At 68.2% G+C, this 55,717-nt stretch carries 56 protein-coding genes and 2 tRNA genes (2 of these 58 running past the window's edge); 30 read left to right on the forward strand and 28 right to left on the reverse strand.

Annotated features, from left to right (window positions below):
* From AC5W7N_RS24210 to AC5W7N_RS24220, 3 genes are all read left to right on the forward strand, one after another.
* Nucleotides 1-428, forward strand: the 3' portion of a protein-coding gene (locus tag AC5W7N_RS24210; protein ID WP_014349919.1) for a peroxiredoxin. Its footprint begins 37 nt before the window's first position; 428 of the gene's 465 nt are visible here — the last part of the coding sequence; its start codon lies beyond the left edge, outside the window; its stop codon occupies nt 426-428.
* A 33-nt stretch (nt 429-461) separates the two neighbouring features.
* Nucleotides 462-533 (forward strand) — tRNA-Val (locus AC5W7N_RS24215).
* Between the two features lie 215 nt (nt 534-748).
* Nucleotides 749-1,189 carry an Rv1443c family protein gene (locus tag AC5W7N_RS24220; protein WP_163814149.1) on the forward strand — a complete coding sequence of 147 codons (441 nt, stop codon included), beginning with the start codon at nt 749-751 and terminating at the stop codon, nt 1,187-1,189.
* A gap of 61 nt (nt 1,190-1,250) precedes the next feature.
* On the opposite strand, the gene AC5W7N_RS24225 is transcribed toward AC5W7N_RS24220, so the two are convergent.
* The 6 genes from AC5W7N_RS24225 to AC5W7N_RS24250 form a co-directional block, all read right to left on the reverse strand.
* Entirely contained in the window at nt 1,251-2,291 is a 1,041-nt protein-coding gene (locus tag AC5W7N_RS24225; protein WP_495922239.1) for a hypothetical protein, read from the reverse strand.
* 91 nt (nt 2,292-2,382) lie between these two features.
* Nucleotides 2,383-3,594, reverse strand: a complete 1,212-nt coding sequence (locus AC5W7N_RS24230) for a glycosyltransferase family 87 protein (protein WP_280213467.1) — start codon at nt 3,592-3,594, stop codon at nt 2,383-2,385.
* A 211-nt stretch (nt 3,595-3,805) separates the two neighbouring features.
* On the reverse strand, nt 3,806-5,431 hold the full coding sequence (locus AC5W7N_RS24235; RefSeq protein ID WP_163814147.1) for a LuxR family transcriptional regulator: 1,626 nt from the start codon (nt 5,429-5,431) through the stop codon (nt 3,806-3,808).
* Nucleotides 5,432-5,586: 155 nt separating this feature from the next.
* On the reverse strand, nt 5,587-6,696 hold the full coding sequence (locus AC5W7N_RS24240) for a flavin-containing monooxygenase (RefSeq protein ID WP_495922242.1): 1,110 nt from the start codon (nt 6,694-6,696) through the stop codon (nt 5,587-5,589).
* Nucleotides 6,697-6,922: 226 nt separating this feature from the next.
* Nucleotides 6,923-7,456, reverse strand: a complete 534-nt coding sequence (locus AC5W7N_RS24245) for a DUF3145 domain-containing protein (protein WP_036534963.1) — start codon at nt 7,454-7,456, stop codon at nt 6,923-6,925.
* Nucleotides 7,457-7,551: 95 nt separating this feature from the next.
* On the reverse strand, nt 7,552-8,385 hold the full coding sequence (locus tag AC5W7N_RS24250) for a serine hydrolase domain-containing protein (protein ID WP_195021155.1): 834 nt from the start codon (nt 8,383-8,385) through the stop codon (nt 7,552-7,554).
* A 43-nt stretch (nt 8,386-8,428) separates the two neighbouring features.
* Here AC5W7N_RS24250 and AC5W7N_RS24255 point away from each other — a divergent pair, with 43 nt between their 5' ends.
* On the forward strand, nt 8,429-9,622 hold the full coding sequence (locus AC5W7N_RS24255; RefSeq protein WP_194990632.1) for a serine hydrolase domain-containing protein: 1,194 nt from the start codon (nt 8,429-8,431) through the stop codon (nt 9,620-9,622).
* 82 nt (nt 9,623-9,704) lie between these two features.
* On the opposite strand, the gene AC5W7N_RS24260 is transcribed toward AC5W7N_RS24255, so the two are convergent.
* Nucleotides 9,705-10,835, reverse strand: coding sequence for an NDMA-dependent alcohol dehydrogenase (locus AC5W7N_RS24260; RefSeq protein WP_130915644.1), 1,131 nt, complete (start codon nt 10,833-10,835; stop codon nt 9,705-9,707).
* 203 nt (nt 10,836-11,038) lie between these two features.
* Nucleotides 11,039-12,103 carry a phosphotransferase family protein gene (locus AC5W7N_RS24265; protein ID WP_163814143.1) on the reverse strand — a complete coding sequence of 355 codons (1,065 nt, stop codon included), beginning with the start codon at nt 12,101-12,103 and terminating at the stop codon, nt 11,039-11,041.
* Nucleotides 12,104-12,183: 80 nt separating this feature from the next.
* On the opposite strand from AC5W7N_RS24265, the gene pabB reads away from it, so the two are divergent.
* On the forward strand, nt 12,184-14,427 hold the full coding sequence (gene pabB / locus AC5W7N_RS24270; RefSeq protein ID WP_495922244.1) for an aminodeoxychorismate synthase component I: 2,244 nt from the start codon (nt 12,184-12,186) through the stop codon (nt 14,425-14,427).
* A gap of 59 nt (nt 14,428-14,486) precedes the next feature.
* Here the strand turns inward: pabB and AC5W7N_RS24275 are convergent, their stop codons facing one another.
* Nucleotides 14,487-14,984, reverse strand: a complete 498-nt coding sequence (locus AC5W7N_RS24275; protein WP_163814141.1) for a hypothetical protein — start codon at nt 14,982-14,984, stop codon at nt 14,487-14,489.
* A gap of 156 nt (nt 14,985-15,140) precedes the next feature.
* Between AC5W7N_RS24275 and AC5W7N_RS24280 the strand changes: the two genes are divergently transcribed.
* Nucleotides 15,141-16,871, forward strand: a complete 1,731-nt coding sequence (locus AC5W7N_RS24280) for a TerD family protein (protein WP_495922246.1) — start codon at nt 15,141-15,143, stop codon at nt 16,869-16,871.
* A gap of 4 nt (nt 16,872-16,875) precedes the next feature.
* Here the strand turns inward: AC5W7N_RS24280 and AC5W7N_RS24285 are convergent, their stop codons facing one another.
* From AC5W7N_RS24285 to AC5W7N_RS24295, 3 genes are all read right to left on the reverse strand, one after another.
* Nucleotides 16,876-17,607: a TetR/AcrR family transcriptional regulator gene (locus AC5W7N_RS24285; RefSeq protein WP_280498739.1), complete on the reverse strand. Its 732-nt coding sequence runs from the start codon at nt 17,605-17,607 to the stop codon at nt 16,876-16,878.
* A 200-nt stretch (nt 17,608-17,807) separates the two neighbouring features.
* The gene (locus AC5W7N_RS24290; RefSeq protein ID WP_495922249.1) at nt 17,808-19,268 is read right to left on the reverse strand and encodes a DUF1254 domain-containing protein; all 1,461 of its coding nucleotides are present in this window, start codon (nt 19,266-19,268) and stop codon (nt 17,808-17,810) included.
* Nucleotides 19,269-19,370: 102 nt separating this feature from the next.
* On the reverse strand, nt 19,371-19,613 hold the full coding sequence (locus AC5W7N_RS24295) for a hypothetical protein (RefSeq protein WP_174343912.1): 243 nt from the start codon (nt 19,611-19,613) through the stop codon (nt 19,371-19,373).
* Nucleotides 19,614-19,935: 322 nt separating this feature from the next.
* Between AC5W7N_RS24295 and AC5W7N_RS24300 the strand changes: the two genes are divergently transcribed.
* The 3 genes from AC5W7N_RS24300 (at nt 19,936) to AC5W7N_RS24310 (ending at nt 21,842) form a co-directional block, all read left to right on the forward strand.
* Nucleotides 19,936-20,211: a hypothetical protein gene (locus tag AC5W7N_RS24300; protein ID WP_138446920.1), complete on the forward strand. Its 276-nt coding sequence runs from the start codon at nt 19,936-19,938 to the stop codon at nt 20,209-20,211.
* A 144-nt stretch (nt 20,212-20,355) separates the two neighbouring features.
* Nucleotides 20,356-21,342, forward strand: a complete 987-nt coding sequence (locus AC5W7N_RS24305) for a DNA polymerase III subunit beta family protein (protein ID WP_495922251.1) — start codon at nt 20,356-20,358, stop codon at nt 21,340-21,342.
* Nucleotides 21,339-21,842: a hypothetical protein gene (locus AC5W7N_RS24310; protein ID WP_495922252.1), complete on the forward strand. Its 504-nt coding sequence runs from the start codon at nt 21,339-21,341 to the stop codon at nt 21,840-21,842. The genes AC5W7N_RS24305 and AC5W7N_RS24310 overlap by 4 nt, the downstream gene beginning before the upstream one ends.
* Nucleotides 21,843-21,918: 76 nt before the next feature.
* Here AC5W7N_RS24310 and AC5W7N_RS24315 read toward each other — a convergent pair whose 3' ends face one another.
* The 3 genes from AC5W7N_RS24315 to AC5W7N_RS24325 are packed head-to-tail and all read right to left on the reverse strand — an operon-like array spanning nt 21,919 to nt 23,968.
* Entirely contained in the window at nt 21,919-22,338 is a 420-nt protein-coding gene (locus tag AC5W7N_RS24315) for a hypothetical protein (RefSeq protein ID WP_163817752.1), read from the reverse strand.
* The gene (locus tag AC5W7N_RS24320; protein WP_490725044.1) at nt 22,335-23,660 is read right to left on the reverse strand and encodes an RNA polymerase sigma factor; all 1,326 of its coding nucleotides are present in this window, start codon (nt 23,658-23,660) and stop codon (nt 22,335-22,337) included. The genes AC5W7N_RS24315 and AC5W7N_RS24320 overlap by 4 nt, the downstream gene beginning before the upstream one ends.
* Nucleotides 23,624-23,968 (reverse strand): YciI family protein, encoded by a 345-nt coding sequence (locus tag AC5W7N_RS24325; RefSeq protein WP_163817754.1) that lies wholly within the window; start codon nt 23,966-23,968, stop codon nt 23,624-23,626. The genes AC5W7N_RS24320 and AC5W7N_RS24325 overlap by 37 nt, the downstream gene beginning before the upstream one ends.
* A 365-nt stretch (nt 23,969-24,333) precedes the next feature.
* Between AC5W7N_RS24325 and AC5W7N_RS24330 the strand changes: the two genes are divergently transcribed.
* On the forward strand, nt 24,334-25,287 hold the full coding sequence (locus tag AC5W7N_RS24330) for an acyl-ACP desaturase (RefSeq protein ID WP_163817756.1): 954 nt from the start codon (nt 24,334-24,336) through the stop codon (nt 25,285-25,287).
* A 12-nt stretch (nt 25,288-25,299) separates the two neighbouring features.
* Here the strand turns inward: AC5W7N_RS24330 and AC5W7N_RS24335 are convergent, their stop codons facing one another.
* Nucleotides 25,300-26,880: a sensor histidine kinase gene (locus AC5W7N_RS24335; protein WP_495922257.1), complete on the reverse strand. Its 1,581-nt coding sequence runs from the start codon at nt 26,878-26,880 to the stop codon at nt 25,300-25,302.
* 4 nt (nt 26,881-26,884) lie between these two features.
* Nucleotides 26,885-27,562, reverse strand: a complete 678-nt coding sequence (locus tag AC5W7N_RS24340; RefSeq protein WP_163817760.1) for a response regulator — start codon at nt 27,560-27,562, stop codon at nt 26,885-26,887.
* Between the two features lie 120 nt (nt 27,563-27,682).
* On the opposite strand from AC5W7N_RS24340, the gene AC5W7N_RS24345 reads away from it, so the two are divergent.
* Nucleotides 27,683-28,048 carry a PepSY domain-containing protein gene (locus AC5W7N_RS24345; protein ID WP_490725047.1) on the forward strand — a complete coding sequence of 122 codons (366 nt, stop codon included), beginning with the start codon at nt 27,683-27,685 and terminating at the stop codon, nt 28,046-28,048.
* Nucleotides 28,049-28,114: 66 nt separating this feature from the next.
* On the opposite strand, the gene AC5W7N_RS24350 is transcribed toward AC5W7N_RS24345, so the two are convergent.
* Nucleotides 28,115-29,152: a beta-ketoacyl-ACP synthase III gene (locus AC5W7N_RS24350; RefSeq protein ID WP_490725048.1), complete on the reverse strand. Its 1,038-nt coding sequence runs from the start codon at nt 29,150-29,152 to the stop codon at nt 28,115-28,117.
* Between the two features lie 88 nt (nt 29,153-29,240).
* Here AC5W7N_RS24350 and AC5W7N_RS24355 point away from each other — a divergent pair, with 88 nt between their 5' ends.
* The 5 genes from AC5W7N_RS24355 to AC5W7N_RS24375 all read left to right on the forward strand — a co-directional run bounded on the left by AC5W7N_RS24355 (nt 29,241) and on the right by AC5W7N_RS24375 (nt 31,459).
* A complete protein-coding gene (locus AC5W7N_RS24355; protein ID WP_490725049.1) occupies nt 29,241-29,822 on the forward strand; it encodes a TetR/AcrR family transcriptional regulator in 582 nt (193 codons plus the stop codon).
* Nucleotides 29,823-29,973: 151 nt separating this feature from the next.
* Nucleotides 29,974-30,399, forward strand: a complete 426-nt coding sequence (locus AC5W7N_RS24360; RefSeq protein ID WP_163817781.1) for a DUF4383 domain-containing protein — start codon at nt 29,974-29,976, stop codon at nt 30,397-30,399.
* A 33-nt stretch (nt 30,400-30,432) separates the two neighbouring features.
* Entirely contained in the window at nt 30,433-30,843 is a 411-nt protein-coding gene (locus tag AC5W7N_RS24365; protein WP_163817769.1) for a phage holin family protein, read from the forward strand.
* Nucleotides 30,840-31,202, forward strand: a complete 363-nt coding sequence (locus AC5W7N_RS24370) for a DUF3618 domain-containing protein (RefSeq protein ID WP_228806750.1) — start codon at nt 30,840-30,842, stop codon at nt 31,200-31,202. The genes AC5W7N_RS24365 and AC5W7N_RS24370 overlap by 4 nt, the downstream gene beginning before the upstream one ends.
* Complete coding sequence (locus AC5W7N_RS24375; protein WP_490725050.1) at nt 31,199-31,459, forward strand: DUF4235 domain-containing protein; 261 nt, start codon at nt 31,199-31,201, stop codon at nt 31,457-31,459. The genes AC5W7N_RS24370 and AC5W7N_RS24375 overlap by 4 nt, the downstream gene beginning before the upstream one ends.
* Nucleotides 31,460-31,828: 369 nt before the next feature.
* Here AC5W7N_RS24375 and AC5W7N_RS24380 read toward each other — a convergent pair whose 3' ends face one another.
* Nucleotides 31,829-32,005, reverse strand: coding sequence for a hypothetical protein (locus AC5W7N_RS24380; protein ID WP_490725051.1), 177 nt, complete (start codon nt 32,003-32,005; stop codon nt 31,829-31,831).
* Between AC5W7N_RS24380 and AC5W7N_RS24385 the strand changes: the two genes are divergently transcribed.
* The gene (locus AC5W7N_RS24385) at nt 31,995-32,279 is read left to right on the forward strand and encodes a DUF4383 domain-containing protein (RefSeq protein ID WP_490725052.1); all 285 of its coding nucleotides are present in this window, start codon (nt 31,995-31,997) and stop codon (nt 32,277-32,279) included. The two genes, AC5W7N_RS24380 and AC5W7N_RS24385, sit on opposite strands and share 11 nt — an antisense overlap.
* Before the next feature lie 275 nt (nt 32,280-32,554).
* On the opposite strand, the gene AC5W7N_RS24390 is transcribed toward AC5W7N_RS24385, so the two are convergent.
* A tRNA-Ile gene (locus tag AC5W7N_RS24390) sits at nt 32,555-32,628 on the reverse strand.
* Between the two features lie 114 nt (nt 32,629-32,742).
* On the opposite strand from AC5W7N_RS24390, the gene AC5W7N_RS24395 reads away from it, so the two are divergent.
* Nucleotides 32,743-33,174: a nitroreductase family deazaflavin-dependent oxidoreductase gene (locus tag AC5W7N_RS24395; RefSeq protein WP_195021165.1), complete on the forward strand. Its 432-nt coding sequence runs from the start codon at nt 32,743-32,745 to the stop codon at nt 33,172-33,174.
* A 226-nt stretch (nt 33,175-33,400) separates the two neighbouring features.
* Here the strand turns inward: AC5W7N_RS24395 and AC5W7N_RS24400 are convergent, their stop codons facing one another.
* Nucleotides 33,401-34,411, reverse strand: coding sequence for a zinc-binding dehydrogenase (locus AC5W7N_RS24400; protein ID WP_495922259.1), 1,011 nt, complete (start codon nt 34,409-34,411; stop codon nt 33,401-33,403).
* Between the two features lie 808 nt (nt 34,412-35,219).
* On the opposite strand from AC5W7N_RS24400, the gene AC5W7N_RS24405 reads away from it, so the two are divergent.
* A complete protein-coding gene (locus tag AC5W7N_RS24405) occupies nt 35,220-35,729 on the forward strand; it encodes a UCP032817 domain-containing protein (RefSeq protein ID WP_163814733.1) in 510 nt (169 codons plus the stop codon).
* On the opposite strand, the gene AC5W7N_RS24410 is transcribed toward AC5W7N_RS24405, so the two are convergent.
* From AC5W7N_RS24410 to AC5W7N_RS24420, 3 genes are read right to left on the reverse strand one after another with little or no spacing between them, the layout of a single operon-like run.
* On the reverse strand, nt 35,722-37,494 hold the full coding sequence (locus AC5W7N_RS24410; protein WP_490725053.1) for an SDR family oxidoreductase: 1,773 nt from the start codon (nt 37,492-37,494) through the stop codon (nt 35,722-35,724). The genes AC5W7N_RS24405 and AC5W7N_RS24410 overlap by 8 nt on opposite strands.
* 12 nt (nt 37,495-37,506) lie before the next feature.
* Complete coding sequence (locus AC5W7N_RS24415) at nt 37,507-38,544, reverse strand: PDR/VanB family oxidoreductase (RefSeq protein ID WP_495924196.1); 1,038 nt, start codon at nt 38,542-38,544, stop codon at nt 37,507-37,509.
* A 50-nt stretch (nt 38,545-38,594) separates the two neighbouring features.
* On the reverse strand, nt 38,595-39,497 hold the full coding sequence (locus AC5W7N_RS24420; protein WP_495922260.1) for a metal-dependent hydrolase: 903 nt from the start codon (nt 39,495-39,497) through the stop codon (nt 38,595-38,597).
* Nucleotides 39,498-39,713: 216 nt separating this feature from the next.
* On the opposite strand from AC5W7N_RS24420, the gene AC5W7N_RS24425 reads away from it, so the two are divergent.
* Nucleotides 39,714-41,102 (forward strand): WS/DGAT/MGAT family O-acyltransferase, encoded by a 1,389-nt coding sequence (locus tag AC5W7N_RS24425; RefSeq protein ID WP_194989838.1) that lies wholly within the window; start codon nt 39,714-39,716, stop codon nt 41,100-41,102.
* Nucleotides 41,103-41,155: 53 nt separating this feature from the next.
* On the opposite strand, the gene AC5W7N_RS24430 is transcribed toward AC5W7N_RS24425, so the two are convergent.
* Nucleotides 41,156-42,040 carry an alpha/beta fold hydrolase gene (locus AC5W7N_RS24430; RefSeq protein ID WP_490725054.1) on the reverse strand — a complete coding sequence of 295 codons (885 nt, stop codon included), beginning with the start codon at nt 42,038-42,040 and terminating at the stop codon, nt 41,156-41,158.
* Between the two features lie 214 nt (nt 42,041-42,254).
* Between AC5W7N_RS24430 and AC5W7N_RS24435 the strand changes: the two genes are divergently transcribed.
* On the forward strand, nt 42,255-42,995 hold the full coding sequence (locus tag AC5W7N_RS24435) for a glucose 1-dehydrogenase (protein ID WP_163814738.1): 741 nt from the start codon (nt 42,255-42,257) through the stop codon (nt 42,993-42,995).
* Between the two features lie 12 nt (nt 42,996-43,007).
* Here AC5W7N_RS24435 and AC5W7N_RS24440 read toward each other — a convergent pair whose 3' ends face one another.
* The gene (locus AC5W7N_RS24440) at nt 43,008-44,546 is read right to left on the reverse strand and encodes an aldehyde dehydrogenase family protein (RefSeq protein WP_495922263.1); all 1,539 of its coding nucleotides are present in this window, start codon (nt 44,544-44,546) and stop codon (nt 43,008-43,010) included.
* Between the two features lie 208 nt (nt 44,547-44,754).
* On the opposite strand from AC5W7N_RS24440, the gene AC5W7N_RS24445 reads away from it, so the two are divergent.
* Genes AC5W7N_RS24445 through AC5W7N_RS24470 form a run of 6 tightly spaced genes read left to right on the forward strand, consistent with a single transcriptional unit; the run spans nt 44,755 to nt 49,839 of the window.
* Nucleotides 44,755-45,210, forward strand: a complete 456-nt coding sequence (locus AC5W7N_RS24445; RefSeq protein WP_195021170.1) for a Zn-ribbon domain-containing OB-fold protein — start codon at nt 44,755-44,757, stop codon at nt 45,208-45,210.
* Nucleotides 45,207-45,707 (forward strand): Zn-ribbon domain-containing OB-fold protein, encoded by a 501-nt coding sequence (locus AC5W7N_RS24450; RefSeq protein WP_490725055.1) that lies wholly within the window; start codon nt 45,207-45,209, stop codon nt 45,705-45,707. The genes AC5W7N_RS24445 and AC5W7N_RS24450 overlap by 4 nt, the downstream gene beginning before the upstream one ends.
* Nucleotides 45,700-46,770 (forward strand): thiolase family protein, encoded by a 1,071-nt coding sequence (locus AC5W7N_RS24455; RefSeq protein WP_163814742.1) that lies wholly within the window; start codon nt 45,700-45,702, stop codon nt 46,768-46,770. Before AC5W7N_RS24450 ends, AC5W7N_RS24455 begins: the two co-directional genes overlap by 8 nt.
* A complete protein-coding gene (locus AC5W7N_RS24460; RefSeq protein ID WP_163814743.1) occupies nt 46,767-47,921 on the forward strand; it encodes a thiolase family protein in 1,155 nt (384 codons plus the stop codon). The genes AC5W7N_RS24455 and AC5W7N_RS24460 overlap by 4 nt, the downstream gene beginning before the upstream one ends.
* Nucleotides 47,922-47,967: 46 nt before the next feature.
* Nucleotides 47,968-49,167, forward strand: a complete 1,200-nt coding sequence (locus AC5W7N_RS24465) for a thiolase C-terminal domain-containing protein (protein WP_495922266.1) — start codon at nt 47,968-47,970, stop codon at nt 49,165-49,167.
* A 9-nt stretch (nt 49,168-49,176) separates the two neighbouring features.
* Entirely contained in the window at nt 49,177-49,839 is a 663-nt protein-coding gene (locus AC5W7N_RS24470; RefSeq protein WP_163814745.1) for a TetR/AcrR family transcriptional regulator, read from the forward strand.
* A 209-nt stretch (nt 49,840-50,048) separates the two neighbouring features.
* On the opposite strand, the gene AC5W7N_RS24475 is transcribed toward AC5W7N_RS24470, so the two are convergent.
* Entirely contained in the window at nt 50,049-51,641 is a 1,593-nt protein-coding gene (locus AC5W7N_RS24475) for an AMP-binding protein (RefSeq protein WP_490725057.1), read from the reverse strand.
* A gap of 277 nt (nt 51,642-51,918) precedes the next feature.
* Here AC5W7N_RS24475 and AC5W7N_RS24480 point away from each other — a divergent pair, with 277 nt between their 5' ends.
* Nucleotides 51,919-53,610, forward strand: coding sequence for a MerC domain-containing protein (locus AC5W7N_RS24480; RefSeq protein ID WP_490725058.1), 1,692 nt, complete (start codon nt 51,919-51,921; stop codon nt 53,608-53,610).
* A 9-nt stretch (nt 53,611-53,619) separates the two neighbouring features.
* A complete protein-coding gene (locus AC5W7N_RS24485) occupies nt 53,620-53,991 on the forward strand; it encodes a hypothetical protein (protein WP_195021175.1) in 372 nt (123 codons plus the stop codon).
* 16 nt (nt 53,992-54,007) lie between these two features.
* On the opposite strand, the gene AC5W7N_RS24490 is transcribed toward AC5W7N_RS24485, so the two are convergent.
* Entirely contained in the window at nt 54,008-54,190 is a 183-nt protein-coding gene (locus AC5W7N_RS24490; protein ID WP_163814749.1) for a hypothetical protein, read from the reverse strand.
* 513 nt (nt 54,191-54,703) lie between these two features.
* On the opposite strand from AC5W7N_RS24490, the gene AC5W7N_RS24495 reads away from it, so the two are divergent.
* Nucleotides 54,704-55,717 carry the 5' portion of an esterase/lipase family protein gene (locus tag AC5W7N_RS24495; protein ID WP_490725059.1) on the forward strand. Its footprint extends 180 nt past the window's final position, so only the first 1,014 of its 1,194 coding nucleotides appear in the window; its start codon is at nt 54,704-54,706; its stop codon lies beyond the right edge, outside the window.

A 55,717-nucleotide genomic window follows, 5' to 3' on the forward strand; every position in this document is an offset into this window, starting at 1 on the left:
CGCTGAAGGATCAGAACAACCAGGAAGTCAGCCTGTCGGATTTCCGGGGCAAGAAGAACGTGCTCGTGGTGTTCTTCCCGCTGGCGTTCACCGGCATCTGCCAGGGCGAGCTGTGCAAGGTGCGCGACGAGCTGCCCAAGTTCCAGAACGACGACGCCGAGATCATCGCGATCTCGGTCGGCCCGCCGCCCACCCACAAGATCTGGGCCGCCGAACAGGGCTACACCTTCCCCCTGCTGTCCGATTTCTGGCCGCACGGCGCCGTCGCCCAGACCTACGGCGTGTTCAACGAGAAATCCGGCTACCCCAACCGCGGCACCTTCGTCGTCGACAAGGACGGCTACATCCGTTTCGCGGAGATGAACGCCCCCGGCGAGCCCCGTGACCAGGCAGCTTGGGAGAAAGCGCTCGCCGCGCTAGATTCATAACCCGTCGCCGCCGGTTACCCACCGGCAGCGCCCGGGCGTATAGCTCAGTGGTAGAGCTCTGGTTTTACACACCAGCGGTCGGGGGTTCGAACCCCTCTGCGCCCACCGGCACGCCCTCGGTCTCCCGCAGACCGGGGCGTCTTGAATTGCGAAGCCCGCCGGCTAACGGTCCCTCACACGGGCGCGGCCCCCGCTGTGTCCACGGCCGTGCACCGAACCCCTGACCGCGCCCACGCGAAAACCTGCGATAGATCTCCGTAACCGGACGCCGCAGCGCGGAAGTCGTTGCGCCGGGAGGCAATTGCGATAAGGATGGCGGAATGAGCACGGTGTCGGTGTCGACCGAGCTGCCGATTTCCGCCGAGGAGGCCTGGCGGCTGGCGCAGAAGCCGGAGATGTTCGAATACGTTCTGGCGCCGATCATTCGGATGACCGGACTGAACCTGCCGGAACGGCTGGAGGCGGGCGCGTCGGGGGTGGCGCGGATGTGGATGTTCGGCGTCATCCCCGCGTGGACCCACCACATGACCGTGGTACGGCTCGAACCCACCGAGATCTACACCAACGAGCACGGCGGCCCGGTGCGCGTCTGGAACCATCGCCTCACCTTCACCCCACTCGGCGGCAACCGCTGCCGCTACACCGACGAGATCGAGATCGAAGACGGCTGGCGCGCATTCGGCCTACGGCAGTTCGTCACGTTGTTGTTCCGGCACCGCCAACGCCGCTGGCGCACCTTCGCCGGGATAATCGCCGGCTGAATGACGCACCGCACGCACGCCCACAGATTCAGCTGATCCGGTTTCCGCGCACGCCCTCCGCTCACGGCGAGCGAACAACCTCCGCCACCCAATCGGCGTTGGGTTCGATCGCGTACGGCTTGGTCGATCGACGATCGGTCCAGCTCGGTTCCAGAAAGGTTTCGGCGGCCCAGCAGGTGTGCCGGTAGAACCAGCAGTGGTCGGCGGTGGTCTGGACCTCGGACCTGCGGACGATGACCCAGCCGCTGCCGTCGGCGCGCAGGCAATGGCTGCGGCCGTCGTCCGGACACTGCTGCGGGGTAAAACCGGCGGCCTTGTTCAGGACCTCGGGTTTGCCGTTGTTCTCGTTCTCACCGGCCAGCACCCGCAGGCGGTTCACCGGGAGAACCGAGCGCATGTCGCCGCCGTAGCCGGTGGTCCACACCGCGCGCACCCGCGGGTCGTGGTTGGGCGCCAGGTGAGCGACCGCACCGCCTTGGCTGTGTCCCCAGGTGGCGATACCGAGATCGCAGTCGACGGTGTCCAGCGCGCAGGCCGCGCGGAGCAGGCTGCGCGGTTCGTGCGGCGCGAACAGGCAGCGGGTCTGGTTTCCGTGATCGCCGGCCAGGGCGAGCACGGTGTTGTCGTAATCGACCATGAGGGCGACGAAGCCGCGGCGCGCCATCGCCGCGGTCACCGCGTTCGCGGCGGGGATATTGCCGAGCAGATCGGCCTGGGGGTCCTTGCCGAAATTGGTGCCGACGAAGTACAGGAACAGCGGATGGCGGGTGCCATCCGCCGACGCCGGCTCGAATCCGCGCGTCTGATATTCCCGTCGGCAGTCGGCGCTGTTGTCCACGGTCCCCGCGTACGTCGGCGGCAGCGCGATCTCCCGGACCACCTCCCAGTCCTGCGCCGAAGCCACGCCCACCGGGCCGGAGCAGCCGAGCAGCAGGGCAACCAGGCCCAAGAGCGTCATCCGCCAGCACGAACGCCCAGCTGCCCGAGCGCGCGCGTCACCATTGAGCACCAGTTCGTTCGCCACGGCGCCGAGCCTAGTTGCGCCCCTGCGGAGTTCCGGTCCTACGCGCCGAGAGACGAGTCCTTTCTCGACAGCCGACACCCGATTCACCAAGGCAGGCGGCCGACCCCACGGCACCACCACCTCGGCGCGAGCTTCTCGGTCGATCCTCCGCCCGGCCGAGCGCGGCGGCTCACCGTGTGGCCGGGCTCCGTTCGTCCGCGGGCGCTTCCTGCACCGCAGGCGAGGCGGGCTTCCCGCGCAGCTGTGCCGACCGCGCGAATGCGATCCAGGCCAGCATCAGCAGTGCCACCCACACGTAGGCGTCGCCGACCACGTGCTGCCCGATCGACCAGCCGAGCTCCCGATCCTCACCCTGCGGCACGTTCTCGTGCGGGGCGATGTAGAACACCCAGGCGGCGGCGATCACAGCCAGCGAGCAGGCGATCGCGGCCTGGCGCGGCAGCCGGCTCGCGTACGCGGCCATGATCAGCAGACCGGGCGCCACCCACACCCAGTGATGCGACCACGAGATCGGCGACACCAGCAGGGCGAGCAGCGCGTTGGCGAACAGCGCCAGCGGCGGCACATCGGCCACCTTGCGCATGATCGTGTACACCAGCACCAGCGCCAGCGCGGCCAGCACCAGCCAAAGAGCGGTGAAGGCGATACCGGAGATCCCGAAGCGGGCGAGCACGCCCTGGATGGACTGGTTGGTGTGGAACACCGATCCGGACAGTCCGGACATGTTGCCGCCGCCGAACCAGTATTCGAACGATTCGCGCGGCAGCACCGCGAAGGCGAGGGCGGTGACCGTCGCGCCGGTGGCGGCGGCGGTGATCGCGGCCTTGTAGTCACGACGCACCAGGAAGTACAGCACGAACGCGGCCGGGGTCAGCTTGATCGCGGCGGCGATACCGACCAGCACACCGCGCGGCCACTTGGTCTTCTCGGGCAGGCAGTCGGCGGCGACCAGGCCCATCAGGATCAGGTTCACCTGACCGAAGTCCAGCGTGGACACCGTCGGCTCGAGCAGCAACGTCAACGGCAGCGCGGTCGCGGCCGCCCACCAGCCGAGGCCACGCTGGTGCGGCCACATCCGGCGGGCCACCAGGAACAGGGTCAGCGCGAGCGCGGCCACCGAGACCGTGAAGTAGCTGACGACGGCCACATTCCACGGCAGCAGCGCGAACGGTGACAGCGCGAGCGCCGCGAAGGGCGGGTAGATGAACGGCAGTCCGATGCCGAACGACGTTTCCGGCAGATCGCCGTACAGGTCGCCGCCATCGCGCAGGGTGTCGATGCCGATCCGGTAGACCTCGAGATCGATGAAGCCTCGGGAGATGTGGTCCGACAGCCAGAAGGCGACGACGATCGCGAGCAGCGCCGGAATACACCACGGCACTACCCGGACCCACCGTGTGGGCGATGTGAGCAGACTATGTGTCATAAGGAGGGGTGTGTGTTGTGTGGCCCCGGACTCGGCTGGGCGTCGTTCCCGGTCGATCCTGCTTCCCGGCGTGTTCGGATTCCGACCACCTCCCCACTGCTCGACGACCTCGGCAACCATACACAAACGTGGCCTGTCGATGGGAACGAGGTGCGTCCGGCCCGCGTCAGGTCAGCCCGTGCTCGTAGGCGAAGGCGGCGGCAGCGGTTCGCGAGGTGACATCGAGCTTGGTGAAGATATTGGACAGATGCCGCGCTACCGTCTTCTCGCTGAGCACGAGCGCGGACGCAATGTCGGTATTGCTGTGTCCGGCTGCCACCAAACGCAGCACCTCGAGCTCACGGGGCGACAGCCCGGCCGGCGCCCGCGGGGTCAGCAGTGCGGTGACCTCGCGTTCGGCGGGCGCGGCGCCCAGTTCGGCGAAGACCCGACGCGCGGCGGCGAGTTCCGATCGGGCCGAATCCTCATCGCCGAGCGCTCGCAGCGCTCGACCGATATCGACCTGGCAGCGCGCCGTCTCGTACGGAGCCCCGAGCTCGGTCCAGATGCGGACCGCGCGACGCAGCTCCGGAACGGCCATGGCGCAGTCGCCGCGCGCTATCGCGACGCACCCGGCGGCCCGCGCCGCCATCGCGTGCAATGGCGCGCAGCCGAAGTTCGCGGCGATCTCGGCCAGCTCGTGGCTCAGCGCCACCGCTTCGTCCGTCTCCCCTGCCGCGAGCAGGATGTCTATCGCCGCGGGCAGTAGCCGGCAGCGGTGCACCGGGTCCGCCGCTTCGGCGACCAATCTGCGCACCGCTCCGAGCGCGGCGGCGGTACGGCCCCGGATCGACCAGAGCAGTGCCAGCCCGGGCTGTGGCTCATGCCCGTAATCGATCGCCCCGGTGTAAGCGTCGCCGGCCTCGTCGAACGCGCCGCGGATCCGCAAGACATCACCGCGCTCGGCCAGCGCAAGACCGGCCGCGGCCGGTGACTGGGCGATGAGGTAGCGGCGGACCGCCAGGGCGAACTCCTCGAGGGCTGCCTCGTAGGCGCCGTGCAGGCGCATCAGCTGCCCGCGGTGCACCGCGCATTGGCCGGTGAACAACACCAGGCCGGGTTGGTCGGCGCACCAGTTCGTCAACGCCACTGTCCATTGCTCCGCCCGGCCCAGGTCCGAGATCTCCTGACAGGCCTCGATCATCGAGCAGTAGATGTGCCCGGCGAACATCGTCGAGACGCCGCCTGCCGCGATACATGCCATCGCTTCGTCCATCAGCGCGAGCCCGCCCCGCACGTCCCCGCCGTACAGTGCCAGCCTGCCGTGCGCCGACAGGCCCATCGCGGTCAGGTCGGGGTCGCCGTAGCGGCGACCGTAGTCGATGATCTTGTCGGCGCATGCGGCCGCGGCCGGGTATTCACCGGCGAAGACGTTGCGCAGCATCACCGAAACCAGCACATAGCCATGTTCGACGACATCGTCGCCCACCTCGTCGAGTAGGCGCCGGGCCCGGCCCACCCAGCCGCCGGAGACCGCCGATTCGCCGGCCATCAGCAGGGTCTGTGCCAACCAGAACGCGCACCGGACGGCGGCGAGCCGATTGCCGTCGTCCACGTGCAGCTGATAGGCCCGCTGCATCGCCTGGATGCTGTCGTTGGTGTGGCCTGTGAGATAGGCGGCGGTGGCCAGCCGGGCGAAATCGTCGCCGCGCAAGGCCTCGGCGTCCGAGGCGGACAGCGCCTCGAAAGCCGCCACCCATTCCCGCCGCTCGTAGGCCTCACGAGCCTGCCGCAAACTGTCGACAACGCTCATAGCGCATCACCTGTTACAGGACGATACGCGCAGTTCGGCGCCGCGGTGGGCTCGCTGAGCGAGGCCCGGCCCGGCATCTCGTTGCCTGCCGGCGGGGCGGCGTTGCCGGATCGTCCGGTAGCGCCGCCGGACCGGCCCGCCCGGCCGGATGAACCTCAGGCCGCCGCCCGCACAGCGGTCTGCTCCCGTACCCGCGCATCGATCCGTCGCGCGACATACTCCGCGTCCCGACCGACTCCGGGAAACACCATCGAGGAAAATGCGTACTGGAAACTCAAGCCGCAGAAGTACAGGCCGGGCATATCGTCGACCACACCGCGATATTCCTTCGGCCAGCCGTCCTCGCCGATGACGGGCAGATCGATCCAATCGAACACCTGACGGAACCCGGTCGCCCACACGACGTTCTGCACGTCGACGACCGTGCCGTCGTCCAGTTCCGGGAGCCCATCGCGGACTCCGCTCATCCGGGCGGTATTCCGGCGCACCCCGCGCTCGGCCAGGTCGGCCCGCTTGACCCGCAGCATGGGTCCGCCGTGCAAGCGCACCTCACGCATCGCCTTCCTGCCGATCGGGGTGCGCCGGGTGAGTACATGCCGCCATAGGAAGACCAGCACCGGCATGGCGAACCTGATGGCAGGGCGGTCCCACCGCACCGGGATCTGGCCGCAGTCGCGGCCGCAGAGGATGGTCCGGTGGGTGCCGGCCACTTCGTAGGCGATGTCGGTGCCGGAATGCGAGGCGCCAACCACCAGCACCGGCCCCGGCGCCAACTGCCCGGGCCTGCGGTACCGGCTCGAGTGCAGTTGGGTGATCGCCGGATCCAGTTCCGCGGCGAAGTCCGGGATGTAGGGCGTGCGGCCGAAGGTGCCGGTCGCGACGACGACGTTGTCGCAGGTGATGGTGTCGCCGCCGAGCCGCGCCACGAATCCTCCGCCTGGCCGGGCAGTCAAGCGATCGACACCGGTTCGCATACGCACCGGCAGATCCCAGTGCAGCGCGTACCGCTCCAAGTAGTCGGCCACGTCGTCCTTGCCCGGATAGCTCCACGGATCCGCGGACGGGAACGGCAGCCCGGGCAGCCCGTCGTACTTCGCGGGTGAGTACAGGCGCAGCGAATCGTAATGGCGCCGCCAGTTGTCGCCGATGCGGTCATTGCGGTCGACGATCAGCAATGGCCGGTGCCGTCGGCGCAGCGCGCTCCCGGTCGCCAGTCCGGCCTGTCCGGCCCCGATGATGAGTGTCTCGATGTGCTGGGTGGTCATGGTCGCCTCCTGAACCGATGGTTACGAGGCTCTCGACGCTATGGTTCGGCTGCGGGCGCATGCTTCGGGCGAATTGCCCATTCGAGTGGGTGCGATCCTGCACGTAATCACCCATGTCCAGGCGCGCTGGATCCCGGGTACGGATCGGCTGCGGGTGCCGGCGACCGCTCGCGTTCTGCCGACGCGATATCGCTGTGGCGGTCCGCCCACGCCCGCTACGGCCCGGCTACCCCACGTCGCGACGCAGCCAGGTGATCTCCGCGCCCTCGCTGCCGCAGCGATAGACCTCGAGGTCTTCGTCCCAAGCCGTACCGAGGGCGCGGTCGAGTTCGGCGGCCAGGTCGTAACCGGAGTATTTGTCGAGTTCGCGTGCGGTTTGCAACATCACGCGCAGGCGCATCTCACCGATGGTGACGTCGCCGTTGGCGCTGGTGGATCCGTGCCAGAGGCCGAGGGCCGGGACGAAGCTGTAGCGCTCGCCGTCCACGCCTTCGCTGGGGTCCTCGGTCACTTCGAATCTCAACACCGGCCAGGAGCGGAGGGCTTGGGCGATGCGCGCGGCGGTGCCGACAGGGCCGACCCAGTCGCTGGTTGCCCGCAGTTGGCCGGCGGCGGCCGGCTGGGCGGTCCAGCGGAGTTTGGCGGGGGCTCCGAGAGCAGAGGCGAGGGCCCACTCGATGTGCGGGCACAGCGCGGCAGGCGACGAGTGGATGTAGACCACACCCGCCGTCGCATCCGCGAACTGACTCGATGCGCGCACCACAGACACCTCCAGCTTCGACGAGGAACGTCTTCCCCAACGGTCCGTCGAACTGGCGTTGCCCGAGTGTACTCGAGTGTCCGGTGTTACACCTGTTACTTAGCCGACGAGTTGCTTCGGCGTGTCGCCTCCGCGATCACCGCATCGCTGAACGGCGGCCACACCGCCCGTGCCCAATCGCCGAAATTCTCGTCGCTCAAGGCGAGACACGCCAAACCGACTTCCGGGTCGACCCACAAAAAAGTTCCGGATTGGCCGAAATGGCCATAGGTTCGCGGCGAGTTCGCCGAGCCGGTCCAATGCGGGGTTTTCCCATCGCGGATTTCGAATCCGAGCCCCCAGTCGTTGGGACGTTGCGAGCCATAGCCGGGCAGAACGCCATTGCGTCCAGGGAACTGGACAGTCGTCGCCTCGGCGTGGGTCTCGGCCGAGATCAGCTGCGGACGCAGCAATTCCGCGGCGAAGCGCAGCAGGTCGGCGGCACTGGACCGGCAGGCGTGACCGGCCGATCCGTCCAGCACCGACGCGGTCATGCCCAGCGGTGCGAACACCGCGTCACGCAGGTATTCGTCGAACGCGATACCGGTCTGTCCGGCGACGAAATCGGCGAGCACGTCGAATCCCGAGCTGGAGTAGATGCGCCGCTGCCCTGGCTCGGCCATCACCTCGGTGGTGTCGAAGGCCAGCCCCGAGGTGTGCGCGAGCAGATGCCGCACGGTCGAGCCGGGCGGCCCGGCGGGCTGATCGAGTTCGATCGCGCCTTCCTCGATCGCGATCAGCACGGCGTAGGCGGCAAGGGGTTTGGTGACCGAGGCCAACCGGAAGACCCGGTCGGCGTCGCCAGCGACAGCGGTCTCACCGTCGCCGAACACCACGCCGGCCGCCGCATGCCGGACCGGCCATTCGCTGATCTGCTCGAGTGCGCGCACGCAGCCGAGCCTACGAGACGAGCCCCGATACGATCGAGTAACCATGAGTGCGCAGCCCACGATCCACGGCGATGTGGCGGCCGGTTTCGGCCCCGTCGCCGACGCTTTCCGCCGCAATTTCACCCAGCACGGCGAGATCGGCGCCGCTGTGGCGATCTACGACGGTGCTCGGCCGGTGGTGGATCTGTGGGCCGGTCACCGTGATCGCGCACGGGCCGTGCCATGGGAACGCGACACCATCGTGCCGGTGTTCTCCTCGACCAAGGGGATGGCGGCATTCGCGCTCGCGACGGCGGTATCGCAGGGCCTGCTCGACTACGACCAGCCGGTGGCGAAGTACTGGCCGGAGTTCGCGGCGAAGGGCAAGGACGCGATCACGGTGCGGCAGTTGATCGATCATCAAGCCGGGCTGTCCGGGCTCGATCGTCCGGTGACGGCGGCCCAAGTCGCCGATCTCGATGGGCTGGCCGAGATCCTGGCCGCGCAGAAACCCGCGTGGCGGCCGGGCACCCGGCACGGCTATCACGCCTTGACTCTCGGCCTGTACCAGGGCGAATTGCTGCGCCGGGTGGATCCGAAGGGCCGCACGATCGGCCGCTTCTTCGCCGAGGAACTCGCGACGCCGCTGGGCTTGGACTTCTTCATCGGCCTGCCCGCCGAGCAGAGCCTCGACCGCGTCGCCGTCCTGTCCGCCACCAAGGGCCTGGACATCCTGCGCTATGAACGCGATATCCCGCTGCGCATCGGCGCCGAGGTCTACGCCAAACGCGGGTTGTCCTATGCGGCGCTGACCAATCCGCGCTTCGGCGCCCCCGCCCGTGCCGCGCGGCGGGAATTCCTCGACCTCGGCGTGGCCAGCCACGGCGGCGTCGGTTCGGCCCGTGCGCTCGCTGCCATCTACGGCGCCGCCGCCGGCCGCACCGGCACGCTTCCCATCGACGATGCGGTAGTGGATCGACTGGCCGCCGCCGACACCGCCGACGACGTCCCCGCCGACGATCTGGTGCTGCACACCAAGAGCCGCTACCACCTCGGCTTCCGGAAATCGCGCGGCGCGTTCCGATTCGGCTCCGATAAACGCGCCTACGGCACCACCGGCCTCGGCGGCTCCTTCGGATTCGCCGATCCCAGCACCGGATTCGGCTTCGGCTATGTCATGAACCGCCTCGGCATGGCCGTCCTCGACGACGTCCGCAGCCGCAATCTGCGCGAGGCACTACTGCGTTGCGCCGGCTGATCCGACCGCCGATACCGCTCGGCGAGCCGATCCCGCGGAGTTGATCATTCGGATCGTCACGCTGCTCGCCGAGCGGTAATCGTCATCGATCAGCGTCGGTGTACTTGATGATGCCGCGGATGTTCTTGCCGTCCAGCATGTCCTGGTAGCCCTGGTTGATCTCCTCGAGGGAGTAGGTGCGGGTCACCATGTCGTCGAGGTTGAGCTGGCCGCTCTTGTAGAGCGAGAGCAGGCGCGGGGCGTCCTGGCGGGCATTACCGCCGCCGAAGATGCAGCCCTTGACCGTCTTCTGCAGCATGGACAGCAGGAAGCTGTTCATCTTCACCTCGCCGGCGTCCATGCGGCCCATCGAGGTGACGACGAGCGTGCCGGCCTTGGCGGTGAGGATCAGGCCTTCTTCGATGTAGTCGCCGTGCATTTCACCCATGGTGAGGATGACCTTCTCGGCCATCCGCCCTTCGGTGGCGTCCATCAGCGGCATGATGGCCTCGGCCATGCTGGCGTAGGTGTGGGTGGCGCCGAACTTCTGGGCCTGCTCCCGCTTCCACGGGTTGGGGTCGATGGCAACCACTTTGGAGGCGCCGGAGAGCACCGCGCCCTGCAGCGCGCTCATGCCGACGCCGCCGATGCCCGCGATGACCACGGTTTCACCCGGCATGACGTTGGCGACGTGGGTGGAGGAACCGAAGCCGGTGGGCACACCACAGCCGACCAGGCAGGCGACCTCGAACGGAATCGACGGATCGATCTTCACCACCGAGGTGTGGTGCACCGTCATGTACGGGGAGAACGTGCCGAGCAGGCACATCGGGATGACGTTCTCGCCCCTGGCCTGGATGCGGTAGGTGCCGTCGCTGATGGCCTGGCCGAGCAGCAGGCCCGCGCCGAGGTCGCACAGCGCCATGTTGCCCGCGACGCAGGCCGGACAGCGTCCGCAGGCCGGGATGAACGACAGGATGACGTGGTCGCCGACCTGGAGGTCGCTCGGCACGCCGGGGCCGAGTTTGGTGATCACGCCCGCGCCTTCGTGGCCGCCCATGACGGGGAAGCTCGGCATCGGCGTCGCGCCGGTGACGATGTGATGGTCCGAATGGCACATGCCCGCGGTCTCCATGCGGATCTGCACCTCGCCGGCGACCGGGTCGCCGATCTCGATTTCTTCCACCGACCACGGCTCATCGATCCCCCACAGGATCGCGCCCTTCGTCTTCATTCCTGTCGACCTCTCGCGTGCTTCAATGTGACTGCACCCACAGTACGAGAAAACTGTAACGCGTTCTAGTATCTGACAGAAATTCATCTACCGCGCCCCGCGAGCAGCGCGAACACGTTCTATTATTGGAACCCGTTTTCAGCAGCGAGGCCGTCGACGGGCACGAGTGGGCACAGCGAAGCCACGCGATCGGCGCAGCACGGTTACTCCATCAAGCCGTGCGCCCGTTCGAACAGCTCGAGGGTGATGGCGTGCAGGAAATCGCCGACCTGTTTGGGCGCCTTACCGGCGAACGCCCTGGCGTGCGTGCCCTCGAGGACGATGCCGAGCTTGAAGCAGGCGAGCACGGTGTACCAGGTGACGGCGCTCAGATCGCGCTCGGAGAACTTCGCATAATGGTCGACCATCTCCTGCGGCGTCGGCAGCCCGCCGACGGCGCCCAGCTTGCCCACCAAGGCCGCGCCGGTCGTACCCGGCACCGGCCGGGTGGCGATCTGCCAGCCCAGGTCCAGCAGCGGATCGCCGATGGTCGACATCTCCCAGTCGACCATGGCGGCGACCTCAGGGCCGTCGTAGGAGAACATCATGTTGGCCAGATGGCAGTCACCGTGCAGGATGCCAGGAGTCCACTGCGCGGGCCGGTTGCGGTCCAGCCACTCCCCCACCCGCTCGACACCGGGGATCTCCGGGCCCGGGTAGCCCTCGTTGGCCGAATAGGACTCGAGTTCGCCCATCCAGCGCGGAACCTGCCGCTCCAGAAAGCCTTCCGGTTTGCCGTAGTCGGCCAGCCCGAGCGCCTGGTAGTCGAGTGAGCCGAGGCGCGCGATCGCCTCGACGGCCGACAGACCCATCTGCCGCCGCACCTCCGGATCGCCCGCGTGCAGTTCGGGCAGTTCGTTCTGCGGATTGAAGCCGGTGATCGGTTCCATCAGATAGAAGACGGCGCCGAGCACCGATTCGTCGGTACAGGCGGCGATCACCCGCGGCGCCTTCACCTCGGTCTCGCCCAGCGCGCCGAGCAGGCGGGCCTCCCGCCGGATGACCTCGTTGCTCTTGGCCCGCAGATGCTTCGGCCCGCGCCGCAGCACATAGTCGCGCCCACCGCGCCGGAACCGCAGCATGATGTTCTGGGTGCCGCCACCGAGTTCGGTGACCGCCTCGAACTCCCCCTCGGGCAGCCCCTGTTCGGTCATCCACTTCCCGACCACGGCGAAATCGACGACCTCGCGGTCCACACCTACCGGTTGCGCAACAGACATGCCCCACATTCTGCACCACCGCGCGCGCAAATCTGAAGGCAGCTGACAGCAGTTTCCCGATCGCACCGAAGCGTAGGGTTCGGACCACCATGCGCACGCTGTTGATCGACAACTACGACTCGTTCACCTACAACCTGTATCAGCTGATCAGCGAGGTATACGGGATCGAGCCGACGGTCGTGCGCAACGATGAGGCGCGGGCGGTGCGGCAGCTGCGCCTCGACCGGTTCGACAACGTCGTCATCTCGCCGGGCCCGGGTCGGCCCGACGTCGCGCGCGATGTCGGCGTCTCGGCGGCGGTGATCCGCGAGACCGACCTGCCACTGCTCGGCGTGTGCCTCGGTCATCAGGCGATCGTGGTGGCCGAGGGCGGAATCGTCGACGCGGCGCCGGCCGCCCGGCACGGCTATCTCGATCGGATCGACCACGACGGCACGGGATTGTTCGCCGGTCTGCCGCAGCGGTTCACCGCGGTGCGCTACCACTCGCTGTGCGCGGCCGACCCGCTGCCCGATGCGCTGGAGGTGACCGCGCGATCGTCGGACGGTGTGGTGATGGGCGTGCGGCATCGCCACCGTCCGCGATGGGGCGTTCAGTTTCACCCGGAGTCGATCGCGAGCGAGCACGGAGCCGCGATTCTCGCCAACTTCGCGAAGCTGACGGCGGGCCACCGGAGCCGCACGGCGAGTTCGCCGCCGAGCGCACTCGGGCCGCCATCCGCGCGGGTGACGGCCGACAACCCGATCACCTCGCCTGCCGGCCGTCGGTCGCCCTCTCCGATGGCCGAAGCCGAGCCCGCCGGCCGCGCCGCCGCGACCCCGGAACCGAACGGCGCTCACGGCGACTCGGCTACCGGAGCCGATCCACTCCGGCTCGAGCACCTCGTGATCGAGCGGGCGGTGGATACCGAAGCGATATTCCTGCGGCTGTACGCGAATTCCACGACGGCGTTCTGGCTCGACAGTGAGCACGTCGAGCCCGGCTTGGACCGGTTCTCGTTCCTCGGCGACGCGAGCGGTCCGCTGGCGGAGGTCGTGCGCTACCGGGTCGGCTCCGGGGTCGTGACGGTGACCGGGGCCGACGGTGAGCACACCGTACCGGGACGGATCCTCGACTATCTCGATGCGCGACTGCGGGAGCGGCGGATCGAGTTGCCCGATCTGCCCTTCGATTTCACCGGCGGCTACGTCGGCTATCTCGGCTATGAGGTGAAGGCCGAGTGCGGGGCCACGGCCGCGCATCGGGCGCGGACGCCGGACGCGCAGTGGATCTTCGCCGACCGGCTGGTGGTGGTCGACCACGAGGCGGGACGCACCCATCTGCTCGCCCTGACTGCTTCCGACGATTCCGCCGCCGTCGACTGGTTGCGCACCACAGCACAGGCGCTGGCATCCCTGCCCACCTGGGCCAATCCACCCGATCTCGCGATCGACGCCGATCCCGGTGCCGTCGCCGCCGCGCTCGAGCGGGGCCGGGAGCGCTACCTGATCGACATCGCCATCTGCCAGGACGCACTGCGGGCGGGCGAATCCTACGAGGTCTGCCTGACCGATACCGTCACCGTGCCCGCCACGGCCGAGGGCCTCGACGTCTACCGGACGCTGCGCCGCTGCAACCCCGCCCCCTACGCGGCGTACCTGCGCTTCGGCGACCTCGAGATCGCCTGCTCCTCCCCGGAGCGTTTCCTGAAGATCGATCGGCACCGCACCGTGGAGAGCAAGCCCATCAAGGGCACGGCGCCGCGCGGAGCTACTCCCGCCGAGGACGAACGACTGTGCCGGGAACTGGCCTCCAGTCCCAAGACCAGGGCCGAGAACCTGATGATCGTCGATCTGCTGCGCAACGATCTCGGCCGGGTCTGCGAGATCGGCAGCGTGCACGTGCCGAAGTTGATGGCGACCGAAACGTATTCGACACTGCACCAGCTGGTTTCGACGGTCCGCGGCATCCTGCGCCCCGGCGCCGGCGTGATCGATTGTGTGCGTGCGTGTTTCCCGGGCGGCTCGATGACGGGCGCGCCCAAGCTGCGCACCATGGAAATCATCGACGAACTGGAGACCCGGGCCCGCGGGGTCTATTCGGGCACCATCGGATTCCTCGGACTGGGCGGCACCGCCGACCTCAATATCGTGATCCGCACCGCCGTGCTGCACGAGGGCAGCTGGCAGATCGGCGCGGGCGGCGCCATCGTGCTGGACTCGGTACCGGAGGACGAGTACGCGGAGATGGTGCTGAAGGCGGCGGCCACCCATCGTGCCGTCAGCGCTACGGGTGCCGCCGGACGACACCGGAACCACTACTCCGTCCCCCGCGAAGCGGCTTCCGTGGAGTGAAACTCCCCGGTCCGCCCGTCGGGAGCGGCGAGGCATTTTTCGGACGAGGTGGTGCAGCCCTATCGACGCTTGGACCGCCCCTGCCCCTGATCCTTCGGATCCGGCGCCGGAGTGTCCTCGGCACGACCCGCCAGCCGCCCGAGGATGCTCACTCCCGGCAGCTTCGACAGCGCACCGAACAGGTCCTCGCCGAGGGAGATCATCGCTTCCAGGCGCGGCAGCAGCCGGTCGTAGGCGGCGAAGGCCGGATCGGCCAGAGCCAGCGTGCGATCGAGCCGATCGATGGTGGAGTTGAGCCGATCGATGGCGGTGGACAGGTTGTCCAGTAGGTCGGGCAGCTGCGCGGCGAGCTGCGCCGAGGCCGGTGGCAGGCGCACCGCGGCGTCGAAGGAGTAGCCGGCGGTCATCCGCGCGGCATCCAAGGCCTGGCCCGCAGCGGTCTGGGCCGCCTCCACCGCCGACTGGGCCGCGGCCAGGACGTCGCCCGGGTTGGGCACCTTCCGTGATCCGGGCGCCCGCCCCGGCGGCTGCTTGCCCGCATCCTTCGGATTCGTCATAGCACTACTGTGCCCCAACCTGCGCCGATGCGACAGGATTGGGTACGCAGGGCCCGAGGGTGTCGGTGGCCGCGCGGCCACCGTTTCACGGACGGCGATCGGCTGCCCCGGCTGTCCGCCGGGCCTGTCGGAGGGCCGTGGCATAGTTCGACAACGATGAAACTCAGCAAGGGCGCGAACGCGCCGGTACCGACTTCGCTTCTAGCCGTGGTTGTTTCATGGCGTTCGGAGCATGCGGTGGACGCGCACGCGCTGCTGCTCACGGATTCGGGCACGGTGCGCAACGATCGTGATCTGGTGTTCTACAACGCGCCCAGGCACATCTCCCAGGCTGTCACCCTCGATCAGGCGGCACCGGCGGGCACGGCACGGCTGAGTGTGTCGTTGCCGCGCACCGAAGCCGAGATCGCGCGCATCGTGCTGTCCGGCTCGATGGACGACGGCAGCTTCGCCGACGTCGCCGGCCTCACCGTGACGGTGCACGATGCCGACGGCGCGGTGGCGGTGTTCGAGATCGAGGGTTCGGAGCCGGTGGCGGCGATGATGTTCGGCGAGTTCTACCGGCGCGCGGGGCAGTGGCGATTCCGGGCCGTGGCGCAGGGCTGGGAGTCCGGAATGGCCGGGCTGGTCACCGAGTTCGGTGTGGCCGTCGACGAGCCCGGCGGCCAGACCACCCCACCGGCGGCCCACGAGCGCGCACAACGTGCGCCGGGCGGCGTGCTCACCCAGGAGTCGCGCACCGCGCCGACGCTGACATTGCGTCGCGAGGTCATCGCGGAACTACCCGCCGAGCCGGCACCGCCACCGCACCCCGAACGCGCCGACTGGCATGTCGACCCGCACGACGGCACCCGGCTGCGCTGGTGGGACGGCTCCCACTGGACCGGCGACACCCGCCCGCGCCTGCCGGTGCCTCCGCACAGCTGCGACCGGTGCGGTAACCGCAGGCGGCGCAAGATCTTCGGCGGCTTCCACCCGTGCCGGGCCTGCGCCGAGGAGATCGAGGAGTACCTGACCCACTGGCACACCCAGGTCTGGCGGGTGCTGTCCGGTCCGGGGCCACAGGGGCCCGAATGGGAACAGTTGTGGGCCTCGTTGCGGTATCAGCGCATCGACGAGCGCGCCGGGCGCGCTTCCCTGCAACCGCTCGCCCTCGACCATATGGAGCGGATGGTGGCCTTCGCGATGGCCGACGGCCAGATCGAGGGCCCGGAATTCGAACGCTTCAAAGAGACCATCGCCGAGCTCGGGCTGAGCGGGCCGGCCATCGACGACCTGTACCGCCGGATGCATCGCGGCCGTACCCTCACCCGGTTGCGCGCGGGCGATCTGCCGACGGTGCGCGGCCACGGCCTGCACCTGGACCCCGAGGAACGGGTGCATTTCGACGCGGGCGCCACTCAGATCCGGGCACTGGCCAAGGGACCCAAGTACACCGACGGGCGGTTGATCGTCAGCAACAAGAAGCTGCGTTTCGTCGGCTCCGACTCCGGCATCGAGCTGCCGTGGTCACGGATCGTCTCGGTCGCCATCGAACGCGAGGAAAGCTCGGGCGCCGACACCGTGGTGATCGCCGCGACGTCGGCGCGCGGCGGTGCCCGATTCGCGGTCGACGATCCGCATTACCTCGCCGCGGCCGTCGAGGGTGCGCTCCGGGTCGCCAAACGCCTGGCCCTCACCCCAGGGCAGCGCGATACCCGCAGCATCCCGCAGGAGGTGAAAGCCGAGGTGTGGCAGCGCGACGGCGGGCGATGCGTCGAATGCGGCGACGGCCATTACCTCGAGTTCGACCACATCATTCCGCTCAGCCGAGGCGGGGCCACCAGCGCCACCAACCTGCAGATCCTGTGCCGGGCCTGCAACCGCGCCAAGGGCGCGCGGATCTGAGCGCTCAGCCGGGGATGAACCCCGCCGAGCGGCCGAGGTCGGCCAGCATGGTGTCGAACAGGACCTCCGGGTTCGACAGCGGCACCGGATAGTTGCCGAATACCTCGAGGGTGACGTGCCCGTACAGGCGCGCCCAGATCTGGATCATCAGATAGGTGACGCCGAGGTCGATGCGATCGGCGGCGGCGGGCTGGCCCGCCTCGGCGAGCGCGGCCAGCAGCTCGGCCTGGAAATGTTGCAGGTCGGCCCGCAGCTCATCCGGGATGTCGTCGGCGGGTGGGGTGATGACGTCGTAGGTGGCCAGCAGCCTGCCCGCCGCCGCGAGGAAGATCCGGCCGAACGGCTCGTCGAAGCCGCGCACGCCGCGTCCGGCGCCCGGTGAGGCGAACACGAGCGTGAACTCCCTGGTGTGGGCCAGCGCCCAATGCCGGAACCCCTGGCAGATGGCTAAGAACTGGACCGCACCGTCGTCGGGCAGTTCGGCGATCCGGTCCGACAGTTCGGCGGCCAGGTCGGCGCAGATCTCCAGGCGCAGGGCTTCCATCAGGTCGTCGAGCGACTTGTAGTACCGGTACAGCGCGGGGGCGGTGACGCCGAGCGAGCGGGCGATGGCGCGCAGGGTGACCGCGTCCGCGCCGTGCTCGACCAGGAGAGTACGGGCGGCGCGCCGGATATCGGCGTCGGTGATCACCGGCGCGCGCCCCCGCGGCACGGGTTGGCTGATCCGGAGGTTCACGCCGGGCCCACCTCCCGGCGCACACCGGCGGCATGCGATGTGGTCACGGCTGTTCTCCTGCGGGTCCCGGGCGTGCACCCTCGAGTAGGTCCGATAGGAGATGTAACCACAACCGGCCGACGAGTAAACGCCGTTTAGTAATGTCGGTTAACCCACCCTGGTCGGTCGACGCCGCCGCCACATGCCCGATTCAGACCTGGTCAGGTGACCGGTTCGAGTGGTGGCGGCACCCACGCACCGCCCGTGGCAGCTTCCTTCGGCGCATACATGCGCAACACCAGCGAAAACTGCCCCGCGGGCGGGATCGGCAGCCAATTACCCGCGGGCACTCCGGTACCGGGATCGGCGTATTGGACCGCGAGTTCGAGCGAACCGTCGGGCTGGAATACCACCGGCATCTGATGGCCGATGGAGTAGATCCCGGCCGGGTTGGCGACCAGATGCCCTTCGGGACCGTAGGCCGTCAGCGACCAGAAGGCATCCACCGGCGGCGTCTGGCCGGGCGCGAACCGCAGCCGGAACGGGACCGGCAGCCCTTGGTCGCCCGCGTCGCCGAACAGCGTCGGATACATCACATCCTCGGCGAGATTCGCGCCGAGGCCGCGATCGGCGGTCGAGGCCCGCAGCAAATAGTTGGTCCCGTAGCGGCCGATGGCGGTATTGATCACCCAGCCGTTGACCGTCCTGGTCCCGGGGTCGAGATATACCGCGATCTGCCGTTGCGCGGTATCCGCCCCGGCGGTCAATTCTTCGGCGCTGATGCCGCGGGGGTGCCCGCCCGGGGTGATGCCGATCGTCGCGAAACGGTCGAGCGCGGGCGCGTCCTCTGGGGCGGGCGGATTGTCGTCCATCAACCGGCACAGGCGGTGGAAGAAGTCGCCGGCGGGCATGCGCGCCACCACGTCGACCGGCGGTTCCGGCAGTTCCACCGGCCCGTCCGGAGCGGGCGGCGCCGGCTCGCCGTCGCTGGGCGGCCACGCGCTCAACGGCAGCAATCTCAGCTGTGCCTGGATCGCGCGGACCGCGGGCACATCGTCGGGACCGTTCACCTGAATCCGGCCGAGCAGCCACACCATCCTGGTCGGCATCGGCAGGTGCCGCATCCCCTCCGGCACCTCGCCCGGCCACTCGGGCCCGGAGATCAAATACGTGTAGGGCGCCCGCGGGCTCTCGGCCTGCGGGCGCACGCTGCTCGGGTTGTGCACGCTATTGGTCCAGGCATCCAGCAGCGGCATGATCCAGTAGCGGCGCGGGTCGATCGCGGGCACCCGCAACACCATGGGCTCGGCGCGCAGATCGAGCCACGCCGACGAGTACAGCGAATCCAGGCCCACCCGGCGCGCGCCCCGACTACTCGGCACCGGCAGCGCGGTGCCGTGCACGAACCGGTTGTTCCCGATGCCTGCGGTCATGGCTTCGCGGCTGGCGTCCATGAGCACCAGCGGATAGCCGAAGACGTAGGCCTCGGTCGCGACGTCGATGCGATCCTCGGGGGTGCCCGTTGGCGTGGCCGAACCGTCGTCGGCGGATTCGCCGCAGGCCGCGAGACCGGCCGCGGCGACCATTGCCCCGAGCACGGCGCGGCGGGAAAACGCCGGTCGCTCATCGGATGCCGAGTCCGGCGCCGTCGGCCCGGCGTACTTCGGTGCGGTGCGACTCATCGCCGAACTCCCTGCTTTCCGAGATCGCCGGAGGTGGAGAGATACGCGAGGAAGTATAGCCACCGATTTGCCGGCTCAGGCCGGCATCGCGACCGCGGGGATTCAGGTGCCGAGCACGGCATTCATTATGGTGCCCGCACTGGTGGCGACCGTGCCGCCGATCATCGCGCCGGCGACCATCTTCGGCGACTGCAACGAACCGCCGCTCCACTTCTCCCAGGCGAACCGGCCGCCCGCGTAGACGATGCTGATGATGCCCGACAGCATGGCGAGCCAGGTGGCGTACCGGACGAACTGCTGCGCCTTGTCGGCCAGCGGCGGCGGCTCGGGTGTGGGGTCGCTCATCTGCGCGAGCGTCGTGACCGTGTCCACCAGTGACGTCGAGATACTCACGTCCCTACCCTCTCCGTGCAACCGAACCGATATCCACTGCTCAGGGGCGTAAAACGTTCCGCACCAAGCGAATCGACGCGTTCGGTGGTGTCCCCCGCACGCTCCATCATCCCGGACCCTCATCGGATACCGCAAGTGTTGGCACACAGCGGTTTTGACCGCGGCGGCGACGCGGAAACACCAGTTCAGGGCCACGTGACTGCGATCGGCGGAATGACCGGATACGATTTGTTCGAAGAGTTCCCGCCCACCCCGAACCAGAGTGAGCAGCGAGATGATCCTGGCCGCCGTTTACGACACCGTCGCGCAAATCGGCAACCCCACTCCCGAAGCGCCGCCGATGTCGGAGAAGATTCTCCAACTCGTCCGCTACCTGACCTGGTTCGTGCTGCTGTCCGGGGTCTGCGGCATCATCTACGCGGGCGGCAAGTTCGCCTGGGAGAAGTGGACCGGCGGCGGCCTGGAGTCGCCGAAGATGGTGGCCGGCGCGATGATCGGTGGTGTGGTCGCCACCAGTGCGGGCACCATCATGAACGCCGTCATCGGCTGATCGCGTTCGCCTGCCCGCCGGCGTAGCCGGGTGAGCTTGACCTTCGAGTTGGTTGAAGCCCGATGATGGCCGGGTGACTGCGGACAGGCAACTGATCACCATCGGGGTGCTGGCGCGCCCGCGTGCGGGCTGACGCCGAGCGCGTTGCGCTTCTACGACGACTGCGGCCTGCTGGTGCCCGCCGAGGTCGACGCCACCACCGGCTACCGGTACTACACCGACGACCAGCGCGAACGCGCGATACTGATTCGCAAGCTGCGCGATATCGGCATCGGGCTCGATACCGTCGCCACGATTCTGTCCGCCGAGACGGACCAGGCGGCGCGGCTCCTGGACGAGCATGTGGACGCGATGGCGCGCCGGGCCGAGGAAGCCGCGGCGACGGCTGCCGCGATCAAATCCGAGCTCGCGGCCCTGCCCCGGGTGACGCTGCCGGGTGCGCTGCTGGCCGAGGCGATCGGCCAGGTCGGATCGGCGGTCGCGCGCGACGGCGAGTTCCGGGTGCTCACCGGCATTTTCATCGAAGCCGGGCACGAGGCCGTCGTGCTCACCGCCACCGATCGCTATCGGCTGACCACCCGCACCCTGGTACCGCACTCATGGAAGGGTGCGAGCTGGTCACGAGTGGTGGACGCGGGTGAGCTGGCGCGGACGGTGCCCTGGTTGATGGAACAGACCGACATCGCGCTGCGCCCGCGCGCCGGTGCCGTGCAGCTGACCGGTGGTGGAACCGAGCACCACTGCGCCACGATCGAGGAGCAGTTCCCGGACCATCAGGCGCTGCTGTCGGAGCTCGCGCCGGTGCGGACCCGGGTGATCGTGGGACGCGGTGAGCTGACCGACGCCCTGGAATCCGGTGGGGACGTGCTCCGCATGTCGATCCGTGGGAGCGCCCTGACCGTCGGTGCGGCCGGCGTCCTCCCGGCGACGGTGAGCGGCCCGGATACCGCGCTGGCATTCGCTCGCTCCACCCTGCTCCCCGCGCTCACCGCCGCCGTCGGCCCCGACATCATGCTCGACATCGCCGCACCCGACCTGCCCGTCGTCATCCGCTCGGCCACCGACGGCGATCTGACCACGCTCGCCATGCCGACCCGGCTACCCACCGACTCCGAGGAGAATCCCGCATGACCGATCCGACCATGGCCGCCATCACCGAGGCAGTCACTCGTGGCCGCGCCGGCGACGGTGACGGCGCCCGCGCGGCGCTCACCGAACTGTGGGCCGACCTCGGCCCGCACGGCGACCCGCTGCACCGCTGCACCCTCGCCCACTATCTCGCGGACCTCCATGACGATCCCGCCGAGGCATTGACCTGGAACATTCGCGCGCTGGATGCCGCCGAAGCGCTCACCGACACCCGCACACAGCAATTCGACGCTGCCCTCGAGGTCCGCGGGTTCTTCCCGTCGCTGCATCTCAATCTGGCCGACGATTACCGCCGCCTCGCCTCCTTCGACGCCGCCCGCGCTCACGTCGCGGCGGCCCGCCGCCATGTGGATGCGCTGCGCGCGGACGGATACGGCGCCATGATCCGCACCGCGCTCGACGAGGTCGAGGCCGCCATCGAGGCCGGTGTCACCATGCGCCGCGAATCCGCCCCCACGGGCAGGCCGGGCGACCGCGGCTGATGCGGGGCGGCCGCTGATGCAGCGAACACGCCGCGAGCGATCCGGGTGCGCTGGGGATCGCCCGCGGCGAAGCCGATCAGCGTCGCTGCAACGTCACCCCGGCCAGCGGATACGGCGCGGCGACCGGGGTGTCCGCGATATTGATGGTCCCGATCCAATGCCCTTGGCGTGGGTCGATATCGCGCAGATCCAGCCCGATCGGCACGAAGTCGAAGCTCACATAGGTTTCGTCGGTACCGACCGGACGCTGGTGGCCCGCCCGGCTGAAGGTCGGGCAGACCAGTACGACGGTCCTGCCATCCACGAACACTTGCAGATCGCAGTTCTCCAGCGGAGATCCGATGACGTTCGAGGGGTGGCGGATCACGTGGTAGGTGCCCGGCGGGATGACTCCGTTGCGCGGGAATTCCGGATCTTGCGCGGAAGCGACGGCAGGCGCGAGGCCGAGCGCCGCCGCGGCGAGCACGGCACCGGCCACGAAATGACGAGGTTTCACTGCGGCTCCTTCGGGTTTTCGTCCACCGTAGGTGGCTTCGTCCGCGCGGACCTACCGCGAGTGCTGCGTGTCGCGGCGGGAGTCGGCCGCCGGTCTCCGAACCTGCCGAGGCGCTGCTCGAGCACGGCCTGCTCGGCGGGGTTGCGGGTGAGTGCGAGGGCGCGCTGGTCGGCGGCGACGGCTTCCTCGGCGCGGCCGAGTTCGCGCAGGAGTTCGGCGCGGGTGGCGTGCAGCAGGTGATAGTTCGCCAGCGGGCCGGCCAGCTCATCCAGTTCGGCCAGGGCCGCGCGCGGCCCGTCGGTGTGGGCGAGTGCGATGGCGCGGTGCACGCGGATCACCGGTGACGGCGTCAGCCGCAGCAGCATGTCGTAGAGCACGACGATCTGCGGCCAATCGGTGTCCGCCCAGCTCGGGGCCTCGGCATGGCAGGCGACGATCGCCGCTTGCAGCTGGTACGGGCCGGGACGTTTCTGGCGGCCTGCCTCGGTGAGCAGCCGGATCGCCCGGTCGATGGCCGGATGGTCCCATGCCGCGCGATCCTGATCACGTAGCAGCACGATCCGCCCTTCGGCGTCGAATCGCGCACTGGCCCTGGCGCGGTGCAGCCGGATCAACGCGAGCAGGCCCATGACCTCCGGCTCGCCCGGGAGCAGCCGGTCGGTCAGGGTGGCGAGCCATTCGGCGTCGGCGGCCAGATCACGTCCGCCGGCGTCTTCGGTGGCGAGGTAGCCCTCGTTGAAGAGCAGGTAGATGACGGCGAGCACCTCACCCACGCGGGCGCCGAGCTCGTCGTCGGCGGGGATGCGGTACGGAATGCCGGCCTGGCTGATTTTGCGTTTGGCGCGGGTGATGCGTTGGGCCACCGTCGATTCCGACACCAGGAACGCCTTCGCCAGCTGGGCCGTACTCAGCCCGCACACCATGCGCGAGGTCAACGCCACCTGGGCTTCGCGGGACAGGGCCGGGTGGCAGCAGGTGAACATCAGCCGCAGCCGGTCGTCGGGTTCGTCGTACACCGGCCACTGCAATTGGCGCAGCTTGTCGCGGTAGTTCGCCTCCCGTCGCAGTACATCCAACCCGCGCCGGCGGGCGACGGTGAACAGCCAGGCCTGCGGTTGCTCGGGAATCCCGTCCACCGGCCAGGTGCGCAGCGCCTTCTCCACCGCGTCCGACACCAGGTCTTCGGCGGCGGAGAAATCACCGAGCAACGACACCAGCGCCGATGCCAGCCTGCTGCCGTGCTCGCGCACCACGTCCGCGAGCACGGCAGCCGCGCGCGGCTCGGTCACATCAGGACCGGCCGGATCTCTACCAGCGGGCATCCGGGCCAGGTTCGTGCCATCGCCAGCGCCTCGTCCAGGTCGGCCACATCGACCTCGACATACCCGCTGACCACCTCCTTGCCTTCGACGAACGGACCATCGGTGATCAACGGTTCACCGTCGGTGTCGAGCCGAACCGTCGTCGCCGTATCGGGCTCGGCCAGCTTGCGATTGTGCAGAATCCTGTCCGCATACCGCGCCAACCACTCCTGAACCTCCCCGAACCCCCGATCCCGTTCCTCCTGATCCATCGCCTCCCACTTCTTCTCCCACTGCTCGGTCTCGCAGAACATCAGCACGTATTTCATGCCGGTTCACCTCCTTCTACCCATTAGACGATCGGGGACCGCAGGAATCCGACAACCGGCCCGAGTCATTGCCGGACGCCGGTGGGAACGGTTCATCGAGATGCGTGCGCGACGTCGACCACGAGAGCCGGGCGACGCTCGGCCGCTGTCGTGGCCGGGCTCTGCTCGCTACACTCGTCTACCGGCTCGATACGGCCGTTCGTGGTTGGGGCCGGGTGGTCCGGAGGGTGGGATGCCGGGCGCTCGTGAATCGAGCACCACACCGATCGAGCTCGTCTAGGGTGTGGGTGCGGTTAGGCCGCACAGTCAGTGAATGCGTGATCAGCGGGATGTTCGTGGTGCTCCATCGAATTGAAAGGCGCTGCATGGCAAGGGACTTGACGCAACTCGAGCTGCTCACCGAGCTGGAACCGGTGGTGGCGACCAATATCGACCGGCACTTGGCCACGGCCAAGGACTGGCATCCGCACGACTATGTGCCGTGGGACGAGGGCCGCAACTTCGCGGCCATGGGCGGACAGGATTGGCATCCGGAGCAATCGCGGCTGTCGGAGGTCGCCAAGGTCGCGATGGTGACCAATCTGCTCACCGAGGACAACCTGCCCTCCTACCACCGGGTGATCTCGGAGAACTTCTCGCAGGACGGCGCCTGGGGCACCTGGGTGGGCCGGTGGACAGCCGAGGAGAACCGGCACGCCATCGCCATGCGCGACTATCTGATCTGCACCAGGGCCGTCGATCCCGTCGCTCTGGAAAACGACCGGATGGTGCACATGACCCGTGGTGTACACGCACCCGAGGGCTTCAGCGGCGTGCTCGACCAGGTCGCCTACGTGACCATTCAGGAGCTGGCCACCCGGATCAGCCATCGCAGCACCGGACGGGTCTGCGAGGATCCGATCGCCGATCGCATGCTGCAACGCATCGCCGCCGACGAGAACCTGCACATGATGTTCTACCGCAACGTCACCGCGGCGGCCTTCGACATCGCCCCGGATCAGACGATGGAGTCGGTGACCCACATCGTGAAGACGTTCTCCATGCCGGGCACCGGCATGCCGAACTGGCGCCGCAACGGCGTGCTGATGGTCAAGCACGGCATCTACGACCTGCGCCAGCACCTCGACGAGGTCGTGCTGCCCGTGCTGCGCATCTGGAATGTGTTCAAGCGCAACGATTTCGGGCCACGCGGCGAGCGCAGCCGGGAAGAGCTCGGCGAGTACATGGAAAAGCTGACCCGGGACGTGATCAAGTTCGAGGAGCAGCGCGAGCGCATTCTCGCCCGGGAAGCGGCCCGCGAAGCGGCCCGCGTGGGATAGCGGATCCGGACCTCACACCACCGGGAGTTCGACGACGAAGCGGGCGCCACCCTGCGGCGTCCCTTCGACGCGGATCACGCCCTCATGGCGTTCGACGACGTCGCGGACGATGGCGAGGCCGAGTCCGGCACCGCCATCGTCGCGGCTGCGGGCCTCGTCCAGGCGAACGAAACGCTGAAAGATCCGTTCCCGATCGGCCTCGGGGACGCCGGAGCCGTCGTCGACGACGTCGATGACAGCGGTGCCCGCCGTGCGCGTGAGACCCACCCGCACCGACGTTTCCGCGTGCCGCTGGGCATTATCGACGAGATTGCCGAGTACCCGGGCGAGCTGCGAGCGGCTTCCGGCCACCTCGATCGCCTCGTCGGGCAGCGTGCACGCCACCGGTATGCGGTCACCGATCCGGTGTGCGATCTCCTGCTCGATCAATGTCCGCAGATCCACCCGATCGGTCCGCCGTTGCTCACCCGCGTCGAGCCGGGCCAGCAACAGCAGATCGGCCGCGAGCTGCTGGATCCGGACGGTATCGCCGAGCACACCGTCCATTTCGAGCAGATCCGGATGCGCTTGCGCCACCTCGAGTTGGGTGCGCAGGCTGGCGATCGGACTGCGCAATTCATGAGCGGCGTCGGCGATGAAGCGCCGCTGGCGTTCCGAGGATTTCTCCAGTGCGGCGAGCGTCTCGTTGGTGGTGGCGGCCAGCCTGCCGATCTCGTCGTGCGAGCGTGGTTCGGGGACCCGGCGGGAGAGATCACCGTGCATGATCTCGGCGAGCTCACGGCGGATCGCTTCCACCGGCCGCAAGGCTCGCCTGGTGACCAGCCAGGTCACGGCGGCGACCACGGCCAGCAGCAACGGCAGCCCGATCAGCATGGCGCGTCGCGCATCGGCGACGGCGCTGTCGGCGGTTTCCAGCGAGGCGGCCGCGTAGACGATGACCGGTTGGCCGTTGGCAAGGGTGGCCGGTAGTGCGGCTACCCGGAAGTTTTCGGGAGTGTCGGCGTCGGGTGGGGTCAGCGCGACGTCGCTGAAGGTGACCTCCCCGGAGCCCGCGCCGGCCAGGCCTCCGCTGCCCATCGTCCCCGCGCCCGCGCGCTCAGCGGCCGCGCCACCATTCGAGCCGGTGGCCGATCCTTCGGCCGGCTCGTCCCCGGAGCTTCCCTCTTCGGAGTCCTCGTCCTCCTCATCGTCGTCATCGTCGTCTTCTTCTTCACCTTCGTCGCCTTCGCCACCGCCTGTACCGGAAGCACTGTGGTCTCCGCCGGTCGTCTTCGGCGTGATGTCGGTCAGCGGCGCGGTGATGGTCAGTTCCTCGTCGGCGGCGAGCACGGCGCCGTCGATCGAAACAACTTGTGCCGGTTCGTCATCGGGGTCCGGGAAGCGCAGGCGGGCGAGATCGGTACCGGCGTCGAGCTGGGCGACGATATCGTGCGCGGTTCCCTCCGCCTGCATACTCGCGCTCTCGACCAGGTTGTTGCGGAGCGCTGCGAGCACCAGTAGGCCGGTGGCCGTCAGCGCCAGCGCCACCACGACCGTCGCGGCGGTCGTGGTGCGCGCTCGTACCGAGCTCCACGGCGAGCTGCGGCGTCGCATCGGTTCACGCACGGTCGGCCGTCAGGCGATAGCCGGCGCCGCGGACGGTCAGGATGGTGCGGCAGGCGAAGGGCGCGTCGATCTTGCGGCGCAGCGCGCTGATGTACACCTCGACGATATTCGGGTCCCCGTCATAGGCGAAGTCCCAGACATGTTCCAGAATATCGGCTTTCGACACGACCTCACCGGCGCGGACGGCCAGGTGCTCCAGGACCGCGAATTCCTTGGCGGTGAGTGAGACCTCCTGTTCGCCGCGACGGCACAACCGGGTGGCAGGATCCAAGACGAGCTGTCCGACGCGCAGCACTGTGGCGCCCGCCCGGGTCCGTCTGCGCAGCAGGGCCCGGATGCGGGCGACGAGCACCACGTACGAGAACGGTTTGCTGAGATAGTCGTCGGCGCCGGTGTCCAGCCCCTCGGCCTCGTCGTACTCACCGTCTTTCGCGGTGAGCATCAGCACGGGCGTCTCGTGGCCCGCGGCCCGCAGCGTCGCGCACACCTGGTAACCGTTCATTCCGGGCAGCATGATGTCGAGAATGATCAGGTCGTAGTCGGCGGTGATGGCCCGGTGCAGCCCTTCGGCACCGTCGTGCACGACGTCGACGGCGAAACCCTCGGCGGACAAACCCTTTGCCAGTGCGAGGGCGAGACGTTTCTCGTCCTCCACGATCAGCAGACGCATGCGCCAAGAGTGGCAGATTCTTGCTGAAACGTCCTTCAGGTTGGTTCAGGTCGGCTTCAGCATTGCCCTGCCACAGTGGTCACCACATTCGCACCGCACACTCCCACAGGAGGTTTCATCATGGTCAGCATCCTGCGCCGGGCCACCGCCGGACTTCGCTGGGTCGTCGTCGGCGCCGTGGTCCTCGCGGCCGCCGGCATCGGCGTCGCCGCTCTGGTTCTCGGCAACGATTCCCAGCACACCATCGCCCTCGACCGGCCGATCACCGAATGGTCGCTGATGGCGAACCCGAGCATCGACCGCCAGGAGGCCATGAACACCGCCGCCGCGCAGGTGCCGGACGGCGTCGCGACCTCCGCCGAGTTCGATATCGAACTGGGTACCCCGGTGTGGGAGGTCGATGTTCGCACACCGGCGGGCGTCGAATACGACGTGACCATCGACGCCAACACCGGCAAGGTGCTCGGCACCGTCGACCACGACTGACGGTGCCGTAGCGATCGGCCCGGAGGCGGCGCCGGGCCGATCGTCATGCCGTTGCCGTGACGGGCCTCAGGCGAAGGCGGGCAGCTGCACCACCTGGCCCGCGTAGGCCAGTCCGGCGCCGAAACCCACCAGCAGTGCCGTATCACCCGGTTGCGATGCCCCGGTGCGCAGCAGCTGGTGCATGGCCATCGGAATCGAGGCGGCACTGGTGTTTCCGGTGTCGATGATGTCGCGGGCGATGGCCACCGAGTCGGGAATGTGCAGCGCACGGGTGAGGGCATCGGTGATGCGCATGTTCGCCTGGTGCGGGACGAAGGCGTCCAGCTCGTCGACGGTGACGCCCGCCTGTTCGAGCGCGTCGCGGCAGGCCTTCTCCAAGAAGGTGACCGCCCACCGGAAGACCGCCTGGCCGTTCATCCGGATATAGGGGCGCTCGGTGGTTCCTCCGGTGGCCTCGGCCTCCGCGACCTCGGCGAAATACTGCTGGAAATCCTTGTCCTGCTTGATCGCCGCGGTCTGGCTGCCGTCCGAACCCCAGGCAACGGGGCCGACGCCCTCTGTGTCCGATGGTCCGACGACGACCGCGCCCGCACCGTCGGCGAAGATGAACGCGCAGCTGCGGTCGGTCGGGTCGAGCAGATCCGACAGCCGCTCCACCCCGATCACCAGCACGTGCCGCGCCTGGCCCGCGCGCACCAGATTCGCGGCATTGGCCAATGCGTAGCAGAAGCCGGCGCATCCGGCCGACACGTCGAACGCCGCGGTGTCGTGCATGCCGAGTTCGGTGGCCACCACCGCACCCGCCGACGGTCCGAGCACCATCTGCGAGGACGTGGCCAGGATGACCGTGTCGATCTCGGCGGCGGCCAGGCCCGCCGCCTTCAGCGCGTCACCGGCGGCGGCGGTGCTCATGCCGACGATGGTCTCGTCGGCATCGGCCCAGTGCCTGGCGGCGATGCCGGACCGGGTGCGGATCCACTCGTCGGAGGAATCGATGCGGTCGACGATCTCGGCGTTGGGGACGACGCGGCGGGGGCGATAGACCCCGAGGCCGAGTAGGGCGGCATGGGCGACGGGGGTGGCGGTGGCGATATGCGCGGGCACGGGGTTCCTCTCCCTGTGAACCGATCGGTTCACGTCGTCGAAGTTCTAACATGGACCGATCGGTTCAATCAAGGCTTGGAGGACATCAGTGGCAGCCGGACCCCGCGCCCGACTGATCGCCGCGACCATCAGCACCGTGCAAGAACACGGTGTGCACGCCGCAGGCCTGAGCGAACTGCTCAAACGCGGCAACGCCTCGCGCAACTCGCTGTACCAGCACTTCCCCGCGGGCAAGACCGAGCTGGTGGAGACGGCGGCCAGGATCGTCTCGCGGCTGGTGTATTCGCACGTCAGCGCCAGGGCCGAGGCATTACCGACGGCAGCGTCGGTCGAAGGCTGGCTCGACGAACTCTTCGCCTTCTGGCGCGAGGCCCTCGAAACCAGCGACTATCGGGCCGGATCGTTCATGATGGCGGCCGCACTGGACGAACTGACCCCGCCCGTGCAATCAGCGGCCGGGCAGGCGTTCGCGGAATGGACCGCCCGGCTCGCCGACGGGCTCGTCGCCGCGGGCGTCGAACGCGCCACCGCCTGCTCGGTGGCCGGTCTGTTGTTGTCGGTGATCGAGGGCGCCATCGTGCAGAGCCGCGCCCTGAAGTCGGCGCATCCGTTCGACGACGCACGCAACCAGCTCGCGGTGCTGCTGAGGACCTATCTGCCGCCGAGTTGACCGCGGGTGTTTGCCGAGGCCGTTGCCGGGCATCCGGCCGATGTCGGGGCCGTGCGGCAAGCAACGCGTGCGCGGCCGGTGCGACGAAAGGACCAGACCCGTGCCGAACAACACCACAGTCACAGCGCGCACGCCGATCCAGCTCGCGGCGATGGCCGTGGGCGCGGCGTTTCTCCTGGTAGGAGTCCTGGGATTCATTCCGGGCATCACCACGAACTACGACACTCTGGAATGGGCGGGCCATCATTCCGAAGCCCAGTTGCTCGGCCTGTTCAACGTGTCGATTCTGCACAACCTCGTGCACCTGGCCTTCGGTGTCGTCGGCCTGATCGCAGGCGCGAATCCGCCCGCTGCCCGCAGCTTCCTGATCGGCGGCGGCGCGATCTATCTCGTGCTGTGGATCTACGGCCTCGTCATCGATCAGAACAGCGACGCCAACTTCGTTCCCCTCGACACCGCCGACAACTGGCTGCACTTCGGCCTCGGCCTGGCCATGATCGCGCTCGGTGTGATCCTGCCCCGCAAGACCAGCACCGGTCAGCACCTGACGGGACGGCAACCGGGAATCATCGAATAGCGCGGGAGACGAACAGGCGAGGAGGGATTCACCATGGCAGAGACCTATCACGCGCCGTCGCCGCAGACGCGCTCGATCAGCGAACTCGTCGACGACGCCACCACTCAGCTCTCGCGGCTGGTTCGTGACGAGATCCGGCTGGCCCGTATCGAAATGCAAGACCGCACCAAGGGACTCGCCGCAGGCCTGGGTCTCGCCGGCGCCGCTGGCGTGCTGGCCTTCTACGGCGGCGCCGCCTTGATCGCCGCAGCGGTGATGGCGCTGGCCCTGGTGCTGCCGGGGTGGGCGGCGGCCCTCATCGTCGGTGGGGCGTTGCTCGTGGTGGCAGCGGTACTCGGACTGCTCGGCAAGAAGAACGTGTCCGAGGCGGCCCCGCCCATTCCGCGTGAAGCGGTACAGGGTGTGCGCGAGGACCTCGATGTGGTCAAGGAATGGAGGCGATGATGGGCGAGCTCGAACCCGACGAAGCCGAACTGCTGCGCATGGACCGCGATCTGACCCGGCGTGAGCTCGGTGAAACCGTCGCCGAGCTGAGCGGCAAATTCGACGTCCGCTCCCGGGCCGAGGACAAGATGCACGATGTCGCGCAAGCCGGCCGGCATCGCGTGAGCGAGGCGAAGTCGGCCGTGCTCGAAACCACCGATCGGGCTCGCAGCAAGGCCGGGCATCTCGCGCCAGCCCCGGTCGTCGACCGCACCGGACGCGTGGTCGAGAGCGCGCGCCGCAGACCCGCTTATGTCGCGGTCGGCGCCGTCTCCGCGCTTGCCGTGATCTGGTTGATCGTGCGCTGGAGGCGGGCATGAAGGTGCTCTACAAGCCGCTGGGCGCCCTCGTCGGCGTCCTCGGCGGTATCGCGGCCAGCGCCGTCTTCGCCCAGGTGTGGCGCCGATTGAGCGGCGAGGACAACGCCCCCGATGCCACCTCCCGCGATTACGGCTGGCGCGAAGTCCTGCTCGCCGCGGCCCTGCAGGGTGCGATCTTCGGCGTGGTGAAGGCCGCCGTCGACCGCGCGGGCGCCACCGGCTACCAGCGCGTCACGGGCACCTGGCCGGGGAACTGACACCGGGTAGCCACCGCGCGAAGCTGTGCTGCCGCGCAGTCTCCTGCTTGCTCATGCCGGCCGGACCAGACCACCGGTCAACGACCGGTTTCCGGCATCTGCCCGCACCGGACGGTCCGAGGTGACGCCGCGACGGTCATGATCGAGCGGCATTACACTTCTCTATCGCACGCCGAATTGTTGTATTATCTTGTGGCGGGCCGACCAGGCGCACCGCGAACAGTCCCCGGCTACGCAGACGCCGACAACGGACCGCTTCCTGTCCTGCGGAACCCCGGCCGAGAATGGTCATGCGACCTGCATGCCCGAGATTATGAGACGACTGGGATGTCAGGAACGATGACCTTCGAAACCTTCCGCGCCGCCGCGCTACGCTACGTCGACGCCGTGCTGGCCACGCCGATGCAGTTCTTCGTCTTCGCCGTCGGCGCGTGGTTCACCCTCAATGGCATCATCGCGTTCGGGATCTACCCCGACATGGCCTTCGGCAGCCACATGCACGCCTGCACCATCCAGTTCCTCGGCTTCATTCCCGGTGACGGTCAACGGCTGGCACGCTCTATTCCACCTGATCACCGGAATCGCCGGCCTCGTCCTCGCCCCGAAGCACCTCCGCGCTCTCGGATACACCGTGGCCTGCGGTCCCTTCTACCTGCTCGTGGCGGCACTTGGACTCGCGGGCGGGGACAATGTGCTGCACACGATGGCGGTGGACACCTTCGGCAACATCGTCCACGCGATCGAAGGCACCCTGATCTCCGTGGTCGCCGCGATCGGCGCCTACTCCGCCTATGCACGCAAGTCCCTGCCCGCCCGCTGACCAAGGCACCCCGCCGGCTGCGCCCCATCGGTCCGAAGCTCCGCCACTGGCTGCCAGAGCCAGGACTCCGGTGACAGCGCCGGGGCCGCCGGCGAAGTCGACCAGCCCCCGCGTGGCTGCGGGCGATCATCTTGGCTGCCAGCGGTTTTGCTCGATCGCCGAGACGCCGTCCGCGCAGATCTTCCAGTCGAGTATCGAATACATTGCTGACGGAGCGCTGTTCTGCGCAAAGACAGCTGGAGCTTCGGGCGTTTCCGCTGGTGGAAGGTTGTTTGTGGGGCGGGCGGGGCTCGAACCCGCGACCAATGGATTATGAGTCCACGGCTCTAACCGACTGAGCTACCGCCCCCGGATGCGGTGGGTCCGCAGGTGCTGGGAATGGTACCGGGTCGGGCGCGGCGCGGGCCAATCGGGATGGGGCGTGGTTAGGGTGGGGCGTTGGCGCTATTGCTGAGGGGTTGGTATGGCCGGGGTTTTCACGAAAGTGTTGCAGGCACACCAGTGGATCTACGAGCACAGTGGCGGATGGGTGGGGCATCGGCTGCTGTTCGGGAATCCCACATTGTTGTTGCGCACGGTGGGGCGTAAAACGGGGAAACCGCGAACCTCGGCGCTCACATACGCAAAGGATGGGCGCGAATATCTGGTGACGGCGTCGAATGGCGGTTCGCCGCGCCCGCCGGGCTGGCTGGCGAACCTGAAGGCGCGGCCGGAATGCGAGATCCAGATCGGGCGGCGCACACTGCGCGTCACGGCCCGGCCGACGCTGCCGGACGACCCGGAGTACGCGCGGCGTTGGGAGCTGGTGGATCGGGTGAATCAGGGCCGCTACAGCGAATATCAGGCGCGCACACGGCGACCCATCGCGGTGGTGGTGCTCACCCCGGCCGAATGACCGGGGCGAGCACCACCGTCTAGGCGGAGGTGGACGGTCAGTACTGACGTTCCCGTTCTCGTTCCGTGCCGGACCCGGCACTTCGTCCGCGTTCCGATAGCGCCGCGCCGCGTGGTGGACGGCTGGCGATATGCACTACGGACGCAACGAGAATGAGGATCATGACAACTATTGCTGCGGTAAGCACGCAGGCACCATAGCCCCAGAATTCGCTACCCGCTGGTATTCATTTCGGTCGGTTTGTGTTACTCAACAGTGTGCGTCCGATGGCACCGCGCGAATCGATCGCCGCATGCGCCCGATCGGCTTCCGCCAGCGGAAAAGTCTGTCCGATCACCACTTCCCAACGCCCGGAGGCGACCTCCGCCAACGCACGCTCGGCCAGGGCAGACCAATCGGTAGCGTCGGACGCGATGTCGAACAGACCGAGCACCGTGAGACCCCGCTGCTGTGCGGCATCGGTATCGACCGCGGCGAAATCGCCTGCCGCGGACCCGTACCCGATGAACCGGCCGCCGTCGGCGAGTGCTTCGACTGCCGCGCCTCCGAGTTCACCACCGGCGCCGTCGAGTACCACCTGTGCGCCGGGCCCACCGGTCGCGGCCCGAACCTCGTTCACCCACCCGGGTTCGGAGTAGTCGACCAGCACGTCGGCGCCGAGCCGACGGGCCACTTCGAGTTTGGCCGCGCCGCGCGCCGCCGCGATCACTTTCGCGCCGGCGGTGCGCGCGCGTTGGGTGAGCAGGGTGCCGAGCCCGCCTGCCGCCGCGGTGATGAGCACCCACTCGCCGGATTCGATCGCGGCCCGGTCGAAGACCGCCAGCGCGGTCTTGCCGTCGTGGGTCAGCGCGACCGCCTGTTCCAGCGTGACGTCGTCGGGTACCGGAGTGAGCGTTTCAGCCCTGGCCAGTGCCTTCTCCGCGTATCCACCGATCGGCAGGCCACCGCCGATCCCGCTGCGCACGGTCGCCGTACTGACCCGCGTGCCGACCCAGGAGGGGTCGACGTCCGGGCCGACCGCGGCGACCACCCCGCCGATCGCGCCGCCCGGCACGTAAGGCGGCTCGACGGGGAAGAAGTCGGTCCCCCACCCGGAGCGCAGCCGGGTGTCGAGGAACATGACGTCGGCCGCGACCACATCGACCAGGACTTCTCCCGCCCCGGGGACGGGTTCGGGCACATCACGCACCTCGAGAACCTCTGGACCGCCGAACTTCGTGACGTACACCGCTCGCATGACCAACCTCCATCGTCTCCGGATCTTCGGATACGACGAGCCTCGACCCTGAAGCATGGTTCAGGTCAAGCACCGAGGGGCCGTCACTCGATCCGTCCGGCTCAGCCACCACCCCCACAGCCACCACCCCCACAGCCGCCGCCCCCGCCGCCTCCTCCCCCACCGCATCCGCCACCGGTTCCGCCGGAGTCGCCACCGCCCGAGTCACCGGATCCCGCGATCCACCATCCACCGCCCGCGGCGGCCGCAGATCCGCCGCTGGTGCGACGCCTACCCGTCCGGCGATCGGCGCGCGTCCGCTGCGAACCCCGGGTACGCTCGGACCTGGCTGTTTCTGCCAAACGTCGCTGCTTCACGAGGAAGACGATCGCCACTGCCGCCGCGACCGCGACCAGCAGCAGCGCCAGCGCGATGAGAAATTCCGTCATCAGCTCTGGTTACCCGATCACGCAGGGCCGGAACCGCATTCGCAACGGGCCCGCCGAGGGTGGCGGCGGCGGTTCTCGGTCAGGGATGCGCTCAGCCGCCACCACCGCAGCTGGAACCGCCTCCGCCACAACTCGATCCCCCACCACAGCTCGCACCGCTTCCACTGTGATGGCCACCCCCATCCGGATACTCCGAACCGCCTGCCGCCCAGTAGGGTCCCGGCGGCCGACCTCGGTGCCGGGGCCGGCCCGCGCGCTGCACGGCGACCACGAACGCCACGATCCCACCGACCGCCGCGGTCACCAGCACGATCAGCACCAGCGAGAACATGATGAGCCCCATACATCGCAGCGTAGGGCTTCCGGTCCTACAGTGAACTGTGTTCGGATTCAGCAGACGAAGCCGCCGGGAAGTCGAGCTCGCTCGGGTCGATCGGGCGGTCCGGGACCTCGAGCTGCCGGACGCGATCTACAAGACCTGCCCGTGGCAGCCGCGCGAGCTGGTGGAAACCGGTCTGCGGCAGTGGCTTCGGTGTTGCGGAGCGGCCATGCGGGACGGGCAGGTGATCGGGATGCCGTCCCGCGCGGTGGACGAGGCATGGCACGGGTTGATCCTGTGCACCGAGCTCTACGCCCGCTTCTGCGAGCAGGCCTACGGTAGGTTCCTGCACCACTATCCAGAAGGGGTCGCTGCCCGCGCCGGCTCGCACGGCTCGATGAGCGCCCAGCTCGGGCGCACCGTTGTCGCCTGGGCGATGGTGGGCGCCCCCGGTGAGCCGTGCGTGTTGTGGGACCTCGACACCCGCGTCGGCGTCGACGCCCCGTGGGGTATCGACGCCGCGCGCGTGGCGGCCATCGAAGCCGAACTGCGGCGCGCAGAACTCAGGTGAGCTTCACCCGCGCCGCCACGAACCTGCCGATGGCGGGCGCCAACCGGCTCAGGTGATAGTTCACCCGAGCTTCCGGCGTCACCGGGACGATGCTGCGTCCGCGCGAGACCGCCGTCACGATCTGTTCGGCGACCTTGTCCGGGCCGTAACGACGCATCCGGTAGAGGTTGTCGTAGTGCTGCTGCTTGCGCTTTTCCTCGTCAGCGTCGACACCCGAAAAAGTAGTGGTGGCAACGATATTGGTGTGCACGATGCCGGGGCAGATGGTGTGCACCCCGATTCCGCGCCCGGCGAGTTCGGCACGCAGGCAATCGGAGAACATGAAGACCGCCGATTTGCTGGTGGCGTATGCGCTGAACCCCTGCTGTGGTGAGTACGCGGCCATGCTGGACAGGTTCACGATATGCCCCGTACCGCGTTCTGCCATCGCGGGCCCGAATGCCCGGCATCCGTTGACTACTCCGCCGAGATTGATCCGCATCACCCGGTCGAACTCCGCCGACGGGGTATCGAAGAAATCGCCCGCCTGACCCACTCCCGCGTTGTTGACCAGAATGTCGGGCACACCGTGGGTTTCCAGCACGGCCCGAGCATGATCGTTCACCGCGGTTTCGTCGGAAACATCGAGCTGGTAGGCATGGGCGAGCCCACCGGCGGCGGCCACCAGTTCGGCCGTCTCCTTGGCCGCGGCCAGGTTGATATCCGACAGCACGATCTCGGCGCCCCGGCGCGCGAATGCCAATGCCGTCTCGCGTCCGATCCCACTGCCGCCGCCGGTGATCACCACCAGCTGATCGCCGAATTCGCCTCGGCTGCGGCCGATCTCGGCGCGACGCAAGCCACGCGGCGTGGGCCGTCCCGCGAGCGTGTCGATGAGTTCGGTCGTCGCGCTCGCCAGTAGCTCCGGGTGGGAAAACGGCATCCAATGCCCGGCGGGCACATCCCGGCGCCACAGCCGCGTCGCCCAGGTCCGTTCGTCGTCGTAGCCCGCGGGCCGGACCGCGACATCGCGTCCGGCGACGATCAACTGCACCGGCACATCGGTGTGTCGTTCCCGGGGAGCCAGCAGCCGCGGCAGGATATTCGCCCGGTAGATCAGCAGCCCGTCGACGATGTCCTGGCGGAAGGTGCTGCCGAGCGACACATTCGACGCCGAGGTCGCGTTCATCAATCCCACCAGCTGCCGCCAGCGTCCCTCGGTGGCCACCTGACCGAACACGACGCGCGGCAGCACCGGGGTCATGAAGAAGAAGGTGTAGGCCGAGGAGGCCAGCTGGGTGAGCGGCTGCCACACATTGCGCGGCGTCGGCCGCGACAGCCGCGCGCGCACCCATTTGCCGAGATGGTCCAGATTGGGCCCGGAAACCGAGGTGAACGAGGCGACGCGCCGGGATGCGCCCGGTTCGCAGACCGCTTCCCAGATGTGCACCGATCCCCAGTCGTGGGCCAGTACATGCACCGGCCGATCAGGGCTGACCGCGTCGGCGACGGCGAAGAAGTCCGAGGCCAGCTCGTCGAGCCGGAAGTCGGCGGTGCGCCGGGTGCGGGTGGACTCACCGTGGCCGCGGGTGTCGTAGCTGACGACGTGGAACCGGCGCGCCAGCAGCGGCACCACCTTGTCCCACAGGTGATGGGTGTCGGGCCAGCCGTGCACCAGTACCACGGTCTCGGCGGCTGGGTCGCCGTACTCGTGCACCGCGAGCGCGAACTCGCCGTTGTGCACGGTGCGCCGAAGGTGCTCCGGTTCGGATGATCGGGTGGTCACAGGTGGTCTCCTCTACAGGTCCAGCGTCAAACGTCCACCCGCCGAACGGGATACGCAGATGAGCATGTCCCCCGCGGCGCGGTCGGCCTCGGTGAGCACGGTGTCGCGGTGATCGGGCTGCCCGGCCAGCACCCGCACCGTGCAGGTGCGGCAGAAGCCCTGACGGCACGAATACGGCCGGTCCGGCCGGGTTTCCAGGATGACGTCGAGAGCCGTCCGGTCGGCGGGCACCTCGAGCACCTCACCCGTGGCGGCCAGCTCGATCTCGAAGGGCACGCCGTCGACGATCGGCGGCGGCGAGAACCGCTCGGAATGCAGTTCCACGCCGGGCAGGTGCCGGATCGCGTCGGCGACCATCCCGGTCATCGGCACCGGCCCGCAGCAGTAGACGGCGGTGCCGCTGGTGACGGCGGGCAGCAAGGCGGCCGCGTCGGGCAGCCCGTGCTCGTCGTCGGTGCGCACGGTGACCCGGCTGCCGAAGCGCTGCACCTCGTCCAGGAACGGGATGGTGTCGCAGCTTCGGCCGGTGTAGACCATGGACCAGTCGACGCCGAGCCGGTCGGCCAGCCGCATCATCGGCAGGATCGGGGTGATGCCGATTCCGCCGGCGACGAAATGCAGTCGCGTGGCGGGCGATCCGTAGCCGGGCACCGCGAACGGGAAGGCGTTACGTGGTCCGCGCACCGTGATCGGCGTGCCGACGACGAGGTCGCGGTGCACTTCGAGGGAGCCGCCACCACCGTCGGGGATGCGCCGCACGGCGACCCGATAGGCGCGCGTGTCGGCCGGATCGCCGCACAGTGAGTATTGCCGCAGCCTGCCCGACGGCAGTTCCAGGTCCAGATGCGCACCCGGACGCCAGGCCGGGAGTTCGCGGCCGTCGGGTGCGCGCAGCACCAGACTGATCACATCGGTGTCGCTGGCCTCGATCCGGCGTTCGGCGACCACCACCCGGATCCGGCCGTCATCGGCACGCGGCGCGCGCGGCCTGCGATTCACCCATGCGGCCCAGCGCAATCGAGCCTCGACGACCGCGTCGAGCAGCCGCATCGTGCGATCAGTCGACCGTTTGCCGTACAGGTCGGCGGGCGGGGTGGCGATCACGACGCGGCTGCCCGGGCCGCCGGGGACGCGGCCAGATACGCGATGGCCTGCGCGGTGGAACCGACGGATTCCGGGTGGTAGCCAGGCTTGAAGGTCGACATCGCACTTCGCAGCAGCGATGGCACGCCGGGCAACGCTCCCCGCCACATCGCGGCGAAGATCGCCGGCACCAAGCGCGGGTACCCGTAGTCGGGCAGTGCCGGATCCTGGCGGACGAGGAACTTGGTGCCGCGCGCGACGAGCCCGATGAAGGCGGGGAAAACCAGCGTCATGATCGCCGCCCGCCGCAGGTACCCCGCACCGAAATACACCGCGACATCGTGGGCGACGTGGCGATGCTCGACCTCTTCGGCGCCGTGCCACCGGAACAGGTCGGCCACGCGAGGATCGGCGCCGAACTTCTCCAGATCGGCATTGAGCACCCAGTCGCCGAGGTAGGCGAAGAAGTGTTCCAGGCAGGCGATGATGGTCAGCCGTTCCACGAGCTGCTGATGGCGCGCATTGCCGGTGTCGTCACGCGGTCCGAGCGAGATGCGGAACAGATACTCGGCCTGGCGCAGAAAGGGCTCCGGATCGATGCCGTGCGCGGCCAGCACCTCGTGCAGCACCTTGTCGTGGGTCTGGGCGTGCATTGCTTCCTGGCCGATGAAGCCGAGCATGGCTTCACGCAGCTTCTCGTCCCGCACCAACGGCAGCGCCTCGGTGTAGGTGGCGCAGAACATGCGCTCGCCTTCGGGAAGCAGCAGGTTCAGGGAGTTGATCAGATGCGAGGCGATCGGCTCGGCTGCCATCCAGTGCAACGGTGTGCCGGACCAGTCGAACCGCACATTGCGGGCATGCAGCGCCACCGGCCCCGGATCGGTATCCGGGCGCGGCCGGCCCCGGCGAAGTAGCTTCATCGATACTCCTCAGCGTGTCACAGCACCGTCGGCGGCGATCATCGTCGATCTTCCTTCACGACCGTAGCAATAGCATCCACATAGATGCAACCATGGGTTACATACAGATTCCGGACCGAGACACCTCGGTCACGATCTGGCAATACCGGCCGCTACTGTGATGGACTTCGCGCCGAACGGGCGAATTTCTAGAACACGTTCTAGTAGGCTTTTGCTATGGAACAACTCACCGGCCTGGACGCCAGTTTCCTCTATCTGGAGACCGGAACCCAGCATCTGCACGTCTGCGCCCTGCTGATACTCGACCCCGTCGAAGGCACCTACTCCTTCGACGAACTGAAGACCGAACTCGGCCGCCGGCTGCCACTCATTCCGCATATGCGGCGGAAAGTGCACGAGGTGCCGTTCAATCTCGACCATCCGGTTTGGGTCGACGACCCGAATTTCGACCTGGACTATCACATCCGCCGGGTCGGGCTGCCAAGGCCCGCCGGGCGCGCCGAGCTCGCCGAGCTCATCGGCGATATCGCCAGCCGCCCGATGGACCGGGACCGGCCGCTGTGGGAGATGTCGGTGGTGGAGGGCCTCGAGGACGGCAAGATCGCGGTGATCTGCAAATACCATCACGCCGCCGTCGACGGCATCACGGGCACCAACATGATGATGCACCTGTGCGATCTGGAGCCGGGCGCGTCGCGTCCCGATCCACAGCCATGGCAGCCCGAACCGGAGCCGAGCGATCTCGAACTGGCCGCCCGCGCGCTGGTGCGGTTCCCCGGCAAGGTAGGTGTGCTCGGGATGGTGCCCAAGACCCTCGGGATGGTCGCCGGATTCGCGCAGCGGCGACGAAAGAACCAGGCGGGCATGGCGTTACCGTTCTCCGCACCGCGCACCCCGTTCAACAAGGCCATCACCTCGCACCGCGCCGTCGCGTTCACCAAGGCCGATCTTGGCGCGATCAAGGAGATCAAGGCGGCCTTCGGCGTCAAGGTCAACGATGTGGTGCTCACGATCGTCGGCGGAGTACTACGCACCTACCTCGACAGCCATGGCGAGCTGCCCGATCGCTCGCTGATCGCCTCGGTGCCGGTCTCGGTGCACGATTCCACCCGGCACACCGAGGGCATCAACAAGGTCTCGACGCTGTTCTGCCGGCTCGGCACCGATATCGCCGATCCGGAGCAACGGCTGAAGATGCTCGCCGCCACGAACGAGGAAGCGAAGAAGGAGCACGATCTGATCGGCGCCGACTTCTTGCAGGACTGGTCGAAGTACGCACCGCCCAACACCTTTCAGCTCGCCTCGCGGGTCTATTCGTCGCTGAAACTGGCGCAGGCGCATCCGGTGGTGCACAACCTGGTGGTGTCGAATGTTCCCGGGCCGCCGATGCCGCTGTATTTCCTCGGCGTGCGGGTGGACGGCATGTATCCGTTCGGGCCGGTCTTCCACGGCGCGGGGCTCACCGTCACCGTGCTGTCCAATTGCGGCGATCTGGACTTCGGGTTCATCGCCTGCCGTGAATTGGTCCCCGATGTCGGCGAGCTCGCCGATGCGGTACCCGCGGTGATCGCCGATCTGCTGGCCGCGGCGCGAGCTCGGGGCTGATCACGCTCCGACCGACCGCCCTGTTCGCCACCGGCGTCGAACAGGGTCGTCCTTCACAAACGTGCCGCCACCGCCGCGCAGGCCTCGTCGAGCACCGGAACGAACCGGTCCGCGGCGAACGCGCAGGCCGTATGCCCCGCAGGAACCGGATGGATGCTCGCCCCCGGTATCGCGGCCGCCATGTCGATCTGCCGGTACACCGGAATCGCCCTGTCCTTGGTCGTGATGACCACCGCCGTCGGCATCCGCAGGCTCGACAGCCATTCGGTCGCGTCGAACCGGCCGATCTCGGCCAATATCGGAGTCAACGCCCACCCGCTGGTACTGCGGAACTCCCCCATCGCCCATCGGCGCAGCTGTCCGGGAATCAATGCCACCGGCAGCTCCGGTAGCGCTTCGGCCAGCCGCTCGGCCCGCCGATACGGGTAATCGCCCAGCGCACCCGCCATGGCCGCGAAGCTGCGATGAAAGGCCCGCTCGCGCCATTTGTCCTGGAAGCGATACGGAGTCGCGCACAATACGAGCCCGGTCACCCGCTCCGGATGACGGTGCGCGGTCAGCAGCGAGACCACGCCGCCCAGCGAATAGCCCACGCAGACAAAGCGTTCCAGCCCCAGCGCGTCGGCCACCGCGACCACGTCATCGGCGCAATCATCGAGCCGGAAGCGCTGCGAGCGGATGCCGCGCCCGTGCCAGCGTTGATCGAAGAGCACGATCCGGTAGCGCCGCGAGAGCGTCTCCAGCGCGGGAAACCAATTGAGCATCGCGGTGCACGCCGTGCCGTGCAGCAGGATCAACGTCGGCGCGTCCGGCGGGCCGGGAAGGTCGACGACGTAGGTGCGTCCGCGGCCGGGCAGTTCGAGCAGGCGCCCGCCCGGGATCTCATCGATCTCGGGCACCACGAACGGACCGGTCCGCACCGATCGGCCTGTTCCCATCGCGAACCTCCATGGGCTCATCCGCGCACAATTTCTAGAACTCGTTCTACTCAATGATGCCACACCGCGGCCGGGCCGCCGACCCCACGCCACCGCGAATGTTCCACCAATTCCCACGGTCCACACCCGATGGCAAACTTCCGCAGCGAAACCGCGCGGCATTTCTGTAACGTGTTTCACCAGCAGTCAGGGATTACCGAAGAGGAGATCGGCAATGGCACGGTTGACCGGCAAGGTGGCATTGATCAGCGGCGGATCGCGCGGGATGGGCGCCGCGCACGCGCGCGCGATGCTGGCCGAGGACGCCAAGGTGGTGATCGGTGACGTCCTCGACGAGGAGGGCAAAGCACTGGCCGAGGAACTGGGTCCCGATATCGCCTACGTCCACCTCGATGTGCGCGAACCCGAGGATTGGCGCGCCGCCGTCGCGGCCGCCGTCGACCGGTTCGGCTCGCTGAACGTGCTGGTCAACAATGCCGGCATCGTCAACGGCAATCTCATCGCCGACTTCGAATACGCCGAATGGCGGCGGATCATCGATATCAACCTGACCGGCACCTTCCTCGGCATGCAGGCCGCCACCCCGGCCATGATCGCGGCCGGTGGCGGCTCGATGATCAACGTCTCCTCCGTGGAGGGCCTGCGCGGCAGCCCGGGTCTGCACGGTTACACCGCCAGCAAGTTCGGCGTGCGCGGGCTCACCAAGTCGGTCGCGCTGGAGCTGGCGCCTCACGGCATCCGGGTGAACTCCATCCACCCCGGCCTCATCCGCACCCCGATGACCGAGGGCATCCCGGAAGACTTCCTGCAGATCCCGCTCGGCCGCGGCGCCGATCCCGAGGAGGTCTCGGCGCTGGTCACCTACCTCGCCAGCGACGAGTCCTCGTATTCGACCGGCGCGGAGTTCGTGGTGGACGGCGGGTTGACGGTCGGCGTGCCGCACAAATCGTTCTGAACCCGCCCCCCGTCAGGACATGAGCTTGCGGGCGATGGAGCTACCGAATGCCAGGTCGATCATCCGCTCCAGCGTCCGCACGGTCTTGTCGGTGTAGGGGTACCAGAGGTTCTCCTTCTTCAATCCCCACCGATCCAGTAGCACCGGCTGGGCGTGGGTGAAGCCACGCAGGGCGTCCCGGCCGTTGACGTGGCCCAGTCCGCTGTCCTTGCGTCCGCCGAACGGCGCCTCGGGCACCCCGTAGATCACCGAGGCGTCGTTGTGCACCACCGACCCGGTGCGCAGCTGTTTGGCGAGCCGGACCACGGTGTCCGGGTTCTTACTGAACACGCTGCCGCTGAGCCCGTAGGCGCAGTCGTTGGCCATGCGGACCGCCTCGTCCTCGTCGGCGACCCGCATGATCGCCACGACCGGGCCGAAGGTCTCCTCGCGCATCAGGTCCATGTCGTGGGTCACGTCGACGATCAGCGTCGGCTGGAAGAACACCCCGTCCGCGGTGTCGCTCTTGCCGCCGACCAGCACCTTGGCGCCCTTGGCCACCGCGTCGTCGACATGCCTGGTGACGATGTCGAGCTGACGATCCCAGAACAGCGGACCGACATCCTTGCCGGTGCCGGGACCATAAGTGACGGCTCGGGCCTTCTCCTGGACCTTGGCGATGAACTCGTCGGCGACGCTGTCCACCACGTAGATCCGCTCGACGCCGACGCAGACCTGCCCGGTATTGAACATCGACAGATACACCGCACCCGCCGCGGCGCGCTCCAGATCGGCGTCGGCGCACACGATCATCGCGTCCTTACCGCCGAGCTCCATGGTGCACGGGATCAGCCGGGCCGCGCAGGCGGCGGCGATTTTCTTGCCGGTGGGCACGCTGCCGGTGAAGGAGATCTTGTCGATATCGCTGTCCACCAGCGCGGCCCCGGTCTCGCCGTCACCGTGCAGCACCTGCACGACGTCGTCGGGAACACCGGCCTCACGCAGGATCTGCACCGCCCATTCGGCCGAATGCGGCGTCACCTCGGAGGGTTTGAGCACCACCGAGTTGCCCGCGAGCAGCGCCTGCGCGACCGGGTTGAGCGAGAGCACGAACGGACCGTTCCACGGCGTTATCACACCGACAACGCCCAGCGGCTGATAGTTGATGCGGAGCTTCTTCAGCGGGGCGAGGTACCCGTGCAGCCGTCGCTTCTCGTCGGCCAGGTCCTTGCGCGCCCGCCCGCTCCAGTAGTTGAGGAAATCGCAGGAGGGCACGATCTCCACCGCCAGCGCCTCCACCCGCGGCTTACCGGTTTCCGCCTGCACGGTGGCCACGATCTCGTCGCGCCGCGCGACCAGCACCCCGACCGCGCGACGGATGATGTCCGCGCGTTCTTCGACCGGGCGGGCGGCCCATCCCGGCTGCGCCGCACGGGCCCGGCGTACCGCCTCGGCGACCTCGTCCGCGGTGCTCACCACGATCTCACCGACCTCGTCGCGGGTCGCCGGGTTACTCAGGCCGAGCCTGCGGTGGCCGTCGGCCGTTGCGGGCAGCGAGTGGACTATGGCCATGGGAATCTCCTCACCCGAGGAACGCTTCTGAAACAAGTTCTACTTCGGCGCCAGACTACGACATCGCCGACCGGCTGTACATGACCCTCAATCACCTGTTTAAAACGACTGATTGACACGCGGTACGGCACTGGGTCACGATCGACTCGCCGCCCGCTCCCCCCACCGGGCCCGGCCGCCACTCTCGGTACCAGTCGGCAGGAGCCTCATGACAGCCGAAACACCCCACGACAGCTTGAATGCGCCCTACAGCCTGCAATTCCCGTTCAACCGCACGGTCGGCCCGACGATCGGGGCCTTCCTCGGTGGCCTGCGCGAGGGCAGGCTCTTCGGTACCCGCACCGATCGTGGCACCGTGCTGTGCCCGGCCGCCGAGTTCGATCCGGAGACCGCCCGGGCGACCGGCGAGCTGGTCGAACTCGCCGAGACCGGAACGGTGCGGCACTGGACCTGGGTACCGCGCCGCGCCGGCGACGACATTCCGCACGACTACGCCTGGGCGTTGATCAGCATCGACGGCGCCGAGGGCGGGCTGTTCCATGCCGTCGACACCGGCGGCGACCCCGCACGCATGACACCGGGCCTGCGAGTCACCGCGCGCTGGCGCGACGAGCGAGTGGGCAGCATCCGCGACATCGTCTGCTTCGAGCCGGTGGCCTCATGAGCACCCGGCTGCCCGAACCCGTCACCGAGTTCACCAATCCATTCCGGATGGACTACACCTACGTCGCGGGGGTGGGCCGATCGGTGTTCCTGCGCGGACTGGCGAAACGGCACCTGCTGGCCCGCCGCTGCCCGAGCTGCGCCCAGGTGTACCTGCCGCCGCCCGAGTTCTGCTCGCGCTGTCTGACCGAGCTGTCCGAGCCGTTCGAACTGCCCGGCGACGGCATCATCTCGACCTTCTGCGTGGTGAATTTCCCGTTCCCCGGCCAGGTCTTCACCCCGCCCTACGTGGCGGCCCACATCCAGGTGCGCGGCGCCGACACCCGGCTGATGCATCTGATCCAGGAGATCGAGCCCGGCCGGGTGCGCATCGGCATGGCCGTCGAACCGGTCTGGTGCGCCGACGACGCGCTCGAGACATCGATGAACGCCATCCGTTACTACCGGCCCCTCACTGCCGGCGAAATCCGCACCGAGGCAGGAGGTTCCGATGCGTGAGGTGGGTATCGTCGCCTTCGCCCAGTCGCCGTGCGCGGCCGCCGACCGGCGCCACGATATGGCCGAGATCCTGCTGCCGGTGATCCGCCGCGCCCTCGACACCGCAGGCATCACCCGCGACGACGTGGATTTCTTCGCCTCCGGCAGCCACGACTTCTTCGAGGGCCGGACCTTCGCCTATATCGAATCCCTCGATGCGGTGGGGGCGTGGCCGCCGATCTCGGAATCGCATGTCGAGATGGACGCGGCCTGGGCCTTGTACGAGGCATGGAGCTGGTTGCAGCTCGGTGAGGGCGATATCGCGGTGGTGTACGGCATCGGCCGTGGGTCCTTGCCGCAGGATCTGGATCAGGTGATGGCCGCGCAGCTGGATCCGTATTTCCTCGCACCCTTGCGCCCGCATCGCGATGCCATCGCAGCGTTGCAGGCGTCGGCGCTCATCGAGTCCGGCGCGGTGAGCGAACGTGAACTGGCCGAAGTTGTTTCGCGCAGCCTCGCGGCGGCCGCCGGTAACCCCGCCGCACAGATATCCGGCGAGTATCCGGTAGATCAGCTACTGGAAGCGCCCTACATCGCATCGCCGCTGCGCGCCCACGACGTGGGGCCGGCCGGGGACGCGGCGGCGGTCGTGGTGCTCGCCGCGGGCGATGCCGCGCGCAGGCTCGCCGCCCGGCCCGCGTGGGTGCGCGGCGCCGATCACCGGATGGACAGCCACTATCCGGGCACCCGCGATCTCACCCGCGCCGACACCGTCGATGCCGCCGCCGCACGGGCCACCGAGCTCGCGGGCTTCGGCCCGGCCGAGGTAGACATCGCCGAATTACATTGCGAATACAGCTATCAGGAACCGCTGCTGGCGCGCACGCTCGGCCTCGACGGCGCTCGCATCAATCCCGGAGGCGGACCGCTGGCCGGGCGGCCCGCGACCGCCACCGGCCTGATCCGGATCGGCGAGGCCGCCGCGCACATCCTCGACGGGCGCGCCGACCGCACCCTCGCCCACGCCACCAACGGCCCCGCACTCCAGCAGAACCTGATCTGCCTGATGGAGGGAGATCGATGAGAACCGCGGTCATCGGCATCGGCCAGAGCAAGCAGGCCAAGAAACGCGAGGTCACCATCGGCGGGCTGGTCCGCGAATCGGTCGACGCCGCGCTCGCCGACGCCGGACTCGAACACCGCGACATCGACGCCATCGTGCTGTCGAAGACCCCGGACCTGTTCGACGGAGTGATGAATCCGGAGCTGTATCTGGCCGATGCGATGGGCGCACGCGGATTGCCGGTCACCCGGGTGTTCACCGGCGGCAGCGTCGGCGGGCACGCGGCGATCTACGGGGCCCACCTGGTGCAGGCAGGGCTGGCGCGCCGGGTGCTCGTGGTCGCCTATTCCAAGGAATCCGAAGGCGATTTCACCTGGGCGCTCTCGCGCGGCCTGCCCTTCAGCGCCAATCTCGGCGCCGGGGCGGGCGGTCATTTCGCGCCGGTCATCCGTGAATACATCCGCCGGTCCGGCGCACCCGAGCACATCGGCTGGCAGGTCGCGGTCAATCATCGGCTCAACGCGACGCGCAATCCGTACGCGCACATCCAGCGTCCGGATATCACCGTCGAGGAGGTGCGGGATTCGCGGATGCTGTGGGATCCGATCCGGTACCTCGAGTCGTGCCCGTCCTCGGACGGCTCGTGCGCGGTGGTGCTCGCGGGCGAAGCCGACGCCGAGCACAACCCGCAGCCGCCCGCCTGGATCCACGGCATGGCCTGGCGCACCGAGACCGGCCATTTCGCCGGGCGCGACGAGGTGAATCCGGAAGCGGGCAGGCAATGCGCCGCCGAGGCCTATCGGCAGGCAGGCATCACCGATCCGGCCCGGGAGATCGACACCGCCGAGCTCTACATCCCCTACAGCTGGTACGAGCCGATGTGGCTGGAGAACATCGGGCTGGCCGAGGTCGGGGCGGGCTGGAAGATGGTCGATTCCGGTCGCACGGCCTTCGGCGGAGAACTGCCGATCAACCCGTCGGGCGGGGTGCTGTCCGGCAACCCCACCGGCGCTACCGGCCTGCTGCGGTTCGCCGAGGCCGCGCTCCAAGTGCGCGGCACCGCGGGCGCCCATCAGGTGCCCGACGCGAAACTCGCCATCGGCCACGCGATGGGCGGCGCCTCGCAATTCCATGCCCTGTGGGTCGTCGGCAGCGACCGACCCGAGCACTGATCACCAGCACACATCAACGCGCACAGCGCTTTCGAGGAGAAACACCGTGAACCAGCGAGCCTTCGTCATCGGCGTCGGGATGACGAAATTCGAGAAGATCGCCAGCCGGGACTGGCAGTACCCGGATATGGTCGCCGAGGCGGTGGGCGCGGCGCTGGCCGACGCGGGCATCGAGTACGGCCAGGTGCAGCGGGCGGCCGTCGGCTACGTCTTCCAGCCGTCGACGGCGGGTCAGCGCGCCCTCTACGACGTGGGCCTCACCGGCATTCCGATGGTGAACGTGAACAACAACTGCGCCACCGGTTCCACCGCGCTGATGCTGGCCCGCGAATGGGTGCAGGCCGGGCTGGTGGACGTGGCGCTGGCCGTCGGCTTCGAGCAGATGACCAAGGAGGCCATGGCCGGTTCGGGCACACCCGCGGTCAGCACCATCGACCGGCATATCGCGGTTCTGAAGTCCACCAACGGTTTCGGTACGGCGCCGCTGACCGCTCAGTTCTTCGGCGCCGCGGCCGCCGAGCACATGCGCCGCTACGGCACCAGCCGTGCGCAACTCGCCGGCGTCGCGGTGAAGAACCACGAACATTCGACCCGCAACCCGTACGCGCAGTTCCAGGACGCCTACACCCTGGACCAGGTGCTCGGTGACAAGCCGGTGCACGATCCGCTCACCCGCTCGCAGTGCTCGCCCATGTCCGATGGTTCGGCGGCCGCGGTCGTCGTCAGCGAGGCGTTCGTCCGGGCTCACGGTCTCGCCGACCGCGCGGTGGAGATCCTCGGGCAGGCGCTGGCCACCGACGACACCTCCTCCTTCGGCACCGAATCCATGATCGATGTCGTCGGCGCTCCGATGACGCACAAGGCCGCCGCCGAGGTCTTCACCGCCACCGGAAGCACCATCGACGAGGTCGATGTGATCGAGCTGCACGACTGCTTCTCGATCAACGAACTCATCACCTACGAGGCACTCGGCATGTGCGCGCCCGGCGAATCGGGCGCGCTGATCGACTCCGGCGCGACCACCTACGGCGGACGCTGGGTGGTCAACCCGTCCGGCGGGCTGATCTCCAAGGGGCATCCGCTCGGCGCGACCGGCCTGGCCCAGTGCGCCGAGCTGACCTGGCAGCTGCGCGGCGAGGCCGGGCCGCGTCAGGTCGAGGGCGCCCGCCGCGCGCTCGCACACAACCTCGGGCTCGGTGGCGCGGTGGTCGTGACGCTCTACGGTGCACCCGGCCCGCTCGATTAGGGTGCGCACGTGAGCCGAGGACTTTCGACGGAACCCGCGCAGGCGGGGCCGGATGACACCGCCCTGCCCACCGACAAGCGCCTGATCCGCGCCGCCGAACGGCTGTTCGCCGAGCGCGGGATCGACGCGGTGTCGCTGCGGGCGGTGATGTCGGCGGCCGGCGCGAACGTCGCCTCGGTGCACTACCACTTCGGTTCCAAGGACGCGCTGGTCGAGGCCCTGCTCGAACAGCGAGGCGGGCAGGTGTCGCAACGGCGGTCCGAATTGCTGGACCACATCGAGGCTTCCGGCGACGCCACGGCCCGCTCCTTGGCCGAGGCGTTCGTCCGTCCGGTGGCCGAGCAGATCGCCGCGGGCGGTACCGCGTGGGTCACCATCGTCGCGGGCATCATCGGCAGCAGGCATCCCGCGCTGTCGCGGATCACCGAGGGTTTCGCCCCGCAGGCACGCCGGTTCACCTCGCTGCTCGGCGCGATCTATCCCGACGTCCCGGCCCGCACCATCCGGTTCCGGCTGACCCAGGCCATGAGCCTGACCTTCCAGGCCCTCGGCGATCTCGACGGACTGCGCGACATGCTGGCACTGAGCGGAACCCGGCTCACGCCGGAGGAAGTACTCGAGGAGCTGATCGATCTGGTGACCGCGATTCTCGCCGGTCCGCCGGATCGCTGATTCCGCCATCTGTTTCGCCGCGCAGCCGCGATCGAATCCGTTCGCGGGGGCGTGCGTTCGTGCCTACTTCGAGAGCATTCCGCCCGCATCTGAGCGACAACGAATGTCGTTTGTCGCTCAGATGCGGGCGGAAAGTACTTGGCCCCTGCTGCTGACCTCCACAAGGCCGCGCCGGCGGAACACGTCGCCCCGCCGGCGCCCGCGAGAGCTCAGTTCACCTGGCGGGCACCGTCGCTCCAATACTGCGCGCGCAGAGCCTTCTTGTCCGGCTTGCCCAGCGGGCTGAGCGGGATGCTGTCGGCGACATCGATGGACTTGGGCGTGTATACGGCGCCCTTACGTTCCTTCACCAGCGCCTGCAACTCCTCCACCGTCACTTCGCGGCCCGCACGCAGCACCACGACGGCCTTCACGGCCTCGCCCCATTTGTCATCGGGCACACCGATCACCGCGGCGGCACTGACGGCGGGATGCGCGGACAGCACATCCTCCACTTCCCGTGGATAGACGTTGAAGCCGCCGGTGACGATCATGTCCTTCTTGCGGTCGACGATGTAGAGGAAACCGTCGGCGTCGCGTCGGGCGATATCGCCGGTGTGCAGCCAGTCGTGTTCGGTGGCCTCGGCGGTCTGCTCGGGCTTGTTCAGATAGCCCTTCATCACCAGCGGGCCGCGCACACAGATCTCGCCCGGCTCACCCGTCGGCACCTCGTTGCCCTCGTCGTCGAGCAACGCGACGTGCAGCCACGGCACCGGGCGGCCACAGCTGGCCAGCCGCTCGGGCACGGCCGGATCGTGATCTTCCTTGCGCAGCACCGAGATCGTCATCGGGCATTCGGCCTGGCCGTAGAACTGGAAGAAGATCGGGCCGAACTTCTCGATCGCCTCGGCCAGCCGGGTCGGTGAGATGGCCGAGGCGCCGTAGAAGACCGTCTCCAGGCTCGACAGGTCGTATTTGTCGAGATCGGGGTAATCGAGCAGGGCGTAGAGCATGGTCGGGACCAGCATCGTCGAGGTGATGCGGTACTTCTCGATGGTGGCGAGCACGGTCGCCGGATCGAAACCGGGCAGCACCACGATGGAACCGCCTTGCAGGCTGGTCGGGTTCCAGAACGCGCCACCGGCGTGGCTGAGCGGCGTGCAGACCAGGAAGCGCACCTCCTGCGGCCACTGCCATTCGGTCATCTGGATGCGCAGCAGCGTCGCGCCACCGCGGAAGCTGAGCATCACGCCCTTGGATTTGCCGGTGGTGCCGCCGGTGTAGGCGAGGCTGACGGTGTCGCCGGGGGCGACGTCCGGGGCCACCAGCGGGGCAGGTGCGAAGGCGTCGGCGGCGGCCAGCAGATCGGTGCCCGCTTCGGTGGGGCCGAAGGCCAGCAGATTCTTCAGCCCGGGGACCCGCTCGGCGAGCTGGGCGGCGCGCTGTTCGTATTTGTCCGGATCGTAGACGAGGGTTTCGATGCCCGCGTCCTCCAGCACGTAGGCGTGATCGTCGAGCGAACCCATCGGGTGCAGTGCGGCGAACCGGACCCCGGTGACGGCATTGGCGCCCTGGGTGAACAGCACCTCCGGCCGATTGGCCGACAGGATCGCCACCGGGCTACCGACCCCGAGGCCGAGCGAGGTGTATGCCTGGGCGAACTTGCTGATCTGGTCGCGCACCTGCCGGTAGGTCAGCTGCTCGTCGCCGATATGCACCGCGGTCCGGTCGGCATACAGCTCGAGCGAGCGGATGAGCATATCGACCGCCAACGGCTCCCGATGGAGGAGATCGACCTCGGTGATCTGCGGATCAGTGTTCATTCATGCGCCTTCCGGGCCCGCGTCGTCGACAGATGCACCCTCAAAGTTAGAACGCGTTCTAGTTCGGGGCAAGGGGTGCGCGCAGATCCGTTCCGGTCCGCGCCCTCGGCCGACACTCCCGGCCACGACACTCCGATAGCCGAGAAGATGCGCGCCGTGAATCCCGAGCTGTCGTCGGTGACCGCTGATAACCTCTGGGGCACAAGCGATTCACGTTCGTCAGGGGGCGAGGGATGAGCACACCGGCCACGCATCGGGATCGGTCGCCGAGGCCGCGATGAGCACACCCACCGACGAGCCGACGCGCTTCCTGGCGGCCGCGGTTCACCTCGACGACGCGCTGGCCGATGCACTGGTCGAGGAATATCTGGCGGAGCCGAAACGGGCCGTTCCGCCCTCGCCGGGAGTGGACGCCGTCACCGTGCTTCGCGAGGCGGCGGCAGCCCAGTGGCGGCGGCGCACCATCAACCTCGTGCTGGTGGCCACGCTCATCCTGACCACCGTGTTCTCGCCGATTCTGGTGCTCGTCTGGCTGATCGCCGGGCTCACGTGGCGGCTGTGCGCGGCGATCGTGGCCCGGTTGGCGCAGGGCAGGGGCGGGTCCAACTGGTTCCTCGCCGAGCGGCACCGGCGATGGTGGGTCACCGCGCTCGCCTGGTCGGCGCTCAGCGCGTTGTCGACCGCGCTGCCCTCGCTGGCCATGGAATCGATCGGCGAGCCGATCCTCACCACCCCTGATTCCGCCCTGTCCACCGTGTTCATGCTGATCACCCTCGCCCTGGTGACCGCGATGCTGTGCCTGCTGATCGCCCGGCACTATCTGCCGTGGCAGGTCGCCACCACCTGGTACGGCTACGGGCGATATCAACCGGACAGTCCACCGCGAGAGGCCGCCATCACCGCGAGCGCGCCGTACGCCGACCGGCTGCACCGCATCTCCCAGGATCAGCTGCGGCGCGCGCAGGACAGCTCGGGCGAGGTCGTGGTGTATCGCGGCCACAAACCGTTCGTCGGCGCGGGCGTCCGGGTCCGGTCCTGGTCGTCGGCGCTGGAACTGTATGCGAGCTCGGAGACCGCCGAGTCGGCCGATCCCACGCGCGCCACCGACCCGGTGCCGAGGTTCGAGCCCCGTGAGCTCCAGGAGTTCGTCACCGCAGATCTGAAAACACTGCGCAGATCGCCGACCCTCACCCCGGGCCGGCGCTTCGCCGAACTCGGCGTCACCAGCTGGGCCCTGCTCTCGCCGGCAGACCTGTTGCACAATCCGTCCGGGCGCGCGCTGCTCGGCCGGCTCGATGCCGGCGCGGAACCGGAGTTGAACGCCGAAGATTGGGCGGCACTGAGCAACGAATCACCGGAGTGGTTACGCTATTACCGCTGCTACCGGCTGGACGGCTGGGCGCGGCAACTCGCGGTATCGGGCTTTCTGCACGTCGGCTGCGAGGAGCGGATGCTCGTGCTCGAATGGCATGGATTCGTCCTTGCCCCGATCGCGCCCGAATTCCGCCGCGTCGATTCCCCGCCGAGCATGCTCGAACTACGCACACTGTGGGCCGCCGCGGGCGATCTGGCGTTGTTGCCCACCTCCGTGCCCGGCCGGATCGCCGATGTGATCCGTGGCGTGTCGGCGCGCCGCCGCGCCGGTGGCTCGTGGACCACGCCGGATCAGGCGGAGCAGGTCTTCGGAGCCGCCGCGAGCATCCGGGAACTCGGCGCGGGCGACGAACTCGCCAACCTGTTCCAGGAAACCGACTGCGACCGCTACCTCAAGATCCTCGAGCAGCGCACGCTGGATTCCGTGCATCGGTTCCTGCGGGAAAAAGGCATTGCCGCCAAGGGATTCGCCGACATGGTCCAGCAGATCAACAACTCGACCGTCATCAACAACTCGAACGTCATCGCCGGGAATATCGGCGGCATGGGCAATTCCGGCTCGGTGGGAGCCGGCGCCGGCGCTGCGACGAACTAGGAGGCCCTCATGTCAGATTCCTCGGTCAACATCACCGGCGGGCGGGTGGCCGCCGGAAACATCGGCGGCTCGGGCAACAACGGGCAGATCACCGGCCCGGTCGATCTGTCGGCAGGCGCGGAGACCGATCAGCTCGCCACCGCTCTCGCCGAACTTCGCGAGGAACTCGCCCGGCTGCGCGCCCAGCTGGCCGCGGCCCCGGATTCGGCCGCCGATGTCGACGATGTTCTCCAAGACCTCGCCGACCCGGAACCGGATATCCCGGCCGCCACCACCCGATGGGAGCGATTGCGCCGGCGCATCCCCGAGCCGTTGCAGAATCTCGACACCATTCAGCAGATCGTCGGCCTCCTGGAACAGGTGCGCGGACTGGCATCCTGATGCGGCCGTGACCTTTTCACCAGCCGGCCGCCAGTTGCATCCACACCAGCATCACCACCACGCTCAGCAGGCAGACCGGGCCGAGGGAGCGCTGCATCTTCACGCGGGTGGGACCGGGGGCCGCCCACACCACCCAGAGCGAGGTGGTTCCGAGTGCGGCGAAGGTCAACCAGGTCACCACTATGCCTGCGAGGTACATCCGGCTTCGCCCTCCTGTCCGGGCCCGGTGCTGCGCACGGCATTGCTCACGCGCCGTTGATATCTCGGCGCCGAGATGCGTCCGATTCCTCGCTCCGACGCGGCGGCGCGGACGCGTTCGCACCCTGACGATTTCACCGGGATGATCACCGTATCCGGTGCGATTCGCGGAAACGCGGGTAGCGATGAGCAATTGGACAGCTCACAGCGTGTGCTCTTCGAGAATTGTTTCCACACACATTGATCAGGCGAACCCGAGGCACGATCTATTTCATACAGTTCAGCAGAACCGCTGCTCAACGCCGGGAACAGCTGATACTCCGATGTTCTCGGACGACATCACACAAGATCCCGCCGCTGTGACTGTCCCCTGTGCCGAATGCCGGTGAACGTTTTTCGTGAAGTTTCCAGAGACCACGCTTCTTCCCGAGATGGCGCCGATTCCGCAAATACCGTTGGCGCAGTTTCGATGCCGTTGAATTCGCGGCGGCAGCGTTGTTCAGGAAGGCATGTGATGAGACGTAGTACCTCTGGCCGGTTGTGGCGTTCGGTGCTGGTGGCGGGCGCGGTGGCGCTGGCGTTGACGTCGGTGGGTGGTCGGGCTGCGGCTGCGCCGACGGAGCAGGATTTGGCCGATTATATTGCGGCGGGTCGGTCGGTGGCGGGGCCGGTGGCTGATTCGGGGTCGAGTTCGGGGTCGGCGTGTGATTCGGGGTCGGGTGCGGGTTCGGGTAATGGTTCTGGTGATTGTTACGGCGGGTCCGGGAGTAGTTCGGGGTCGGCGGGTGGGTATGCCTCCGACACGGTGGGGTGGGGTCCGGCGCAGACGTCGTGGCTGGCGGCATTCGCCTATGGGCTGGCCAATGGTGATGCGGCGCCGCCGGGGGCCAATGACTGGAATTGCAAGCCGACGCCCGAGCATCCGCGGCCGGTGTTGTTGATCCACGGCACGTGGATGAACGCCTACAACGGCTACGCCTATATGGGGCAGCCGATCAAGGATGCCGGGTTTTGCACCTTCACCTTCAACTACGGTCGCTCCAACCTGCTCGAGGGCGGTGGCCTGGGGTCGGTGCTGCCCGGGGTGATGGGCACCGGGTATATCCAGGATTCGGCCAAGCAGTTGGCGGTGTTCGTGGATCGGGTGCTGGCCGCCACCGGTGCCTCCGAGGTCGATATCGTGGCGCACTCGCAGGGTGGGTCGATGTCGAACTGGTACACCAAGTTCGAAGGCGGCGCGGCGAAGGTGAAGAACCTGATCACCTACGGCGCCACCCATCACGGCACCAGCCTGGACGGGATCGGCGCGCTGGGGCGTGCGATCAACAACCTGGGCATCGACATCCTCGGGTTCATCGAGATCTTCGTCGGGCATGCCGGGATCCAGCAGACCATCGGCTCGGACTTCGTCAACCAGCTCAACGCCAATGGGGACACCGTGGCGGGGGTGGATTACACGATCGTGGGTTCCCGCTACGACGAGATCACCAATCCCTACGACCTGACCTTTTTGAAGCCGGGTCCGGGG

The sequence above is a fragment of the Nocardia sp. CDC519 genome, from assembly GCF_059509835.1.

Excerpts from the sequence above, each read along its gene's own strand:
- AC5W7N_RS24440 (WP_495922263.1), bottom strand. The coding sequence starts at position 44,546 with ATGGCCATAGTCCACTCGCTGCCCGCAACGGCCGACGGCCACCGCAGG.
- AC5W7N_RS24435 (WP_163814738.1), top strand. The coding sequence starts at position 42,255 with ATGGCACGGTTGACCGGCAAGGTGGCATTGATCAGCGGCGGATCGCGC.
- AC5W7N_RS24395 (WP_195021165.1), top strand. The coding sequence starts at position 32,743 with ATGGCCGGGGTTTTCACGAAAGTGTTGCAGGCACACCAGTGGATCTAC.
- AC5W7N_RS24310 (WP_495922252.1), top strand. The coding sequence starts at position 21,339 with ATGACCGATCCGACCATGGCCGCCATCACCGAGGCAGTCACTCGTGGC.
- AC5W7N_RS24300 (WP_138446920.1), top strand. The coding sequence starts at position 19,936 with ATGATCCTGGCCGCCGTTTACGACACCGTCGCGCAAATCGGCAACCCC.
- AC5W7N_RS24265 (WP_163814143.1), bottom strand. The coding sequence starts at position 12,103 with ATGTGGGGCATGTCTGTTGCGCAACCGGTAGGTGTGGACCGCGAGGTC.
- AC5W7N_RS24290 (WP_495922249.1), bottom strand. The coding sequence starts at position 19,268 with ATGAGTCGCACCGCACCGAAGTACGCCGGGCCGACGGCGCCGGACTCG.
- AC5W7N_RS24360 (WP_163817781.1), top strand. The coding sequence starts at position 29,974 with ATGGCCGTGGGCGCGGCGTTTCTCCTGGTAGGAGTCCTGGGATTCATT.
- AC5W7N_RS24460 (WP_163814743.1), top strand. The coding sequence starts at position 46,767 with ATGAGAACCGCGGTCATCGGCATCGGCCAGAGCAAGCAGGCCAAGAAA.
- AC5W7N_RS24490 (WP_163814749.1), bottom strand. The coding sequence starts at position 54,190 with ATGTACCTCGCAGGCATAGTGGTGACCTGGTTGACCTTCGCCGCACTC.
- AC5W7N_RS24335 (WP_495922257.1), bottom strand. The coding sequence starts at position 26,880 with ATGCGACGCCGCAGCTCGCCGTGGAGCTCGGTACGAGCGCGCACCACG.
- AC5W7N_RS24240 (WP_495922242.1), bottom strand. The coding sequence starts at position 6,696 with ATGACCACCCAGCACATCGAGACACTCATCATCGGGGCCGGACAGGCC.
- AC5W7N_RS24255 (WP_194990632.1), top strand. The coding sequence starts at position 8,429 with ATGAGTGCGCAGCCCACGATCCACGGCGATGTGGCGGCCGGTTTCGGC.
- AC5W7N_RS24320 (WP_490725044.1), bottom strand. The coding sequence starts at position 23,660 with ATGCCCGCTGGTAGAGATCCGGCCGGTCCTGATGTGACCGAGCCGCGC.
- AC5W7N_RS24480 (WP_490725058.1), top strand. The coding sequence starts at position 51,919 with ATGAGCACACCCACCGACGAGCCGACGCGCTTCCTGGCGGCCGCGGTT.
- pabB (WP_495922244.1), top strand. The coding sequence starts at position 12,184 with ATGCGCACGCTGTTGATCGACAACTACGACTCGTTCACCTACAACCTG.
- AC5W7N_RS24420 (WP_495922260.1), bottom strand. The coding sequence starts at position 39,497 with ATGAAGCTACTTCGCCGGGGCCGGCCGCGCCCGGATACCGATCCGGGG.
- AC5W7N_RS24370 (WP_228806750.1), top strand. The coding sequence starts at position 30,840 with ATGATGGGCGAGCTCGAACCCGACGAAGCCGAACTGCTGCGCATGGAC.
- AC5W7N_RS24485 (WP_195021175.1), top strand. The coding sequence starts at position 53,620 with ATGTCAGATTCCTCGGTCAACATCACCGGCGGGCGGGTGGCCGCCGGA.
- AC5W7N_RS24450 (WP_490725055.1), top strand. The coding sequence starts at position 45,207 with ATGAGCACCCGGCTGCCCGAACCCGTCACCGAGTTCACCAATCCATTC.
- AC5W7N_RS24415 (WP_495924196.1), bottom strand. The coding sequence starts at position 38,544 with ATGCGGCTGCTCGACGCGGTCGTCGAGGCTCGATTGCGCTGGGCCGCA.
- AC5W7N_RS24330 (WP_163817756.1), top strand. The coding sequence starts at position 24,334 with ATGGCAAGGGACTTGACGCAACTCGAGCTGCTCACCGAGCTGGAACCG.
- AC5W7N_RS24295 (WP_174343912.1), bottom strand. The coding sequence starts at position 19,613 with ATGAGCGACCCCACACCCGAGCCGCCGCCGCTGGCCGACAAGGCGCAG.
- AC5W7N_RS24220 (WP_163814149.1), top strand. The coding sequence starts at position 749 with ATGAGCACGGTGTCGGTGTCGACCGAGCTGCCGATTTCCGCCGAGGAG.
- AC5W7N_RS24235 (WP_163814147.1), bottom strand. The coding sequence starts at position 5,431 with ATGAGCGTTGTCGACAGTTTGCGGCAGGCTCGTGAGGCCTACGAGCGG.
- AC5W7N_RS24455 (WP_163814742.1), top strand. The coding sequence starts at position 45,700 with ATGCGTGAGGTGGGTATCGTCGCCTTCGCCCAGTCGCCGTGCGCGGCC.
- AC5W7N_RS24375 (WP_490725050.1), top strand. The coding sequence starts at position 31,199 with ATGAAGGTGCTCTACAAGCCGCTGGGCGCCCTCGTCGGCGTCCTCGGC.
- AC5W7N_RS24425 (WP_194989838.1), top strand. The coding sequence starts at position 39,714 with ATGGAACAACTCACCGGCCTGGACGCCAGTTTCCTCTATCTGGAGACC.
- AC5W7N_RS24280 (WP_495922246.1), top strand. The coding sequence starts at position 15,141 with ATGAAACTCAGCAAGGGCGCGAACGCGCCGGTACCGACTTCGCTTCTA.
- AC5W7N_RS24475 (WP_490725057.1), bottom strand. The coding sequence starts at position 51,641 with ATGAACACTGATCCGCAGATCACCGAGGTCGATCTCCTCCATCGGGAG.
- AC5W7N_RS24275 (WP_163814141.1), bottom strand. The coding sequence starts at position 14,984 with ATGACGAATCCGAAGGATGCGGGCAAGCAGCCGCCGGGGCGGGCGCCC.
- AC5W7N_RS24400 (WP_495922259.1), bottom strand. The coding sequence starts at position 34,411 with ATGCGAGCGGTGTACGTCACGAAGTTCGGCGGTCCAGAGGTTCTCGAG.
- AC5W7N_RS24325 (WP_163817754.1), bottom strand. The coding sequence starts at position 23,968 with ATGAAATACGTGCTGATGTTCTGCGAGACCGAGCAGTGGGAGAAGAAG.
- AC5W7N_RS24340 (WP_163817760.1), bottom strand. The coding sequence starts at position 27,562 with ATGCGTCTGCTGATCGTGGAGGACGAGAAACGTCTCGCCCTCGCACTG.
- AC5W7N_RS24430 (WP_490725054.1), bottom strand. The coding sequence starts at position 42,040 with ATGGGAACAGGCCGATCGGTGCGGACCGGTCCGTTCGTGGTGCCCGAG.
- AC5W7N_RS24345 (WP_490725047.1), top strand. The coding sequence starts at position 27,683 with ATGGTCAGCATCCTGCGCCGGGCCACCGCCGGACTTCGCTGGGTCGTC.
- AC5W7N_RS24445 (WP_195021170.1), top strand. The coding sequence starts at position 44,755 with ATGACAGCCGAAACACCCCACGACAGCTTGAATGCGCCCTACAGCCTG.
- AC5W7N_RS24365 (WP_163817769.1), top strand. The coding sequence starts at position 30,433 with ATGGCAGAGACCTATCACGCGCCGTCGCCGCAGACGCGCTCGATCAGC.
- AC5W7N_RS24260 (WP_130915644.1), bottom strand. The coding sequence starts at position 10,835 with ATGAAGACGAAGGGCGCGATCCTGTGGGGGATCGATGAGCCGTGGTCG.